Source organism: Paenibacillus puldeungensis, from assembly GCF_042678945.1.
GTDB classification, from domain to species: domain Bacteria; phylum Bacillota; class Bacilli; order Paenibacillales; family Paenibacillaceae; genus Fontibacillus; species Fontibacillus puldeungensis.
The window spans coordinates 1-41,618 of record NZ_JBHTLM010000033.1; the positions used below are offsets into that span (position 1 = coordinate 1).

Here is a 41,618-nt window from a genome sequence, read left to right on the forward strand (position 1 = left end):
AATCAACTTGCCATCTCCGTTTCCTACATACGCATTTCCGCATTCTGGACATGTTCCATATTGGCTGATAAAGGCCATTGCTCTACCTGCGTTCATTTTGCTTCTTCCTCCTTATCTAAGGGGTAAATGATAGACAAAACATTCTTCATGTAATCCAGCATTATTCCAGCAGCTATTTCCTTGGAGTCCCATTGTGGGTATTCCTTGATACAATGTTCTAACGCTTCACGTAGTTTCTTTTCCCGGGCTTCTGCTGCTGCGTATTGTTGGAGCCAGTAGAGAAGGGCTTCAAATGCGTTGAATATCGTTCCTGCATGACTTGCACCAACATTCTCAGCAATTATTTGTGTATCCTTTACAATGTTTCCTTCACCATCAAACGTAAGTTCAAATTCCCAAGTGGCAGCTTCTGCAACCAGTTCCATATCCTTGTGCCAGTCTCTAACCTGTTTAGTCATTCCCTTATCCCTCGCCCTCTGAGTATTCGCCTAATAGATTGGTTTCAAAGTTCATAAAGCTTCGATCTTCGGACTTTTTAATCGTTTTATCTTCGTAATCCACTGCAAAATGCGTACCGATCAAAGTAATTTGTTTGGCATACGCAAAAATATTTATTTCATCTACCAGAACTATGTCACCGTCAGATTCTCGTTGATAAAAGAACCGTTGTTCTGGCTCCAGTTTAATTATGATTTCTTCGAATGATGGTTTAGCCTGTTTAGTCATGGGAGATTACCTCCAATCGCCCTACAATTTCCCAGTCATAAGGCATAAGTCTAGCCACGTATACCTTGTTATAGTCAGGATGCTTATCCAATAACCTTTGCACCACTTCACCTACTTCATCTTCGTCGTCTGTGCCGGTTGTTGTTTGATCAATGATTTTTATTTGCTGCTTTATGGTTGATAAGGGAACGGGATCTAATGAAAACTTTCCTGACTCAATCTCTTTTTTCAGCCATTCGAGCGTAGTTGCTGAACCTTCATGAAATTCCCAGTAAACATGCCCTACGCCAACTCGTTCAGCCGCCTTATTCTGTCTTTTAATCTCTTCGTCAATGACATCGCATAGTTTATTGGCATCTGTTAAGGTTGGTAAGGGGATGGGATCAGGGTTGAACGAGCCGTCATTAATCTTACTTTCCAATTTGTCCAAGATGGACTGTCTCCCGTCTGCGTAACCGTAACAATCGCCCGGGAATTTCTTTTCAAACTCTATATCTATCCAGCTCTGTACTTTATCTGCATCTATTAACTTTGTTTGTTTATCCATACTCTTATCCCTCCACAATCACTTTTTCAGAGCCAGCGTTCTCTAAACACTCTTTTCCGCAATATACATGCTCATTGACTACAAGTGGACTATCTTCTAGTGTGAGAGCTTTACAGCATCGTCCAAATGCCTTCCGACCGTAGCATTCAAACCACCATCCATCATTTAGAAGTACCTGTTTTGGAACATAACCTTGTTCTGCGTATTTGTCGTATTCTGGCTTTCTTGTTGCTTGAACGTTAATATATTCACCGTCCCACTGATAGGCTTCGCTTTGTAAAATTGCTTGGGAGCGTTTCTCAGCGAATACTAATTCTTGATATTCGCCATCTTTATTTTGGGTAAGATAACATTTCATTGTTTATATCCCTCCAATAGATTGGGGTTATCGTAGATGTTGCCTATGACTTCATAACTTTTAACCGACTCATCACTTTCACTTTTAAGCCAGCTTAAGGCATTCATTTCACAATCTATCCATGGGCATAAATCAAACGCCGGATAGTCTTCATTTGCTCCATATTTAACTGTGCCGATGTAATATGGTTTTTCAGAGTAATTTGTATCGTAGGTGATATTGATGATATCTCCTTCATAGATATCATTGCCGTTCTTGTCTTGTAGTCCTGTGTATTGACCTACTGTTTCAGGGTCTATCTCATTTACAAATGGAGCCTCTGTATTTACAAAATTCCCCTCGTTGTCGATGCAAGCCCCAAAGCGATTGTCAACGATGAATTTTCTTCCTTGTCCTTGTTCTCCTAAAAGTTGAATCAAATCTCCGTGCGTCCATTTCCCGTTGTCTAATCGCTTACCGCGAAATTTATAATTTCTCATTGCTATATCCCTCCCATATTTAACTTGCTGGTAACTTGTAAGTTGTATTTAGGCCCCCGGTATGGAGGCCGTATGACGCTACATTTTCGAACTGCGACATTACTAGCCATGCATGTAAGACACCCGACCTAATGCATACCCAGCAACATAAGCGCGATAGGCGTTGTTTGTTTCGCCGTTTTGGTATACTTGCCCGCTGGCCCAAAGCTCTCTCGGTTCGCGGTCTAGTCGCATGTGGTAAAATTCTCTTTCGAACATATTCAAAATATCGTAATGTTCCTTTGTACCGACTTTCACGACATTCCCTCCTTGTTGCGCTCTTTGTGTCTAATGCTCATTACTGTTTAGCTGTATAGGGGTTACTCTCTAATGTGCTTTTCTCAAAATCCTCGCAATCAGCTACATCTTCTGGTGCTGTGTCAAATAAATCTTGCTGCCTTTTCATACAAGCCGCTTCACCATATGGCGCATCAACTGACCGTAGCATCCACCAATAATGTTTACAGTCATGACATTTCATTCCCCATCACCCCTCTTTAAAATGTCTTTAATCCCTTTATACATTTGGTTTGCGTCTTGATTTTCTTCAAAGCTGGTTACGATCTGTTTTAACTCTGCTGATAGGCTCTCTAATACTTTTATGGGGTCTGGTAACTTTTGTGGATTAGTTAGTTTAAACATAATATTCCTTTCCGGCCTCCGCTTCGCTGAGTGGATTCGGACGATACGGATGCCTTCGGCCTTATTACGCTATTTTTTCGAAATGTGCATTAGTCTACGGGTTCATACATGTTCCGAATTTCGATGCATTTTCCATGAGCCTGTTCAAGCAAAACTCTGATTTCAAATTGTGATAAGGTATCAACTCGCATACTCGCCGCACCAACTAACGATTGAATTTCTCCAACCTTTTTCAAAATCTCTTTCGTTTTACCCCTCGCTTTCAAATTATCCCTTCTTTCATCCTTCGCAGTTTGTTTCTTTTGCGGCGTATGCCGCCACCGATTCCGACCGAATCCGCCCGAGCCGTATCAGGGTTTATTCATCCTTTCAGGTGGGATAGGGCAGTACTGGCCTTTTCGCCAGAATCGTCGTCTGCTAGAGTAAAGAAAATTCCACCTTCATAGCACCCAGAATTCCAATTGATTTCATCCGCGTACCATTCCAATGCTTCTTTCATGACCTTGTTTTCTTCTTGTAGCCGTTCTACTTCGGATAGGAGATAGGCTATATCATCAGGAGCGTTGGCAATAAATTGTCCATTTTCTTCAAAGACATCAGCCACCATCTTGTATTTGATACCATCAATTTCGGCAGTAGTGTAAATTTCACGAGTTAATTCGCGGTATACCCACGGCCCCGGCATAGCTTCCGCTAATCTCCGCTTTATCTCTTGTATCCGGTCATTGTTAGTCATGGGGATTTACCTCCTCATCCTCTTCGTCATTTTTAATAATCACCGAGTCTTCTACTAACCATGTGGTAATTGAATAAGACTTATCTTCAATCTTCCAGAGGTCTTCGATATCAGTAATTTCATCGATTCCAAGTTCGTCAAGTTCGTAATTTAACTCATATTCACGTTCTAATTGGACTCTTACTTTCATTGTTTAGCCTCCTTGTAGATGATGAGGGCATGTACTCTTTCTTCATTGCCTGGATCGGACACGGCGCTAAATTTAATATCTATAATCTCTACATCAAGAAAGCTGTTTTTCCACGAATCAATGTGGTCTTGAAACCTAATATAATCAGCACTGATATGGGTTACTTTTATCTCACTGGCTTTACCTAGCATTGGTTAGTCCTCCTTAAACTTGTCTAGTAACGTCCCACTGAAACAAGCTCCCTTTTCTGGGCCGCCCCGTTTAATCGTCCAGCCGCTGCTACAAGATTGATCGCCATTTCCTCCGCAACTGCATTCTGAACAAGCGACAAACATCATCCCTCTTGAATCTGGTTTGCTATACTTTGCCTTCATCCTTTACCTCTCCCTTATACTAAGTTTATCTATCCGTATACTCGGTTAATGTGTTGTGACGGTCTGTGTGGCTGTGTGGTGGGCTTATAAGTTTTACCTCTGCAATTAGTCTAGTTGTCTTTTAAAACATCTGTATGGGCTTCGTATTCGGTCACAGATGCAATTCCTAGCTTCGTTAATGCTAGAGTGCGCGGTTTATCTGCTTCACGCTTTAGATACCCTTTCTTTTCAAGCCGCTTAAGGTGTCCATGTGTTACTCCAGAGGATGCAAGCCCGGCTCCGTCTCCGATCTCTCTTATCGTTGGTGGATAACCGTGCATTTTTGAGTAAGAGTAGATAAAGTTAATAATGGCTTGTTGACGTGGTGTCATGTTATTCCACCTTTTCAAATTCGATTTCAATGCGCGGGTTTTGCTTATCAAATTCAAAGTCTATCACTTGCGGCAGCGCCAGCTTATCGTCCTCATAAATCAGCGCATCTTCTAAGGCATCCAGCAGCACTTTTAAACCGTTGTGAGTGTCGCGCCTCCGTTTGTCCGGGAAGTAAAACCAAAGCCGTACAATGACCTTCCTATCAGCCGTAGACCATTTATTTTTTACTCGCCAGTTGTTTGCTATTGCTATCATTTCATCTCTCCATTGTTGGGCATCCTTGGTCAGCACTCTTACATTTTTGTGCCCTCTTCTGGCGGTAATGTACATATGGTTCACGCTCGGAGCTAATCCCGGTAAGATTAAACGGTCCATAGCACCTTAACCCCTTTGTATGCATTTCGCCGGTTGATCGTAAATTTATCGTTTTTCAACCGTAGCGCCGTGATTTCTCCGTTTTTAACTTCTGCTACGATCACTTTCTTTTCGTCGCCCGGTTCAACCTTTTTCCAAATGGTGTGTTTTCTAATGGACTCGAAAAGTACTCTGTCCTCGTATGCTTCTTCCGCTTCTTGCTGCAAATAATATCGGTGGCACTCACATACCGGAGCTTTCGCAAATGTATGCGTTGCTTTGAGCTTGCATCCTGGCACTTTACATTGCATCTCGTTTACCCTCTCTTTCGTCTACAATCTCATTTATCAACTCGATCAACTTTTTACACACAAACTCACGTCTTACTGCAACAGATACGCCAACAGCAGATGCTTCATAGTCAATTCTTGCTAGTATGTTATCTGCGTCCGCTAGTTTCTCCTTGAGCAAATATTCGAATGAATCCCATGTTTCTCTCATTTCCCGTTTCTGACGCTTTGCTTCGTGCTGTTGTCGCTTCTCTTTCTTGTCCAAAGGCTTCACGTCCTAACTGCACGAATTTTTCAAAGTCCTTGTCGAATAGATCGTAATCATCAATTGGTTCCATTTGCTTCACCCATACCTCTGATTCGCCAGTTCATTTCCTCACGGCTTCCATTTATAACTGCTTTATATGCCCTTGTAACTTCTGCAATCCTGCTGCCCATTGCTTCGTCAATATCAAGCAAGTCTGATATGCTTCGTTCTGTGCTGACCATGATTGGCAAGTTGTTTAGATATCGATAATTCAAAACTGCCCATGCCGTTTCAAATTGGTAATCTGTGGGCTTGCCACGACCCTTGAACAAATCATCCAGAAAAAGAACCTCACATTTTTGCATTCTTTGGATGATTTCTTGCTTCTCTTCAAAGCCCGCACTTGTCAGTTCCTTCATTCCTTCTACCCAAGGAAAGTAGAAAACTTCTATCCCGTTATCCAGCAGGTTATTTGATACTGCTGCAAGTAAGTGCGTCTTACCGCACCCGGGGTTTCCCATCAACGCTATACCATTTTGCTTATCCTTCCGTATTTTTGGAAAAGCAAGTACGTAGGATTGAGCTACTTTCTTGGCCTCTTTGATTTGTTCTGGCCTATCTGACACATCGAACGATTTAAATGTTTTGCTTTTAAATTCGTCCGTGATTTGAGCAGCTTTGATCTTACGTTGTATATCCTTCATTTTTCGAGCGTTGCAGTGATTACACTCTCTAAGCGTCCAAGTATCAATCCATATATCACCTGTATCTTTGCAGTACTCGCACTTATATGAGCCTTGCAAGTTCTTCATCGCTGAACTCTCGGATGTTTGACGTTTTGTCGAGGCTCGTAATCTTTCGATCCGATCCACCATATCCTGGTTTAAAATCCCTTTCGTGCTTTGGAACCCCGAAATTTCTCCCACCTTTATCACCGTCCTTAATCGGGAATATCCCCTGCCAGCCATTGAGTATTGATTGGTTTAAAATGTCTATCTTTGTTTCGTCGTCACTTGCTAGGTCATTCAGTTTGTTGAGCAATAATTTTATCGCCGCATCTGTCATTGGCTTTTTACTTTTTTTGCGATATTCATAAAATGAGTTCAAAGATTCGAGTAAAACAGGATTTGAGGTGTAATCCTCAAATGCGGTATTATCTTTTATTTTTTCTTTCTTAACCTTTTTATCTTTATTATCTTTATTATTATTGTTCTCGCTCCGTTCTCGCTCCGTTCTCGGGCTGTTCTCGAAGTGTTCTCGCTCCGTTCTCGCTCCGTTCTCGGTTGTGTTTTTATAGCGGTCAAATCCTTGATATTCCGCATAGTTTACAACCGTGAACAGTGTTCCCAGTTCGGTACTCTCGATTTTCAATCGTTCTTCATTCACAAGTTGATCGATTTTTTTCGAAATTACTGAGATTGAGTATTTTTTAAGAGAACGGTTGTCGAGATATTCCAAATCATTAATCAAATTCCGGTATGACCGGAGGAATTGACCACGCTTTACATGTATGCCTTGTATGGTCACTCCTTCCTCCGCAAATACCGCATTCCCTACGATAAAAAAGAAGATTCGAAATTTGATAATGTCTTGCCATATTGGATTTTCAAAGATTTCCCGGCTCGTCTGAAACGCGCCTTTCATGTCACCACCTACTCACTTTTCGCATAAAGTTTTCGTCTGTATTCCTCAGCCCACTCTCGGCCCTCTGCCGTATAATCCACCCAGTTATGGCAGGTCCCAGTATTAACACTAGGACCGCATAACATGGCAATATCGTTAGCTGTTGTCTCTCCTTCAATCTTCCAACGCCGGATTAAATGAGCAGCCTGTAGTTCACCAACTTTTCCACACCGTTCACAGCGTCCATGTGACCGTTCTAGCGCCGCATTATAAACCTCTGGTGTAATCCGTCCTCGCATCTTGCTAGTAGGCTTACGGCGTCGATATGACGGTTTAGGAGATGGATTAAATCCAAAGTCCATAGGATCACCGCCTATACGTCTGTCTGATATTTAAGAATCGTCTGTAAGGCAGATACTTGTACCTTGATAGCGTCAGTAGCTTCAATACCAGCTTTGAATTGTGTCTCTGCAAGATCACGTTTAAATAGCAACTCAGACACATTCCCTTTTGCTAAATTTTCAATGATCGTAACAGGCACCTTCTCGGCGCGTAGCTTTAAAATCTCCTGTGCAAGCGCTAAACGATAATCACGCTCAGCCTCGGCCTTTGCCTTACCTAAGCTAAACAATGCGTCAGCGGACTTGCTCAGTCGTTGTGAAGCGGCGTGTATCTCTTGAGTAATGTTTATTAGGTCCATATGTCACCTCAAAATGGTAAGTCGCTGTCAGGAATGTCAATCGACTTTCCGTCATCGTGGAATGGATCGCCGCCGCCGTTTGAATTAGTCCGGTTTGATTCTAAAAAACGCACATTATCAGCAATAACCTCAGTTACGTAAATACGCTTTCCTTCGTTGTTTTCGTAGTTTCGCACATTAATCCGACCTTCTACGGCAGTCAATCGGCCCTTGCTTAAATAGTTAGCACAGGTTTCTGCAAGCTGCCGCCAAGTTACAACTGGAATGAAATCTGCTTCGCGTTCTCCGCCTTGAGAGGTAAACGGTCTATCTACAGCTAATGTAAACTTTGTTACAGCTACCCCACTTGGTGTGTATTGCAATTCAGGATCGCGTGTAAGTCGTCCAATTAGGATTACTCTATTAAGCATGTTGCGGCTCCTTCCCGGCATTCTCCAGCCGTGTACATAGTTCGTCGTATTCTTGCTTAGTTAAGTCCTCAGCAAGCGTTTTGTTATAGTCTTTCATGAGTGCTTTTTTAACATCGGCAACGCTGATGCCGTGGCTGCTGGCGATAGCAAATAGCCGTTTCACCTGCTGTTCTGATAGTTTCTTAGGTTTAGTTTCGTTCTTAAACTCCACTTGGTTGCCAGATACACCGTTTGCATCATCGTCCTTTTCTGTAGAGATTCCAGATATAGCGGACAGCGAGTATCGTTTCATATAGGTGATTTGGCCGCCCAAGTCTTGCATGTTATTACTCGCCGCTACGCTGAGCGGTTCGGATTTAACCCATTCGCCAGACTCATGTAAAAGCATCGTTTCGACCGAAATCATCAAATGGCCGTCTTGAAAGAATGTTTTTGGAGTTTGCAACACGGCTATTTTGTTTTCCTTGTATACTGCCTTGAGAACATCAAATATTCCCTCTAGATCGGTATATGAAAACTCATATGTGCCGCCTGCCTTGGTCTTAACAGTTACATTGGCGTTGTGCTTTGGGGTTTCGATTGCACCCCAAGCAACTACCAAAGCCTTTGAAATGGCTTGATTTGTTTCAGAAAAGATCATAGTCTATCACCGCACTCTCAATGATTTCTCTTGCACTACCAGCACACCAGGGATTTCTTTTCCTGATTTCCAAGCCTCAATAATGTCCTTTTTTTGCAACTGCGGAACCGGCTCAGGAGTAACAAAATACTTTTGAGGTATGTCAAATTCGTCTACTACTACCACTTTTGGCGGATTAGATTGGAGAGAAATAGTGAAAAGTTGCCCCTTCACTTTCTCCAGCTCCATCCGTTTCATGATGATTTCGATGTTCTCTTTGAGATATTTGGCGTTGTTTTCAATGGCTGTACGGCGTGATTTAAGACGATCTTCTTCGTCTTTGATCGCTTTGGCCTCTGATTCCAAAGAGCGCACGACCTTAATTGTGTTCTCGATCTTCTCGTCGATCTTGCCTTCCATGCCTTCCAGCATGGCTTGTAATTGCTCATTTGTCGGGTCCTCACTAGCCATATCAAGCAGCATTTGATATTGTTCAGACAATTCGTATAAGCGCATGGTCTTTACAACCTCCCTAAAAATGTGTTATTGTGTCCGTGATAAATTTAATTTTGTTCTTGATGATCGCTGTTGGCGCAGCGGTCATTTTTCATTTCTAGCAAAATTTTGTGGGTTTCCAAGTCGTCGATCACTGATTGAAAGTCTTGTTTGAAAAACCACCCGACTTGTTCCATAGCTGTTCCTACCGAAACATTAGTTGTCTCGTTTTGCAGCCGTTTTAATTTTCTGAGAGCTGATTCGAGATAGTTGCTCAAGTTCATTCAACCTCCTAACTAATGCACCTTGTTTACAATCAATCGCATCCTGCATGCACATTTCACAATGCGGCTGGTGATCTTCGTATAATTCGTATTTCGCCTCCCTGCCACACCCGCACTTCACCATTTGGCTTCACCTTCTTCCATCTGTTCTTTGCGAGGACATATCCAAGACGTTGCATTTCAGCAATACTCAGGTCAACAAATCCGTATTTTTGCTTTTGCTCGTCTGTCATTTCATGCGCCCACATGGATCCGCACCCATTTCATTTTTGTTTTCCATGCGGCGTATTTCAGCACTGACATTTTCTCCCCGGATGTAAGTACATTCCAATCACTTGCAAAGATGTTCATGTTCATTCTCCTTTCATGGCACTTTTAATTTTTGTTACATGCTCGTTTGCATGTGATCGATCATCAAACACCGGGCCAACTTTGACATACCCTTTGTTGCAAAATTCATCCAAACTTGCTTGGCCTACCACATTTATGTGATTACCATCAGTCATGAGCTGCCATTTCATGGTCATGCTCCTTTCGGAATGTAATAAATGTGTACCGGACCGGATAACTCTTTGATCTGCTTTGGCGTCATGTAGTCGGTACTAAAGTTAACTCCCGGCGCTTCCCGTTGCAGATTGTTGAAACGTTGTACAAACTTACCTTTGTGAGTAGCTTCGAATCCCATGTTTAGTACCTCCTTCACTATTTTTTCGAAATGTGCATTACTCACATAACCCATACTGACTCGAACACATCGGAACATCTTCCATTTCAATGGCTTTAAGTAGATCGTATTGCTTGCCGCCGAATGTTGTTTTTGACCACTCTACCTTTTCGTATATACTTGCTCCGTTTTCATCTGCGAAGAATGAAGCTCCGTTTCGCTTTGATGCTTGTTTGACTGTTTCTTCCCATGCGGCGATCCGCTCGACTTCCTCTGGGAATCTTCTTGCTATTTCAAAAAGCTCCAACTTTCCGCAATTTATGCATGGCATACATCCGACACGGCCCATACCAAGTTTGTACAACGGGTTTGGCTCAATCCCGTATCTACTGTGCATTGCAAACACTTCATTCGCTGTCCATTTAAGTAACGGACGGTAAATCTCGTATCCCTCAGGTGTGTCTTCACGTTCTGATAGTTTTGACCGCGCTATACTTTCCTCCGCTCGCACTCCTTGCCAGCTAATAACCTTGTGACCTTGCTCCAAAAGCAGCAAGTATACTTGGTCAAAAAATGGTCTTACTTTTAACTCTACAGTGCAAAATCTAGCTTTCGTTGAAGGGAATCGTCCCTTCCAGATACATAGATCAAGAAACGGGTTTCCAGTGGGATGAAGCACATTTAACGCCTGCTCGATAATCCATTCTTCAACACCTTCGTTTCTCCACTTGGTTTGTACAACTTCCCTTTTATGCTCAATTTGTTTAGTAAAATCAGCTTTAATCCGATGGATCGGCCCAAGTTGTTTTTCAAGATATTCGAGATATTCATAGGTTTTTTGATGCTCGTTTCCTGTGTCAGCAAATACCGGAACTACCTCTACACCTTTTCCCAGTGCATAAAGCCATAGTGCTGTGCTATCCTTACCGCCAGACAATGAAACTATATTTTTAGTACTCATATTTCTCCTCCCTTGCTGCACTCTTTGTGTCTACACTGCAGCAGCCGATGTGAGCAGCAATCTAAATGTTTCTCGGCCCTTTGGCGTAACCAATGTTTGATTATCAGCTTTGCCGTTGCGTTCCCACTCTTTAAGCTCGAACAGTCCCGGCACATACTGTGCATATGGTTTCAGTTTGCCTTTAGCATCACGGTACAAATATGTGTTTTCCAGCAGCCAGCCGATAAACTCGCGCTCCTTGATTTGAAGTTCCTTCGCCGTATCCCGAAGATTCGTTAGCAGGTTACGCTCTACCAATGCGTCAAAGTAATCTGCTTTAGGTTGCATGACTCGGATCCGTTCATTGGCCCGGCGTACATTTTCGAGCGTGGCCCGGAACATCAGCTTTGTGCCTTCGTCAGCATGAGGTAGATAAGTTTCAACGAACATATCGTCATTTGCTACATAGCCGCCTGTTTTACGGATCGTTGGGAGGACTTCGCCCGTTACCCAACGTTTGTAACCTTTGGCCTTTTCACGGATCGCTGGGTTATTGCCTTGCTTTGCGGCTCCAAAGATTAGGCTATAAAGGCCGGACTCATTGATAAACTTTTTGTTTTGGGTTCTACCGATCGAATCGGTGACTGGATGGACCGTCGAGTCATCGTCATCAACGTGATTTGTAATTGCCTTATGTGGATCCGCAAACGATAAAGCTGTTGCCGCCTCCGTAGCTCCAAACCATTCAACACCATCAACGATGATAACCGGCAATTCTCCGAACAGATCGTTTTTAAATACTTGTAATTGATTCATTTACTTGCTCCTTTCTAATAGGACTTTCTTTCTTAATGTCGAATATTGGTAATGTAAAAAATAACTTTTACAGGAAGGAGAAATCTCTTGGAATATTCAAACGGTTTTATAGAGTCATTCCGCTTGATTGCATCAACAACAGCGGAATTCCAAAAATTTATACAGCAATCTGTTTTTCCTTTGACTAATTTTTCTGCAGAGTATCAAGCGCAAATGCAGGAAATAGCTAAATCAATTAGTGCATATTCCAAAGCAATTAATGTTCAATGGAGCACTGAGATAACACCAATAATTGAGCAATTAATAAAAGAAAACAGATTGAACACTGAGTTTTCTGTACCTCCAGATATAGCCCAGTCAATTTCAAACTTACCTCAAAAGGTTGAGAAAATTGTTCCCGTTAAGGAAGGTGAATCAAACTTATCGAACAGCATTACAGCAATAGAAAATAAGTTTACTTGGCGAGATGCGCTCACGGTAATCAGTGTCTTACTTGCCTTACTCGCCTTTCTTAATGATCTATCGAGCAAAGAAGACAAATCTAACGTCGATGAAGTGCGCCAAGAAGTTCTAAAAACTACTGATCAAACAGTGAATTATTTCATAACAAACTACTACATCAATTTCCCTGACGATCAGCCAAGTTTTTCAAAAGATCAGCCATTTGATGAAGATCATGATTCAGATCGTTAATGTCGTTTAGTTCTGATTCATACCGCTCAATCAAGCGCTCATATCGCTGGTTGAGCTTTTGTTTTTCTATCGAAGCCCAAAAACTCATGACTGTGCTTGCAAAAAGTAGAATTATAACAGTCCAATAAAGGCGATTTTTCCACCTATTCATCTTCTCTTCTCACCTCCTTATGGGTTAGCAAACCTTATATTCCAAACCAGTTTCCAAATATAGAGCGAGTTCCTTGCATTTATTCGCGAGTTTCGGAAACTTAGTTGGATCAGTGCCAACTACATTTCCGTCACGATCAATAACAGTTTCAGACACAATTCGTAACTTTTTTTCCATGTTCACCGCCTCCTTATGATATTTTCCTTTTTCGTTTTGAACCGCGGTCAAATCCGATAAAAACGGATTCTCGACCGAAAAAAATCATGTCTTCTGGTACCTCATACAAATTGACGAGAAGAATAAACAGACTGCGCGGTATGTTTGTTGAATCCTCTTCATACTTTGCAATGGTCTTAGGGCTTTTCTGCGCCCGTTTTGCGACTTCGTCAATTGTCATGCCCTTGTTCACTCTAGCTGCTCTAAGCGTTATTTGGTACATCCAATCGGCTCCTTTCTGCTGTTGTGATTCCATGGTAATCCGTTAATATCGAATTGTCAATACGTTTTTAACGTAAAAAAATACTTGAAATTGGCATCCAATTAGTTTATAACGGATATATAATGATTTTAATTAGGAGGAAACGTCCGGTGGCAAGAAAGAAATATACTGAAGTGGAAAGAGAATTAATGAAAGGTATAGCCATTAATTTAAGAGCGCTATTGAAAAGAAAAGGTCTTAGCCAAAAAGATCTTGCAGAAGGTACAGACCTATCTACTAGCGTTATTTCTGACTATCTAAATGAAAAAACACTTGCTACTCCTGGAAGCGTTCAAAAAATGGCCGATTTCTTAAAAGTTAATAAAGGGGAAATTGACCCTACGTTCCAGAGCAAAGCATGTGAGGCTGATACCAAGTTAATTCCCCTCGTAGGTACTATTTGCGCCGGTGACGGATTATTAGCAGTAGAAAATATTGAAGATTATGTATACTATCCATTTCCAAATAAAAAACAACCTGATTTTGCCTTAAGAGTTAAAGGCGATAGCATGAAAAACGTTGGAATTGATAATGGTGATGTGGTTTTTATAAAGAAAGCAAGTTGGGCAGATTATAATGGCCAAATTGTAGCTGCAATCATTAATGATTCGTGCGAAGGAATGCTTAAGCGAATTAAATGGACAGAAGGATCACCAGCCATGCAGCTAGTTCCTGAAAATGAAAATTACAGTCCAATTAATGTTAGACCAAATGAGTTCACTATTTGTGGTATTTATATGGGGCATTTTAAGCAAGATATTTAATTATTAAGGAGTTGTTAAAACATGCAGGTTTTTGGGTATCCAAGAGTCAGTACTGACGAACAGGCCGATAAAGGAAACTCACTAAATGAACAAATGGAAAGAATGACTGCTTATTGTAAAGCTATGGGGTGGGACGATCCTATTTTTTTTATAGAAGATGGGTTCAGCGCTAAAAACCTAAATAGGCCAGAAATGACAAAAATGCTTGAACGCATAAAAAATGATCCATACGGTGGCATTGTATTAACTACAAAACTTGATAGGCTATCAAGAAAGCTATTTGATATCCTCTCGCTAAATGTTTTTTTTAATAAACATGGATTTAACTATGTTTCTGCAACAGAGGGTTTTGATACATCAACGCCAGCCGGAAGATTAGTCTTGCAAATGCTAGGAATGGTTGCTGAGTTTGAAAGAGAACGCATTTCAGAACGAGTTCGTGACAATATGACTTCCATAGCTAGAAACACAACTAAAGTCATTTCACGGCCTTGCTTTGGATACGACATAGTAGATGGAGAAATGGTCATTAATATTGACGAGTCTATTGAGATAATTAAAGCGGCAAATGAACTGTTAGATGGTAAAGCAGCTCGCAGTATTATAAAAAGATGGAATCTTATCGATAAGATAAAGACAAAAGAAGGTAATGAATGGCATGAAAAAACTTTTAGGGAACTGTTACAGCGGGAAACTCTTATAGGTGATTTTGTATACAACAAAACATACAAAAACGGGACAAAGATCATAACACGTCCTGAGAATGAATGGATATATGTTGAAAATCACCATCCAGCTATTATTGATAAGGAAACTTTTGAAAAGCTGCAGAACCTTTTTAAGGGGAGAAAAAGCGTAGGTAGACACTTTAGCGACGATAGATATTTATTATCTGGTCTTGTAGTATGTGGACATTGTAAAAATAAAATGAACGGGAAGATATATAAAAGCTTTTCAAAAAAAATGAATAAAGAAAACATTCGTTATAAGTATCTTTGTGACGGGTACCTTAAAAAAGCTAACTGTTTTTTTCATAACATAGATCGAGACTTGTTAGAAAAAACTATCCAAGATAGAATTATTGAGATTTCACAATCTGCTCCCGGATCTATGCATCTTTTATTTTCAAAACCTAAAACAGATAGCATAGATAAAGCAGGAGTAAAAGCTAAGCTAGCTAAACTTGATAAAAGGATGCAAAAACAAATCGATGCTTATAATGATGATCTGATTACAGCCCATGATCTTAAGCTAGCGTCAGAAAAGGTTGAAAAAGAACGTGCTGAATTGCGTAAGTTGTTAGACGATTCGAGCAAAGCTCACAGAGACAATAGTGTTGCTAAATTGGTTGATAGAGCCAAATCATCTGTGGATGTTATTTTGTCAGGTGATAGAATTAAAATAAAGCAAATTATCCATGAAATTGTGGATAAAATCGAGGTTATTAATGGAGAGGAGTTAAGCATTGTTTGGCGTGCCGATTAAATCTCTCACAGTACATTCGGCAAACCCACAATGCCAGCTTTCAAAGCCATATTTATGACAACTCCTCATTCATGTAATTGCTCATTCTTCTTCAACCATAGTACCTATACGCCGCGGATATTTCAAGGACGTCCCGAAAATACACCCTGTGGGAAATATTTCGGATCTACAATTTTTTCGTCATCTGAATGTCAGTCACTTCGTATCCCATCTTCTGATACAGCCGAAACGCGCGCTCGTTATGACCAAACACATGCAGGGAAATTTGCTTTAATCCCAGCTTGCGGACTTCATCATCAATCGCGGCCATCGTCTCTTTTCCGTACCCCCGCCCCTGATACTCCTCAAAGATGAGAATATCCATGATGAAGGCGAAGCGGCTGCCGTTTCTCTCCATGAGATTGAACCATACATAACCGACCGTTATATTCTCTGTTTGATCCTGGATCGTGAAAATGAAAGCATCCTTCGTCTCAAGACCGTCCGGGAGTGCCTGGTTAAATTCCTCTTCGGATCGTAGCGCCGCCTCGGCTGTGCTCCAGGTACCTGCCTCCACTTTATCCGCAGCATAATCGCTGATCGAACGGCTTCGGAATTGCATGTATTCCTTCTCATTCATTTTGACAAGCTTTATCGTAGCCATGCTTCTTACCTCCCTATCGCGAAAAAAAGATATGCTGCATCTGCTCAAATAACCTATGCAAGTTGAACTAATGATTGTAAGGATAAAGGCCAACGGGTGAAATGTTCTTACGATTTTATATATAGATATCCTAACTCACACGGGCGCCTTGTCGAATGCGATTGGCATAAGCCCATACGGCGGGCAGTCCCAGAATCAGGAAAACGGCAACGTTGGCCAGCCCAGCCGAGATGCTCTGAACCACGGTTGTGTCATTTGGCTCGCCCATGACGAGGGTGTCGAAAAGACCGGAAAAGGTGTGAGACGCAAAGATTCCGATTACACCAAAAATGCTGAGCCGAACTAAATGGCTTTTTTTCATTATCCCATTGTGCGGGTCAAAATCCCTAGACAAATATATGAGCCCCATAAAAGCCGCAGCGATACCCGAGCCCAAGGCCCAGTCCCACCAAACCGTGCCGCTCGTAATCAAATCATTGATGACATGGCCGATGAAACCGACCAGAAAACCAACCACCGGCCCAAACAGTGCCCCGAAAAGGGTCAGCAGCCCTATCGCCGGCCGCAGCTCGGTATCCGGCACAATCGGAATGCCGATCCAACTCGTCGCTCCGTACAGCACTGATCCGACCCCGATCGCCAATAGCGACCTTATGCTCAACTTCCATGCTGATGGTTTCAACCTCAGCCCCCCTAAGAAAATCCTAGCCTGCGGCTAGTGTTCCTCGTCTATCCTTCAGGAGATACAGACCGCCGGCTAGTGTTAGTTTTTCTAAATGTATTTAGTACATCTATCTCTTGGGAAAATGTGTTTTTTTGGATTTTAGCTGTAAAATATGCATCTAAATTGGGCCAATTTGTATTGGTAAGGTTATTTTGTTTCCTTTAGCTGCACTTTTTGCATTTAAATGCTCAATACTGCCAATAAGGTGATGTTTAAATGTACTAAATGCATTTAATAAAGGCTACAGTGGGTTCAACGGTTACAAGGAGTTCAACAAAACAAAACCCATTTTCCACTCGCCTACTCGCGCCGTACGAGCCGCGGCGTGTTTCGCAGCGCCGGAATGCTCCCGGCGCCGATGCCGAACATGGCGGTGCGCAGTTCAAGCTCAACGCGCTCCAGCAGCGCGTCCAGCCGCTCCTCCGAGTGCACCGCCGGCTCCAGCAGCGCCCGGCCGAACCCGGCCAGGTCCGCGCCAAGCGCCAGCGCTTTGGCCGCGTCCACGCCGGTGTTCAGGCCCCCGCTGCCAACCAGGGCGGCGTCCGGTACCGCCGCCCGTACCTCGCGGATACATTCGGCGGTGGGGATGCCCCAATCCGCGAATGCCTCCGCAGCCGCGCGGCGCACCGGGTCCGCGCTGCGGAACTTCTCGACCTGGCTCCAGGAGGTGCCTCCGGCACCGGCCACGTCGATAAAAGCTACGCCCGCCTCGCGGAGCCGCTTCGCCGTGCTGCCGTCAATGCCCCAGCCGACCTCCTTGACGCCGACCGGCATCGGCAGCGCCTGGCATACCTGCTCGATTCGCTCCAGCAGCCCGGCAAAAGCAGTGTTCCCCTCCGGCTGAAACACCTCCTGCAGGCTGTTCAGGTGAAGCACCAGCATGTCCGCTCCGGCGATTTCTACGGCCCGCAGGCAATCGTCTACTGTAAATCCGTAGTTGAGCTGCACTGCGCCCAGGTTGGCGATCACGGGAATCGTCGGCGCTTTCCGCCGCACCGCAAAAGTCGCCGCCAGCTCCCTCCGCTCCACCGCAGCGCGAACGGAGCCAACGCCCATCGCCCAGCCGCGGCGCTCCGCCGCTTCAGCAAGTCGCTCGTTAATAACGCCGGCCAGTTCGCTGCCGCCGGTCATCGAGCTGATCAAAAGCGGTGTGCGAAGAGGTGCGCCTAGAAACGTTGTCTTCAGGCTAATTTGGTCAAAGTTTAGCTCTGGCAGCGCATTGTGGCGGAACATGTATTTTTCAAACCCCGTCCGAATGCCTTCCGCATTAACCTGTTCCTCTAAACATAGGCGAATATGCTCGGTCTTACGTTCAGATGTATTCTCCATCTCGCCTCTCCTTTACGTTCTTTCAGCATAAAAAACTATAGCAGCGGGGACAGCAGCCGCGCGGCCGATTCCATAAACCGAACCGTCATTTTCTTCTTCATAAATACCTCACGGTCAATCCTTTTAGCAGACAACAGGTCGCGCTCAAAATTGTTGACAATCTTCGATATGCTATCGCTATGTACTAGTAATGCGTTCACTTCAAAATTCAGGTGGAAGCTGCGCATATCCATATTCGCGGTACCAACCGTAGCGACCTCCCCATCCACGATCAGCAGCTTGGAATGTAAGAAGCCTTTCTCATATTCGAATATTTTTACCCCAACTTCAAGCAGGCTTGGAAAATAAGAATGTGAAGCAAGAAATGGCAGCCATTTATCGGGCTTGGCCGGAAACAGAATTCGCACGTCAATCCCCGACAGCCCAGCTACCCGCAGCGCGGTAAGGATATCCTCGTCCGGGATAAAATATGGCGTAGCCAGCCAGACCGACTTTTTAGCGGAGGTGATCATCGCGAAGAAAATATTTTTGAGCGTCCGGCTCTCATTATCCGGCCCGCTCGGCACGATCTGAACCGCACCGCTGCAGCCATCCTCCAGCTCCGGCGACAAATATTCCAGCTCCATAATTTTTTCCCCGGTAACGTACTGCCAATCCTGCAGAAAAATAATTTGCAGCGACCGGACCGCCTCTCCCTTGACCAGCATGTGTGTGTCCCGCCAGAAGCCGTACGCCTTAGTTCGGCTCAAATACTCGTCTCCGATATTTAGCCCGCCGATAAAGCCGGTGTTCCCGTCGATGACAACGATCTTCCGGTGGTTCCGGTAATTCACCCGGCTTGATAGCGAGAGAAAACGCACTTCACCGTAGATTCCCACCTTCACGCCAGCATTACGTAGTTCGTTAATGAACGGTTTTGGTAAACCGATACTGCCTACCGCATCAAACATAAACCGCACTTCGACGCCCGCGCGCGCCTTCTCAATCAACGTCTTCTGAATCTCCCGGCCGATATCATCCGCACGGTAAATATAATACTCCATGTGAATATGATGCTTCGCCTTCTTGAGCTCTTTCAGCAATGTGGAAAAGGTTTCTTCCCCATTGGTGAGTACCTGGGTATGGGTCGCCATCGAAAATGGAGTACGAGCTAGGCGCTGTGACATTTGCAGCAGCCGCTGCTGACTCGGGCTGAACTGAGATAGGTCGCGCGGCAATAGCTTGCCGTTATAATCGATTCGTTCGTAGCTTAGCCGGTCCTGCTCCGCCTTTTTGTCAAACTTGCGCCGTTTGAAATAATTTTGTCCAAGTAAAAAATACAGCACTAGTCCTACGACAGGCAGAAGGGCGAGTACGAGAATCCAGGCTACTGTACTGGAGGGATTCCGATTTTCCATAAAAATGGCCAGCCCAATCGTAATTACGGTCAGCGTTTGAAAAATACTGACTAGCGTACCTCCAAATTTACCGAAGACGCCAAATCCAAAATAGTAAAAAGCAAATAAAACGGCAGCGATTATGGTGATTTGAAGTCCTCGTCTCATCGTTGTACTCCTTATTCACTGTAGTGGTGCATGATTCCATTTTACATGAACGTTGTCTTTGTTCCTACTGCATTAGTTAAAAAAAGTCCGATATTTGGTAATTTGAATCTACTTCTTCATCTGTAATATAATCATATTGACCCATAAGTCAGATCGAGAACTGATAAGTCAGAAAGGAGGCATAGGGACTTTTGTCCACCCCATCTCAAGAAAAAAAGAAAATAATACTTAGAACTGCGATGCAGCTATTCGCCGCCAAGGGTGCTTCGGCTACATCGATGCAGGAGCTTGCCGAAGCATGCGGCATGTCTAAGGGAAGTCTGTACCTCCATTTCAAGTCGAAGGAGGAGCTGGAGCTCAGCCTGTTTGACTATTGCTATCAAATGCTGCTGGACCAGCTCATGCAAGCAGACCTTAAAACCGATCTAACCCCTAAGCAGAAGATGTGTCGACAGTTGGAGATTATGCTGGAACTGGTGCTGGAGCTGCGGGAATTTCTATTAATGCAGTTTAGGGATTGGCTAAAAAACGGGATATTTTTTCCGGAACCGGAAGCCGTCAAGGCATACAACATCAAATTGCTGAGCTATGCCAAAGACTTGCTTGAAGCTGTCTACGGGCCGGGAATCAAACCCTATGTCAACGATCTCATCATCATCGCCTACGGTATGATCGGGATGTATATTCGCCTGCTGTTTGATCCTAGCCTGCACATTAAAACGAGTCAGATCGCCGCTCATTTGGTCCATCTGCTCGACATTTCCGCGGACAGCCTGCTGCGAACAAAGCCGGAGCCGCTGCTCCCGGAAAATTTGCTTGAAACCTTTGTCAAGGCCGGACACTGTGAAACTCAACAGGGGCGCCACCCGCTGCTGGCTATTCGTGACCTGAAAGAATCCCTTGACCCACTGATTTCCGATAAGGTGGCCCGTCAGCATGCCTTGGAATCTCTGCAAATACTTGAGGAGGAAATTCTTGAGCTTCGCCCTCGGCGGGCTATTCTACAGGGCATGCTCGCCAATTTGTCAGCCAACCACGAGCTTAAGCCAAAGCTCACCGAGCTGGATCAGCTGCTGCAAGCCTATTTTCAGCGTTTACCATGATTTTGCCATGATTTTGGATAGACAGAGAGGAGAAGAAACCGGTTTATGAAAAGTATTATTCAGTTTTCCCTTCGCAACAAGTTTGCAATCTGGCTCTTGACCATTATCGTCACCGCAGTCGGACTATATAGCGGACTAACCATGAAGCAGGAAACGATCCCGAACATTAATGTTCCTTATTTGAGCGTCACCGCAGTGTATCCGGGAGCGGCACCGGAAGGTGTTGTACAGGATATCACCAAGCCGCTGGAGCAGCGGCTTCGTAATGTTAACGGTGTGAAGACATTAACCTCCACCTCTATGGAGAACGCCGCTTCCCTTTTCATTGAATTCGACTACGGGACAAATTTGGACAATGCCACAGCGGAGGTCCGGGAAGCGTTGAACGATGTTCAGCTCCCTGAGGCAGCAAAGAAACCTCAAATTACAAGATTCAGCCTGAGCTCGATGCCGGTCGTATCTCTCAGCCTTTCCGATCAGAAATCGAGTAATTTAGAGTCTTTAACCCGTACCACTGAAAATGATATTAAACCGGCTCTCGAAGACCTGGATGGTGTCGCTTCGGTGCAAATTGCCGGTCAGTATGTCCGGGAGGTCAGCCTGAAGTTCGATCAGGTGAAGCTCAAAGAGCTGGGACTAAGCGAGGATACAGTTAAAGGAATCGTTCAGGGTTCCGCGCTCCGTGTACCGCTTGGTCTGTTCGATATGGAACAAGCCCAGAAAGCCGTTGTTGTCGATGGAAACGTCACTACCGTCGATGATCTGAAGAACCTGGCCATTCCGGTCGTTCCAAAAACGCCTGTCGCAGGCACGGCAAATGGCGCTCCTGCCGGAGCAGCCGGAAATGCCAATCCTGCCGGTATGGCAGGTGGAGCAGCATCTGCGCCCGGTGCCAAGTCCCCTGCAGCCAGTGGTGCAGGTGCGGCCGGTGCGGGAAGCGTAGGACCGAGCGGCGCTGGTGCTATGGGAACTGCCCCAATTGGCATTCCTACTGTAAAATTGGGCGACATTGCCGAGATCGAAACGATCGGCAAAGCCGAATCCATTTCACGCACCAACGGCAAGGAGTCTATCGGCATCCAAATCGTCAAAGCCAACGACGCCAATACGGTTGATGTTGTAAACCAGGTTAAGGACAAGGTGGACGAATTAAGCAAGCAATATCCTGACATTCGCTTCAACATCATGATGGACCAAGGAAAACCAATCACGGACTCGGTCAATACGATGCTGTCCAAAGCGTTGTTCGGCGCCCTGTTCGCCGTGTTGATCATTTTGATCTTCCTGCGGAATATCCGCTCAACGATCATCTCCATCATTTCGATTCCTTTGTCGCTGCTGATCGCCATATTGGCATTGCGACAAATGGATATTACGCTCAACATGATGACGCTGGGCGCAATGACCGTCGCGATCGGCCGGGTGGTCGACGACTCGATTGTCGTTATCGAGAATATTTACCGCCGCTTGTCGCTCACCGGAGAGAAGCTGAAGGGCGGCAAGCTTGTCGTTGAGGCCACTCGTGAAATGTTTATACCGATTATGGCCTCGACGATTGTCACGATCGCCGTCTTCCTTCCGCTCGCTTTCGTAAGCGGGATGGTCGGGGAACTGTTCAAGCCTTTTGCGCTGACCATCGTCTTCTCCCTGCTGGCTTCGCTGCTGGTCGCCATCACGCTAGTACCGGCGCTTGCGCATACGTTATTCCGCAAAGGGCTTAAGCATACGCATAATCATGACGTGAACCCGAAAGGCATCGCCCGCGCATATCAACGTGCGTTGAACTGGTCTTTATCCCATAAGCTGATTACGTTTGGTATGGCGGTTGTTCTGCTGGTGGGAAGCCTGTTCCTCTATCCACTCGTCGGCGTCAGCTTCATTCCGGAGCAGGAGGACAAATACGTGATGACTACGTATGCCCCGGCTCCAGGCGCGCGGCTCGAGGATGTCGAGCAGGATATGCAAAAAGCCGAGAAGTACATTATGGATCAACCCGGCGTGGAAAAGATGCAGTATTCCATCGGCGGCAGCAGCCCGCTTAGCATGGGGTCCTCCAACTCCGCGTTATTTTACATCGCTTACAATGAAGATACGAAGCATTTTAGCGACGTAAAAGAAAAGCTGCTGAACGGCTTGCGGAAGGAGCTGCCTACCGGTGGATGGAGCGACATGTCCGAGATGATGATGGGCGGCATGGGCGGCAGCTCGCTTACCATCAACGTCTTTGGGGACGATCTAAAGCAGATCAAACCGGTGTCCGACCAAATTTTGAAATTGGTGCAGGAGGATACTAAGAACTTCAAGAAGGGCGAAACAAGCCTATCGAAAGCTTATGATCAATACACCCTGGTAGCAGATCAACAAAAACTGAGTTCCCTTGGGCTCACCGCCGGCCAGCTGGCCATGAAGCTCAGTCCGGTGCGCGAGCGTCCGGTCCTGACTGAGGTGAAGATCGACGGGAAGGATCATAAGGTGTATATCGAAACCGATTCGACTTCTTCCTATGGCAGCATCGCCGACATCGAGAACGAAACGCTGACCTCCCCGCTTGGCATACAGGTTCCGATTAAGGATGTAGCCAAGGTAGAGAAAGGCAGCTCGCCGGATTCCATCATGCGGATCAATGGCAAAATGGTCGTCGAGGTGACCGCCAAAATTACCGCAACGGATGTACAAAAGGCATCCGGCAACCTGCAAGACAAAATCGACAAGATGGATAAACCGGACGGCGTTACTGTGAAATTCGGCGGCGTTACCGAACAGATCAACGATACGTTCGGCCAGCTCGGCATCGCCATGGCAGCCGCAATTGCGATCGTCTACTTCGTACTTGTCATCACATTCGGCGGCGGTTTGGCGCCGTTCGCCATTTTGTTCTCCCTGCCGTTTATCGTCATCGGCGCCATGGTTGCGCTGCTGCTTGGCGGAGAAACATTAAACGTATCGGCGCTCATGGGTGTCCTGATGCTGATCGGGATCGTCGTGACCAACGCCATCGTATTGATCGACCGTGTCATCCACAAGGAACGCGAAGGTCTATCTACACGGGAAGCTTTGCTTGAAGCGGGAGCCACGCGGCTTCGTCCGATTCTCATGACGGCGCTGGCTACGATCGGCGCTCTGCTGCCGCTCGTCTTCGGCTGGGAGCATAGCGCAGGGATCATCTCCCGCGGGCTCGGCATCACCGTTATCGGCGGTCTGATCAGCTCGACGCTGCTTACCTTGGTCATCGTGCCGATCGTCTATGAATTCCTTATGAAATTCCGCCACCGCAAAGCCGGGGGAGCGGAGCTCGAGTAATCAAACATAGGAAAAACCGTTGGAGCCATGTGTGCTCCAGCGGTTTTTTATTTACTCGCAAGAAAAACTACCGCGAATCGTGGTCTGTCTCCCCTTGTCTCCCCTGAAAGTACGTCGATCGACTGTTTCTCCATCGCTGGTGACTGGGTGGTAGCTAAATGTATTTTGTACATTTATTTTTAGCAATTGTGCCTACCCCGCGTAAGTAAATGCAAAAAGTGCAGCTAAATTGAGGCAAATTTACACACCCCTTCGTTTTTAGTCCATTTGGATGCACTTTTCACAATTAAACAGTCAAAAATGGAATAAAGTTCAATATTAGATGTAGAAAATACATCTATTCAGATGCTCCCAGATTCCTTTATGCAAAAAAGGACATGCCGTCATGCGCATAAGTCGCAGCCGCGGCATAGTCCTTTATTTTTTTTGCTATGGATGCTCTCTCTATACCAACCGTTGGCTGGCCCGCCAGCGCCGAAGCTGCTGCAAATCCGAAGGAAGGAACTCCTGTAACAGCTCAGCCAGCCCCTTATACAAGGGACTTGCCGTTGCCTGCAGCAACTCTGCTGCAAACTCGGGAGCCCACTTCAGCAGGTGGTCCTCGAGAAACTTGATTTGCGCGTCAGCCAGCCCCAAGCAGCTGTAACACAGGTTTTCCTTGCTCAGCATCTCTTCGGCCAATACGGCCATAAATTCGAGCTCCAGCGCAATATGATCATCGCGTTCCCCGTTCAATTTATTAAATACGATTCCGTTGTCCGTATACATTTTTCCAACTTCCGAGATGCAGGAAAAGGCGTCAGCCCCTTCAGTTCTGCAACGAAAAATACTTTCACAGGACGCAAGCATCGCATCATGTCCCATAAACAGTCGTTCATATTCCTCGGCTTCCTTATAGCAAACACGGCGAAAGTCTTCTTCCGAAATGCCTTCCAGGTAGCTCTTAAGTCTTTGGCCACCCCGGCTCTCCGGTACCCGGTTGTTCTGTTCGACCTTTTGACGCCATTGAGCGATAAGGGACATGCGGGGCGGACGACTCAGAAAATCCATCAACAACCGGTACACCCATCCACGAAGCTCCAGCCACCGAACCTGTTCTTGCGTATAGACAAGATGTTTTGACATCATAGTCATCTCTTGGTCATCTCCTTATTTCTTTCGTACCTTATTCGCAGTATTTCTCATAACGTCATTTGCTAACCAGCCACCGATTTGGCCATCCCCATGTATGATTAAATTTTTTCATTTGATGAAAAAAAGATGACTTCCTTATATGTGCCGGAAATCATCTCAAGAGCATATACCGACACATGATTAAGGGGGATCACGTATCGCTCAAGTGCATTATAACGCAAAATGTAAGCGCTTTATGTGATCTATATTACAATTTAGTATGGACTGGTTTACGACTAACTGAAGTCATGCCCCTTTTTTTCGTACCAAATTTTTGCCTGCGCATAATCTTCCGGATGGTTCATATTGAAGGCGAGCTGTTCTTCAGAAATGCCTGTGCCCGCAGCGAGCGTTTGGCCATCCACGTACACCACTTGAAGCCCGTTTAGCCAATTCATCATTTTATGATTGCCTTCCCGTAACTCCTGATCCAGGCTGGGCAGCACGCTCCGCCGGTACACCGCGAGAAGCGGGTGGACTCTTCCGGCCACGCTCGCGACAACAGCTTCCGGCTCTCCGCGACGGCAATCCCCAATTTCAGAGACAGGGACAAAGCTCAGCAAAGCTTGAAACAGCCCACGATTAGCAAAAGGCGTATCACAGGCTACTGCAATGTTCCAATCAGCTGTAGAGGCGCTCAGTCCAGCGTGCAGCCCGGCCAGCGGCCCTGCATCCGCATAGACGTCTGTGACGACTTGCTTATCGAACAACGAGCGATAAACCTCCTTCTTGTTTCCTGCGGCGATCACGATACGTGAAGCGACCGGCTCCAGCTCCTGAATCATTTTTTCCAAAATCGTCACACCTCCGAGTCTTAGGAGAGCTTTATCCTCCCCCATTCGGCGTGACTGCCCGCCTGCGATAATAATCGCTGATACCTCCATCTTAACCACCCTGTTTATAAATTTTGGTAAAAAGAAAAAATGTTGGTTTGTATCCCCTTTCACCTGTGTGTTACATTGAAAGCATAGTCAATTCAACATGATAACGATATGGATCCGGACAGAAAGGAATGGCGCGTTTGCGAGATAATCACTTGCATTGGTCCTCTTCGTTGTTGCCTCTGAGGCTGCTTAACTTCTTTATTTACGGAACGATGGTCATTTTCGCGGCTTTTTTTCAATTATATTTGCAGGACATTGGAATGGACAAGCTGGAAATTGGGACTCTTATGTCGATCGGACCTCTGATTTCTTTAGCGGCCAATCCGTTCTGGAGGTATATTAGCGACCGGCGGCAAAATCCACGGGCTGTCCTGCTGGCGATGCTGATTGGCTTGCTTGTGATGGGACATCTGGTGTTTAAGGTAAACACCTTTCATTTGTTGTATCTGACGATGAGCTTGCTGTTCTTTTTTCAAAGCGCTCTGCTTTCGCAAAGCAACAGCCTGATTTTGGGCTATACGGAAGGAACAAAGTTCAAATTTGGAGCCTTTCGCCTATGGGGTTCCCTCGGCTGGACCTTTATCGCCTTGGCGGCAGGTCCCATTATCGATGCAATTGGGCAATACGGAATATCCCTGTTGTTCAGCGTAACGTTAATGCTGGCAATCAGCTTCACTTTATGGCTGCCGTCAATCCGCCAAACGGCAACTACGCTTTCGCTTAAATCCGCAGACATTCTGCGTACGTTTCGCCAGAAATATTTCATTGCCTTTGTTTTATTCGGCATTCTCGTCTCCATACCAAACTCCATCAATGTTATTTTTATGCCTCTGTTTATAACGGATCTCGGGGGCTCGAGATTGCAGGTGGGGGGAGCCGTCTTTCTGTCAACGGCTTTTGAGGTGCTTGCATTTGTTCTGCTAAATCGTTATTTGAAACGAAAAATCACCTATTTAATGGGCTGCATCACCATCGTCAGCCTACTTTTTGCCTTACGCTGGAATTTAATGTCTGAAGCGACGTATCCGGTACAAATCATGTTCATTCAGCTGCTGCACTCGGTAACGTTTGGCGGGTTCTTTTATGTCGGCACCAGATTGACCACCTTGCTGCTTCCAAAGCCTTTGCGCGCTTCCGGACAGGCTATATACGCCTTCGCGCTTAGCGGGTTGTCCGGTGTCATCGCTGGATCCCTCGGAGGCTGGATTTTCCAAAACTTTGGAGCTGTGTTAATGTACCGGATGGGCGTGATTATGACATTATTCGGCGCATTGGGCTATGCGGCCATGTGGTATCGAATCCACCAAAATGGTTACACTCCGGGTCTGACCCGAATCGAACCTTAACCTGCTCATTATAGTAGTGAAAAGCAATGCTCTCTAGCGTTACGCCCTCGATGTAAGAGGTTGCGCCGCTATGGGAGCATTGTTTTCTTTGTTGCCTTCTCAGTGTACAATATGAAATGCATTCCAGAGCAAGCATTTTTGGATTAATTTTTAACCGGGAAGGGGTCGTTTTTCATTGCCGAACATTAAGCAAATTGCTGAAGCTGCAGGCGTTTCCGTCACGACGGTATCCCGCGTGTTGAACCATCATCCCTACGTTAGTGAAAGCAAGCGGAAAGCCGTCGAAGAAGCTATTGCGCTGCTCAATTATTCACGGAATATGAACGCGGTTCATTTAATTAAAGGCTCGACGCAAACCGTAGGCGTCATCCTTCCCCGGATTAATCTTTTCTACTTTGCCCGAATGATGGAAGGGATGGCACAGGAGGCGCTCAAGTATAACTATAAGCTAATGCTTTGCCAGACTGCCTACCGGCCCGAGGAGGAGCGGCGTGTGCTTGAAATGCTCAGGGACAAGCAAATTGACGGGCTGGTCATTTGCTCCCGGTCTTTGCCGCTGGATCAGCTAGAAGCTTATGCAGAGTATGGCCCTATTGTACTCTGCGAGATGGTGAAGGATCGCCCGCTCTCCTCTGTCTATTTCGACCATTATGCCAGCTTTCAAAAAGCGATCATTTACCTATGGGATAAAGGCCACCGCAAAATCGGCTTTACGATCGGCCGACGTAACAGCCCTAGCAGCCGCAGACGGCTTAAAGCCTATACGGACACACTTCGGACTTTAGGCGGTGAGCCGCGGGAGGATTGGATCCTCGGCGGCTGCTCGGACATTGAGGACGGGGCCGCTCTTGTAGACCGCTTGCTGTCGCTTAAGGAACAGCCGGATGCGCTGCTCATTACAGGCGATCAGGTGGCCGCGGGCTTTATCTTTACTGCCCGGAGCCGCGGGCTTCAGGTTCCCGGCGATTATGCGGTCATCGGCTTCGACAACCAGCCGATCTCGGAAATTATCGGCATTACAACTATTGACAATCGGCTCTCCGAGATCGGGTCCCGGGCATTTGAAATCGTTCATGAGCAAATTTCCGGACAATTGAACGGGCCAGTGACCGAGGAGTTCAGCTTTCGGTTCATCGAGCGAAATTCGGTATAATTTTTTCGCCGCAAACAAGAAAAACCTGGCGGAAGATCACATGCCAGGCCCTTCGATGTGCAACTAGTTTCTGTTGTGGTGTGATTTGTGGTGCGATTTCCTCACCACTAAATGTATTTTGTACAACTAATTTTCGGCAAATTGCGGGTTTATTGATTTTAACTGCAAAAACTGCATCTAAAATGGGCCAATTGGGCTTGAAGGGGCGATTTTTCTCCTTTTAACTGCACTTTTTACAACTAAAACTCTAAGGCTCCCATAATGCCAAGATTTAACTGTATAAAATGCAATTACTACAGCGAGGAGTTCAGAGGAAACTTAGAAAAAGTCCTCAAGGTTCAGGCAGCCCGGCCGACGTTCATTTTTCAATTCACAACTCGGGTATTGTTAAAGAGCGCTTACTCCCGTACAAAAAAAGGGCGGTTCCAATCCATGTTGTCATGGTAATGAAACTACCCTTTTTTCATATTGCTGCTCGTTTCTATAACGTTCTCCCTAACAAAGCCCTACCAAGAAGCTTACTGCTTTGGCAGCTGGAATGAGCTCTTAAGCGAAACGATCCGGTTGAACACCGGATGGCCCGGCTGCGAATACTTCGTATCTACGTTGAAATAGCCGTGACGGAAAAATTGGAATTTATCCTGTGGTTTGGCCTCTTTCATATCAGGTTCGACATAGCCGTGAGCGATCGTCAGTGAATCCGGATTAATGAGGTCGAGGAACGTCTTCTCTGTTCCTACCTTTTCATCGCCTGATTCCTCATCCGATTCTTCTTCCAAGGTTTCGTCCATAATCAGCGGCTCGTACAAACGGAACTCGGCAGGTACCGCCCCGCTTGCTTCCACCCAGTGGATCGTGCCCTTAACTTTGCGGCCAGTGAAGCCGGTGCCGCTCTTCGTTTCCGGGTCATAGGTGCAGTGGATTTCCACCACGTTGCCTTCCTCGTCCTTAATGACCTCATTGCATTTGATGAAATACGCATGCTTCAGGCGAACTTCGTTCCCCGGGAACAGCCGGAAGTATTTGCTCGGCGGGTTTTCCATGAAATCTTCCCGTTCGATATAAATCTCGCGTGAGAACGGAATTTGGCGGTTGCCCATTTCCGGATTTTCGCTGTTATTTTCCGCTTCCAGCATTTCCACTTGTCCTTCGGGATAGTTCGTGATCACAACCTTCAGCGGGTCGAGCACGGCCATCGTCCGCGGTGCTTTCAGCTTCAAATCCTCGCGGATGAAATGCTCCAGCATTTTCGGGTCAATTGAGCCGTAGGCTTTGGATATCCCTGTTTCAAAAACGAACGTTTTGATCGCCTCAGGTGTATATCCACGGCGGCGCAGCCCGGAAATCGTCGGCATCCGCGGATCGTCCCAGCCGTCTACATAACCTTCCTCTACGAGCATTTTCAGCTTACGTTTACTTGTCACGGTTTGCGTCAGGTTTAGACGTCCAAACTCGTATTGATGCGATACGTTTGGCATTTCCGTTTCAGCAATCGCCCAATCGTAAAACGGACGTTGGTCCTCAAACTCCATCGAACAGAGCGAGTGCGTCACGCCTTCGATGGCATCCTCGATCGGGTGGGCAAAAGTATACATCGGATAAATGCACCATTTGTCTCCGGTGTTATGGTGTGTAGCATGCACGATCCGGTAAATGACAGGGTCGCGGAAGTTAATGTTCGGCGAAGCCATATCGATCTTGGCGCGCAGCACCTTCTCGCCATTCTTGAATTCACCGGCCCGCATCCGTTCAAACAGGTCCAGGTTCTCTTCCACGGAGCGGCCGCGATATGGGCTGTTTTTTCCCGGCTCGGTCAACGTTCCACGCAGCTCACGGATTTGTTCTGCGCTCAGATCGTCGACATAGGCCTTGCCCTTCTTGATGAGCAGCACGGCGCGATTGTACATTTCCTCGAAATAGTCGGAAGCGTAACGCAGCTCTTCCCATTCAAAACCGAGCCACTTGATATCCTCCTGGATCGAGTTGACGTATTCGACATCTTCCTTGACCGGGTTCGTATCGTCAAACCGCAAATGGGTCCGGCCGCCGAACTCGTCAGCCAGCGAGAAGTTGATCCAAATCGCCTTGGCATGTCCAATATGTAAATAACCGTTCGGCTCCGGCGGAAACCGCGTTACAACGGTCTTTACTTTGCCGTTCTTCAAATCTTCCGAAATAATGTTCTTAATAAAATTGGGAGGGGTGAAATTGTTCTCCACGGGTTATCAACCTTTCCATTCATTGAAATCTGTACCTTTGTTCCCCGACTTTTTTCTTCTTCTTAATATAACGATATCCCCCAAATAGTTCAATGCCTGAAGCATATTCCCACTTGCGCTAGCGTTTTTTTGATATGATAGGGATACTTTAGTACACTTTAAAAAAAAGCGAAAGGACGAAGATCAATATGGCACAAAAACCGGTTAAGCTGTCAAAAGAACAACGGGAAATGAGCATTGCCCAGATTCAGCAATTTTTCGAGGAAGAGCGCGGTGAAACGCTGGGTGAACTTGCGGCAGACGGAGTGCTCGACTTTTTCCTCACAAATATAGGACCGTATGTATACAATCAAGCGCTTGGCGACTGCCGCCAAATTTTAAACCAGCGCATGGTCTCCATGGAGGAGGACATTTATGCGCTGGAGGTCAGACCTAAGCTGTCCCGCTAAAACGTTCCTTTCGGCGATAGCCCGGTACATCTAGACCTTGCGCCACATGAGCACATCATCTACATACTGCCCGTTGAGATAGAACTCGTCGACCAATCGTCCCTGCTCAGTAAAGCCGCAGCTCCGGTAGAACGCCATCGCCCCGGCGTTGCTTGACAGTACACGCAGGGACAGCTTACGAATGCCGCGCTCGGTCGCAACCGCTTTAATCGCATCCATCAGTCTATGCCCAACCCCACACCCTTGATAATCGGGGTGCACCGCGATATTAAGTTCATAGACATGTCCGTTGCTTGGAAGCGGCGTGGGCGGTTTAAAGCCCAAATATCCACAAATCCGGTCGCCCATGCCAGCCACGATCTGGCTTCCCGGCTGGCAGCCCTGTAAGTATTGCTCTCGTGAGTCCCAGATCACTCGTTCGGCAGGAGTATTGCAAACATCCCATACGAGGGCGTCGATCTCCATTAAAGCACCCGCATCACGCATCTCTGACAGGCGGGTCCATATCTCACTATGCATTACAGTCTCTCCTTTCCAGTCCGTTGCTATATTAAAAAGTCAACGCCGCCTCAGCCTTACATCGTGGAAGTAATCCGTGCTGGCCTTTCGCGGTCATCCCGGTTAATGAAGGCGTGGATGAGGAAAGCCCCAAGCGACAATACGGCAATTCCCACCGACAGCCAAGCGACCGGGACAAGCCCGTTCCAGTCGAACAGCATGCCCATCGCATAAGGACCGATTACTCTGCCGGCCGCACCCATCCCCCCGACCAAGCCGAGATAGAAGGGAGCCCCTTTTCCGGTTCGTTCCGAAATATAGGCGGGGATGGCGGGCGATATCAGCATTTCCCCAAAGGTAGCGAATACCATGGCCAAAACCATGCTTGGATAGGTGTGGAAGCTAAGAATCGTTACATAACCGGCCATGTAAAACAAGGCGCTAGACGACATCTGCGCCAGGGTGGACTCGGCAAAGGTCCGTTTCACCCATAAGACAAAAGGTTGTCCTACAAAAATGAGCACCCCGTTGAGCGTCCACAAAACGCTGTAATTCCATTCCGGCATCCCGTTTGAAATCGTGTAAGGAGATACTCCATTGTTCCAGATGCAGTTCGCAAACCAGAGAAAAAACGAACCTATTCCCATAAACAAATAAACCGGGTAACGGCGCAGCAGGCTCCAGGCACTTAGCCCATCTGCGACATTTTTGCGCTTTTCCAGATGCAGCTCGCCCTGATCTTTTTGAACTCTGTTCAAATAAAACCAGAAAAAGAGCGCAAACGCAGCCGAAGTCAGCCCATTCGCGACGAAGCTGAGGTCATAAGAGATTCGGGCCAGAAAACCGCTGAGCGCCGTGCCGATCGCAACGCCGATATTGTTGGCGACGTAGATGATGTTAAACAGTTCTTCCCGCCGCTCAGTAAACCGGAACCCGATAAACGCCTGGATTGCCGGCGCGGCCAGCGCATTGAAAAATCCAATCAGGCCCATAAACAGCATGAACAGACTCCAATTTCCACTCCCATAGGGTAAGAGCACCAAGAACAACGCGTTCAAGCCGAGTCCGCCAACGATAAGCTTTTTTACCCCAAGTCGGTGATACAAGGCCCCGCCAAGCAACTGCCCGGCGATCCCGCCCAGCGACATGACCAGAATGACCAAGCCGGCATCGGTTACCGTTCGTCCAAGTATTTTGAACACAAACATCGTAACCAGAGGCCACATTAAGGAACCGCCGGCAGAGCTGATCAGACTGGCAACCAGAAAGACCCTGACCTCCCGCGGGTAGGACTGCAACCATTTCATTTTGTTCTCTCTCCCCTCTATGAGCATGCGATTTCCGGAGCCGATTCCATCAAGATATGCCCGTATGCAACTATGAAAAAAGAGGGCCACAAGGGCCCTCCTGTCCATCGCTTTAGTTCCGTGAATTAAAGCTCCACTACGCCCAGATTAGAATAGTATCGCCTAAAATATTGCGCCAAGCAAGCACTTCTATTGACGCTTTACATCGACAGTAGTCGAGAAAAATACAGCACCGCCGCCCATGTCGGCCAGCCGATCAGGAGTCAGGGCGTTCGCACGACCCTTCCGTCCCTTGCCATCTTGCTCCCACCACAGACCCTGGCTGATGACAGTACCGGGGAGCATTTTATCGGTCACCGAGGCTTTGACGACATAACTTCCCCGATCGTTCCATACCGTCACCTCATCGCCGTCTGCGATCCCTCGCTTAGCCGCATCCTGCGGATGGATCTGCAGCAATGGGCTCTTTTCCAGCGCTGTCAGCTTCTCCACATTGCTGAAGGATGAGTTTAAGAAGCTGTGGTTCGGCGGCGATATGAACATGAGCGGATAGCTCGCATCTGCCGCAGGACGGCGCTCGCCGTCATAGCCCTCGTGCAGCTTGGTGTAGGTAGGCAGCGGCGGCAAGCCGGCAGCCTCCAGCGCAGTAGAGTACAACTCGATTTTTCCAGAAGCGGTCGGGAGCGTATCCAGATAACGTTTTTGGGGCTCCATATTCAGCTTTACGGCCCGCTCAGCTTTCAGCTTCTCGAGCGTCACGCCATCCAGGTAAGGATTGTCTGCGAACTCCAGCGCCTGCCGAATCATATCCTCCTCCGTATCGTTAAACGCGTCCTCCTCAAAGCCCATAGCTGTAGCCAACAGCTTGAACAGCTCGACGTTGCTTTTGCTTTCGCCCTGGGCCGGAATGACCGGCTCCTGAAGCTGAACATAATGATGCCAATAAGAGCTGTATAAGTCCGTATTTTCAAAAGAGGACGTCGCCGGCAGCACAATGTCGGCGAACTTTGCCGTGTCCGTCATAAACAGGTCGTGCACGACGGTGAACAGATCGTCCCTCCGGAGTCCCTGCTCCACCTTTCCCGTGTCCGGAGCGACTACCGCAGGGTTGGAGCAGTAGACGAACAACGCACGGATCGGCGGGTTCAGCGTCAGCAGGGCTTCGCCCAACTGGTTCATGCTGACCTCGCGAGCCTCCGGGTTCGGCCGTAAGTCCGGCCGTTCCAGCGCCGCTGCGTTCATTTTACCGTAGCCTCCGTTCGTCTTGTAAGCACCGCCGCCGGGGACGAGCCACTGACCTGTCAACGCAGGCAAGCAGCTGATCGTCCGGACTGTCATACCGCCATTGTCATGATGCTGCAGCCCGTTCCCAATGTGGATGTAGGCGGGCGAAGTCTCGCCGTAAAGAACGGCCAGTTTGACGATGTCCTCTGCCGGAATCCCCGTGATGACGGAAACCCGCTCCGGCGAGTATTCCTTCACATGCTCGCGCAGCTGCTCGTGACCGACCGTATACCGCTTCATGAACGGTTCGTTCGTGAGGCCTCGCTCGAACAATACATGCATGATGCCCAGCGCTAGAGCCGCATCCGTACCCGGATAGAGCGGAATGAACCAGTCGGCCCGCTGCCCCGTACGGTTGCGGTGTACATCGATCACGACGAGCTGCGCCCCCTGTTTGCGGGCTTTCTCGATCAAAGCGATCTGATGCATGTTCGTGCTGACGAGATTGCCTCCCCAGATGATGATCAGCTTGGCGTTGATAATCTCTTCGGGGCTCATACCGCCGCCAAAGCCCATCGTATATTTCCAGCCCTTGTTCCCAGCTGCATTACATATCCCCTGCTGCAGCACGGTCGAACCGAGGCGGTTGAAAAAACGCCGATCCATGCCGTCGACGCTGAGAATCCCCATGTTGCCGTAGAAGCTGTACGGCATGATCGATTCCGGCCCAAAATCGCGAATCAGCGACTTATAACGCTGACTGATTTCTTCTATAGCTTCGTCCCAGGAAATACGTTCAAATTTCCCTTCGCCCTTGGCGCCGATGCGTCTTAGCGGATACAGCACCCGTTCCGGATGGTAGACGCGCTCCGCCATGTTCCGGACTTTATTGCAAATGGCACCCTGCGTGATCGGGTGGTCAGGGTTGCCCGTCACTTTCACGATTTTTCCGTTTTCCTTATGAAGCAGCAAGCTGCAGGTATCCGGACAATCCAGCGGGCAAACCGCCGGAAATATACCGTTCTCTTCGTGGATCATCTTCTATCCATCCCTCCTGTCTACGCTATTGTAGAAAAAAGCTTGGAGTGTGTCTATATGTGCTTCAAGCGTAAGATACGCCAAAGGATGGCTAAAAGTTGATAGGCCGAGCAGTTAACTCGCCATAGTGCGCCGAATAAATGTAAAAAATACATCTAAATCAAGCCGATTCACGCCTCCGCCAGAAATAAATGTAAATTGTGCATCTAATGACGAGCATATGACTTTCTCAGCTTGATTTCTGCTGTTTTAAATGCACTTTTTGCATCTATTTTCTCAAACTGGCCTCATTGAGTCGATTTAACTGTACTAAATACATTTACAGTGGACTAAGGTGTCTTGGGCATGCAGCCGGTGGCAGGTAGAAATTAGGCACGGTTGGAACGGTGCAGCATTGGGCTGGTAACAGCAGGCAGCACACGGACAGCATACAGTAAATTGTCATCCACACGAGCCAGCTTCGCAGATAAGTTGTACAAATCAAAAGGCCGCCTCCCAAAAACCGGGATAAGCGGCCTCTTACGTTAATATATCGATTAAGCGGTTTTGCCTGCCTTAGCGGAAGCTTGACCCGCCGGAGCATCCTTTTGCACCTTATCCTTCAAATAGGCGGTCCAATAAGCACCGGCTACGAACAGAGCGCCGCCGGTCAAGTTGCCGAGCCATACCGGGACAAAGTTTTTGAGGTACTCACCCCAGGAATAGTAGCCCTCAAAGATTGCCGCTGGAATCAAGAACATGTTAGCGACAACGTGCTGGAAGCCGATAGCAACGAATGCCATCGTTGGGAACCAAATCCCGAGGATTTTACCGCTCATGTCGTCCGCACCGTAAGACAGCCAAACAGCCAAAGCGACCAGCCAGTTACAGCCGATCCCGGAAACAAACGCTTGAAGGAAGCTGTCATCCAGCTTATGACCGGCCAAGTCCACCAATTTATCCAAAAACGGGCCACTGGAAGTCAAACCTACGACATGCCCGAAGAAATAAGCGACAAACAAAGCGCCAACAAAGTTGCTAAGTGTGATCAACACTAGATTTTTGATGACTTCACCCGTGGAAATCTTCTTGGCCATCCGCGCCAGCGGAACAGCCATCATGTTGCCCGTTAGCAGTTCTCCGCCAGCCAGCAGCACCAGGATGAGCCCGAGCGGGAACACCGAAGCGCCGATAAAGGTTGCAATGCTTCCCCATTCTTTCGGAGCACTGCCGACGACGCGAATATTCAGCAGAAAACCTAAAGCAATAAATGCCCCGCCCATAAAGCCGAGTATAAGAACAGTCAGCAGCGGGTTATGCGCTTTTTTGATCCCGTTCTCGACGGTCACTTCCGCAATCTGCGCTGGTTTATGGTAAGCCATGATCCTGTCTCCTTTTGAGGCATTCCAAAATAGCGGTCCTTTCTAGCTTTCCACACCTGTTAAACGGAAAAAGCCATACATCATACATATGGTGTGTTGAAGGAACGCTCTTTTTGAACGCGCACTTTATTTTATATTACATTTATCGTTCATTAACCGAGTCTATTGTAGCGTGCCTCTTCCTTCGGAATAAGTAACAAAGATCACGATAACGTTTTCATAGAGTGAAAAAATTCACATTCCCAGTTATGTAAAAATAATCAGATGGTGTGATTCGTGATTCGAGCAGACCATAAAATACCCTTAACTAACATCGCTGCTCAAAAATGAACCCGACCGAGCAAGACAAAGGAGTCTTTTTCGGCCGGGTGGTTTTTCTCAAACTTTATACAAGAGTACCTTCCATCTCAGGAACCTTTGGCAGCGCCTGCAGGCCTGCACTGTTCAGGAAGTTCCAAGGCTTGTTATAATGCGGCTGGAAGAAGAAATCGACGAAGGCCAGTTCCTCCATTTTCATACCATTTTGGATGCATACCGACATCGTGTTGATCGATTGGGTAAGGTCCACCTTGGACATGATTTGCGCTCCGAGAATGCGCCGGGTGTTTTTCTCGTAAACGACCTTCAGCATCACCGGCTCATGGGTTGGCATAAATTCCGGACGATAGCTATCCGTGATGAACACCGCCTCTGCATCAAGCCCTGCATCCTTAGCAGCTGTTTCCGTAAGCCCGGTGGCCGCAATGTTGTCCTCGAAAATTTTGATGCCCGAAGTACCTTGTGTCCCCATGTATTTTACAGTCGGAGCAAGCAAATTGCGAGCGATCAAAGTTCCCATGCGCACGGCGTTCGTCGCCAGCGGAATGTAGGAATGCTTTCCTGTCGGATTGTAAATAATAGCGCAGCTGTCTCCAGCCGCATAAACATCCGGTTTGCTGGTGCGCATGTACTCATCGACGATAATCGCGCCGTTGTCCAGCATATCGACCTGACCCTTCAGCAGCTCGGTATTTGGACGGAAGCCGATACACATAATGACGAGGTCCGCTTCATATTGCCCGTGATCGGTAATGACCCGGGTTACTTTTCCGTCCTGACCCTCGAACTTCGTTACCTTCTCGCCGAGCGCAAGCTTGATGCCGTGCTCTTTCATCGAACGCTCGATTTTGTCGGTATATTCAGCATCAAGGTACTTGCTGAGCACACGGCTTTCCGCATCGATCAGCGTTACACTTTTCCCGTTCAATTGGAAAGCTTCAACGAGCTCCACCCCGATGTATCCGGCACCGACCACGACGATATTTTGTGCATTCTGAGCTTTTTCTATAATGGTATTGGAATGATTGTAGTTCTTGGAGAGCAAAATGTTATCCAGATCGATGCCTTCAAACTTCGGAACAATCGGCCAGGAGCCGGTCGTAACGATCAGCTTGTCAAAGGTGTCGCTAAACTGCTCACCGGTTTGCAAATTGCGAGCCTGCAGCGTTTTTCCGTTCGTGTCCACCGAAATAACCTCATGCAGCATTTTTGTTTTAACGCCTAAATCGGCTAGCTGCTGCGGCGAGGAATAGAACAACCCCTCCGGATTCTTCACCATGCCTCCCACATAAAGCGCAATCCCGCACGATAAAAAAGAAATATTGTCATTCCGCTCGTATACCGTAATTTCCGCGTCCGGGTATAGCTTCGCCGTATTAACAATAGCGGCCGTTCCTGCGTGTGTACATCCAATAACTGCAACTTTCATGATTTCATCCTCCTCAAGTTTCCTATCTTTGTAGAGAAATTTTCATTTTCATCCTTAGATATTGTGAAAAGTATCACTTAAATGAATCCAGTTTTGTGAAATGTTTCACCTGTGACATTTATTATAGTGTGATATTTTTCACATTGCAAGAGGTTGGAGTGATTTTTTTCATAATTTATGAAAAATGGACTCATTATGCTGCATTCACGGCTGCTTCAAGGAACGTCCGCAATCTCAGCTTTCCCGGGGGAACAGTGAACTAGTCAGGAACTGTCTGGGGAAGGTGCTGCCCATAATAAAAAAACGCCTGACGGCGTCCTTTGTGATGGCTTTGACTTCTACATTGGAGGGATGGTCGTATTCTTTTGGAGAACGATCTCATCACTTCATAACTAAGCAGCCGTTCCGCCGGAATTGTGAGTAAGGCGTATTTTGCTCCTGCATAACAATGCCGAGCTGCTGCTCGAGCCTCCCACCTGGTTCCTTATCTTCCTCTACTGGAACGATGCCGCTTTGGGAGGTTGATGCTTCTCTAGCCGTTCGCCGACGCCTCCCCTGAGAACTTTCCCCTCTGAAGCTGCACGGTAGAGCTCATATGGAAGGCACAGCGGAACCCCGCTTCTTGGGTCGGTTACGATATCCGCCTCAATGCCGAAAACTTCCCGCAATACCTCAGTTGTGACCACCTCTTCCGGCGTTCCGGAGGCCACAGCCTGACCTTTTTTGATGGCAATCATGTAATGGGCGTAACGCGCAGCATGGTTCAGGTCATGGACTACCATGATGATCGTCCGGCCTGAAGTGGCGTTAAGCTCCTCCAGCAGCTGCAGCACCTCCAACTGATGCGCCATGTCTAAAAAAGTCGTCGGTTCGTCAAGGAACAAAATATCCGTCTCCTGAGCCAGTGCCATCGCGATCCACGCCCGCTGGCGCTGCCCGCCGGAAAGCTGCTCCAGCGCGCGATCACGAAACTCGCCCATTTGCGTCGCATCAATCGCCCAGTCGACGATCTGCCGATCCTCCGCCTTCAAACCACCAAAGCCCTTCTGATGCGGAAAACGCCCATAAGACACCAGCTCGTAAACCGTAAGGCCTTCCGGAGCGGTCGGGTTTTGGGGAAGAATAGCCAGCTGTTTGGCCACTTCCCGGGTTGATTGCTTATGAATCGATTTACCGTTTAGCAGCACGCTGCCCGCCTTCGGCTGTAATATGCGGGCCATCGTTTTCAGCACTGTAGATTTTCCAGAACCGTTAGCGCCCACTAGCGCCGTTATTTTCCCTTCCGGGATCGATATATTCAAATCCTCGACAATAAGTCGATCCTCATAAGCGATATCCAAATGCGAAGTTTTTAAGGAAACCATTTTATTCCCCTTTCCATGAACGGCCGTAAGGTTACCATCTATCTTGCAAGGACAGCCATACACAGTCAGCTTCATCAGCTTCATCAGCTTCATGGCTTTATCCAAGCTTCATCTGAACTTCATCTTTACGTTTTAAAGATACTGATAATCATTATCATTTGTCAACTATTTATTTCAATTTTGTTTTATTGCCAGTCCTTGTAGATAATCAGCCTCATAAGGGTAGCCTGCTATGGCGCGGTGACTTGTCTGATCCTTAGACAATGAGCGTATTTGGGTAAGTGTGGCATTGATTAGATCATTTAGCGCGTAGCCGTCCGAACTAAATGTATAATATACATCTAATTTGTGCGGATTTACTACTTATTCGGCATTAATTGTAAAAAGTACATTTAAAAGCAGCCTGTTTGGCAACTTTAGGCCAGCCCAGCCCATTTAGCTGTACTTTATACACTTATTGTCTTCAAATCGGCAAAAGGGTCAAAAATAGATGTATGCAATGCAGTTATCTCGGAAGTTTGACCGGTTATTTGTAGCCGCCGATGAACAGGGACGCTCTATCGGCATCCTCATCCTCCCATCCCGTCAATTCCGCCAAGGAACCAAATCGATTGCATACCAAAAAAGGACGCCGGCCGGCGTCCCTAAATGTTCTTGCTCGCATTATTTTTTCTTGCCGCTATCGCCGGTTCCTTTTTGAGCCGATACCGGTATAGCGTTGTAGTACTCTTCCAGCGTGATGTCCCGTTTGGCAATATCCGCTGCAATCTCTTTGCCGACGTAACGAATATGCCATGGCTCGTACTTATAGCCGGTTATAGCCTGCTTGCCTTCCGGGTACCGAATGATGAAGCCATATTCAGTCGCATGCTTCGCCAGCCAAGCCGCCTCCTTCGTATCACCAAAGCAGCTCTCCGCCGCGCATTTTCCGTCGCTGCCGGAAACATCGATAGAAAGTCCGGTCTCATGCTCGCTATGTCCAGGTACAGCGCTGTATGTCTTCGCCTTGGCTTCGCCGTCCTTCTTGACGTAGCGATTAAACAGCTTAGTCTGCGTGCTGTGTGAACGGTAGGCGGAAACCCCGGCCAAATAGATTTTATCCTTCTTCGCTGCGGTAAACATTTCTTCAAGCGCTTTGGCTGCCTCTTTGCGCATCATGCGTTTCTCGATTTTCTCGTTGAACGTAAACCGTACGTCAGGATAAACGAGATCTTTCGGCTTGTAATCATCCGGCAAGGCAAATTCCTTGTTGACCAATACAGTAATGCTTTGTGCATCAGTCGCTGCGGCCTTCACCTTACTTTTCCCGGTAGCAGTTTCAGTAGATCCTTTTGCCGCTGCCGTTTGAGGCGCCAGACTTTGCGGTCCTTTCGCTGCTTTATCCCCACAGCCCACAAACAGAGCCGCCATAATCGTAAGCATGATGGCCAGCTTGAGCGGACTTAATTTGCTGTTCATCCCTCTTCCTCCCCAATACATTCTATATCTACAACGAGTGAACCGAACAGAAAGTTACATAAAAAATATTGGTATAGCTCCACTCGTCAGCATTCATCAGCAAATACTGCGAATACTGCGGCTTCTGCCCGTTAGCGGCCTCGGCGACCCCGGCCGCCTTGGTCGTTCCCGCCACGGCGCCCACCGCCGTGGCCTTGTCCCTGGCTGCGCGGCGCACTACCGCCGCCGCGCTTGCCGTCTCCGCGACGCGCATCGCCGCCGCGGCCACCACGGGCGCC

55 protein-coding genes are annotated in these 41,618 nt (G+C 47.1%); 8 read left to right on the plus strand and 47 right to left on the minus strand.

Annotated features, from left to right (window positions below; translation table 11 throughout):
• From ACFQ3W_RS24810 to ACFQ3W_RS24950, 29 genes are all read right to left on the minus strand, one after another.
• A partial coding sequence (locus tag ACFQ3W_RS24810; protein WP_379321975.1) for a DUF3797 domain-containing protein occupies window positions 1–96 on the minus strand: 96 nt, incomplete at its 3' end.
• Complete coding sequence (locus tag ACFQ3W_RS24815; protein WP_379321922.1) at window positions 93–458, minus strand: hypothetical protein; 366 nt, start codon at window positions 456–458, stop codon at window positions 93–95. The genes ACFQ3W_RS24815 and ACFQ3W_RS24810, both read right to left, overlap by 4 nt.
• A 4-nt stretch (window positions 459–462) precedes the next feature.
• Window positions 463–726 carry a hypothetical protein gene (locus ACFQ3W_RS24820; protein WP_379321923.1) on the minus strand — a complete coding sequence of 88 codons (264 nt, stop codon included), beginning with the start codon at window positions 724–726 and terminating at the stop codon, window positions 463–465.
• Window positions 719–1,273 carry a hypothetical protein gene (locus ACFQ3W_RS24825; protein ID WP_379321924.1) on the minus strand — a complete coding sequence of 185 codons (555 nt, stop codon included), beginning with the start codon at window positions 1,271–1,273 and terminating at the stop codon, window positions 719–721. Before ACFQ3W_RS24825 ends, ACFQ3W_RS24820 begins: the two co-directional genes overlap by 8 nt.
• A 4-nt stretch (window positions 1,274–1,277) precedes the next feature.
• Window positions 1,278–1,631: a hypothetical protein gene (locus ACFQ3W_RS24830; RefSeq protein ID WP_379321925.1), complete on the minus strand. Its 354-nt coding sequence runs from the start codon at window positions 1,629–1,631 to the stop codon at window positions 1,278–1,280.
• Window positions 1,628–2,110: a YopX family protein gene (locus ACFQ3W_RS24835; protein ID WP_379321926.1), complete on the minus strand. Its 483-nt coding sequence runs from the start codon at window positions 2,108–2,110 to the stop codon at window positions 1,628–1,630. Before ACFQ3W_RS24835 ends, ACFQ3W_RS24830 begins: the two co-directional genes overlap by 4 nt.
• Window positions 2,111–2,212: 102 nt before the next feature.
• The gene (locus tag ACFQ3W_RS24840; RefSeq protein ID WP_379321927.1) at window positions 2,213–2,407 is read right to left on the minus strand and encodes a hypothetical protein; all 195 of its coding nucleotides are present in this window, start codon (window positions 2,405–2,407) and stop codon (window positions 2,213–2,215) included.
• A 40-nt stretch (window positions 2,408–2,447) separates the two neighbouring features.
• Window positions 2,448–2,630 carry a hypothetical protein gene (locus tag ACFQ3W_RS24845; protein WP_379321928.1) on the minus strand — a complete coding sequence of 61 codons (183 nt, stop codon included), beginning with the start codon at window positions 2,628–2,630 and terminating at the stop codon, window positions 2,448–2,450.
• Window positions 2,627–2,791 carry a hypothetical protein gene (locus ACFQ3W_RS24850; protein WP_379321929.1) on the minus strand — a complete coding sequence of 55 codons (165 nt, stop codon included), beginning with the start codon at window positions 2,789–2,791 and terminating at the stop codon, window positions 2,627–2,629. The genes ACFQ3W_RS24845 and ACFQ3W_RS24850 overlap by 4 nt, the downstream gene beginning before the upstream one ends.
• A gap of 361 nt (window positions 2,792–3,152) precedes the next feature.
• Window positions 3,153–3,527, minus strand: coding sequence for a hypothetical protein (locus tag ACFQ3W_RS24855; RefSeq protein ID WP_379321930.1), 375 nt, complete (start codon window positions 3,525–3,527; stop codon window positions 3,153–3,155).
• Window positions 3,520–3,717, minus strand: a complete 198-nt coding sequence (locus ACFQ3W_RS24860; RefSeq protein ID WP_379321931.1) for a hypothetical protein — start codon at window positions 3,715–3,717, stop codon at window positions 3,520–3,522. The genes ACFQ3W_RS24855 and ACFQ3W_RS24860 overlap by 8 nt, the downstream gene beginning before the upstream one ends.
• A complete protein-coding gene (locus ACFQ3W_RS24865) occupies window positions 3,714–3,908 on the minus strand; it encodes a hypothetical protein (protein WP_379321932.1) in 195 nt (64 codons plus the stop codon). The genes ACFQ3W_RS24860 and ACFQ3W_RS24865 overlap by 4 nt, the downstream gene beginning before the upstream one ends.
• Before the next feature lie 293 nt (window positions 3,909–4,201).
• The gene (locus tag ACFQ3W_RS24870) at window positions 4,202–4,462 is read right to left on the minus strand and encodes a LexA family protein (protein WP_379321933.1); all 261 of its coding nucleotides are present in this window, start codon (window positions 4,460–4,462) and stop codon (window positions 4,202–4,204) included.
• A gap of 1 nt (window position 4,463) precedes the next feature.
• Complete coding sequence (locus ACFQ3W_RS24875) at window positions 4,464–4,838, minus strand: RusA family crossover junction endodeoxyribonuclease (protein WP_379321934.1); 375 nt, start codon at window positions 4,836–4,838, stop codon at window positions 4,464–4,466.
• Entirely contained in the window at window positions 4,826–5,116 is a 291-nt protein-coding gene (locus ACFQ3W_RS24880; protein WP_379321935.1) for a hypothetical protein, read from the minus strand. The genes ACFQ3W_RS24875 and ACFQ3W_RS24880 overlap by 13 nt, the downstream gene beginning before the upstream one ends.
• 1 nt (window position 5,117) lies before the next feature.
• Window positions 5,118–5,372, minus strand: coding sequence for a hypothetical protein (locus ACFQ3W_RS24885; protein WP_379321936.1), 255 nt, complete (start codon window positions 5,370–5,372; stop codon window positions 5,118–5,120).
• 59 nt (window positions 5,373–5,431) lie between these two features.
• Window positions 5,432–6,229 carry an ATP-binding protein gene (locus ACFQ3W_RS24890; RefSeq protein WP_379321937.1) on the minus strand — a complete coding sequence of 266 codons (798 nt, stop codon included), beginning with the start codon at window positions 6,227–6,229 and terminating at the stop codon, window positions 5,432–5,434.
• Entirely contained in the window at window positions 6,141–6,998 is an 858-nt protein-coding gene (locus tag ACFQ3W_RS24895) for a hypothetical protein (RefSeq protein WP_379321938.1), read from the minus strand. The genes ACFQ3W_RS24890 and ACFQ3W_RS24895 overlap by 89 nt, the downstream gene beginning before the upstream one ends.
• An 8-nt stretch (window positions 6,999–7,006) precedes the next feature.
• Complete coding sequence (locus ACFQ3W_RS24900; RefSeq protein WP_379321939.1) at window positions 7,007–7,339, minus strand: HNH endonuclease; 333 nt, start codon at window positions 7,337–7,339, stop codon at window positions 7,007–7,009.
• A gap of 11 nt (window positions 7,340–7,350) precedes the next feature.
• Window positions 7,351–7,677, minus strand: a complete 327-nt coding sequence (locus ACFQ3W_RS24905; protein ID WP_379321940.1) for a hypothetical protein — start codon at window positions 7,675–7,677, stop codon at window positions 7,351–7,353.
• Between the two features lie 8 nt (window positions 7,678–7,685).
• Complete coding sequence (ssb, locus tag ACFQ3W_RS24910) at window positions 7,686–8,087, minus strand: single-stranded DNA-binding protein (RefSeq protein WP_379321941.1); 402 nt, start codon at window positions 8,085–8,087, stop codon at window positions 7,686–7,688.
• A complete protein-coding gene (locus ACFQ3W_RS24915; protein ID WP_379321942.1) occupies window positions 8,080–8,727 on the minus strand; it encodes an ERF family protein in 648 nt (215 codons plus the stop codon). The genes ssb and ACFQ3W_RS24915 overlap by 8 nt, the downstream gene beginning before the upstream one ends.
• Before the next feature lie 6 nt (window positions 8,728–8,733).
• On the minus strand, window positions 8,734–9,222 hold the full coding sequence (locus ACFQ3W_RS24920; RefSeq protein ID WP_379321943.1) for a siphovirus Gp157 family protein: 489 nt from the start codon (window positions 9,220–9,222) through the stop codon (window positions 8,734–8,736).
• A gap of 47 nt (window positions 9,223–9,269) precedes the next feature.
• The gene (locus ACFQ3W_RS24925) at window positions 9,270–9,479 is read right to left on the minus strand and encodes a hypothetical protein (protein WP_379321944.1); all 210 of its coding nucleotides are present in this window, start codon (window positions 9,477–9,479) and stop codon (window positions 9,270–9,272) included.
• Window positions 9,480–9,541: 62 nt separating this feature from the next.
• Window positions 9,542–9,718 carry a hypothetical protein gene (locus tag ACFQ3W_RS24930; RefSeq protein WP_379321945.1) on the minus strand — a complete coding sequence of 59 codons (177 nt, stop codon included), beginning with the start codon at window positions 9,716–9,718 and terminating at the stop codon, window positions 9,542–9,544.
• 120 nt (window positions 9,719–9,838) lie between these two features.
• Window positions 9,839–10,006 carry a hypothetical protein gene (locus ACFQ3W_RS24935; RefSeq protein ID WP_379321946.1) on the minus strand — a complete coding sequence of 56 codons (168 nt, stop codon included), beginning with the start codon at window positions 10,004–10,006 and terminating at the stop codon, window positions 9,839–9,841.
• A gap of 2 nt (window positions 10,007–10,008) precedes the next feature.
• Window positions 10,009–10,170 (minus strand): hypothetical protein, encoded by a 162-nt coding sequence (locus ACFQ3W_RS24940; RefSeq protein ID WP_379321947.1) that lies wholly within the window; start codon window positions 10,168–10,170, stop codon window positions 10,009–10,011.
• 37 nt (window positions 10,171–10,207) lie between these two features.
• Window positions 10,208–11,110: a phosphoadenosine phosphosulfate reductase domain-containing protein gene (locus tag ACFQ3W_RS24945; RefSeq protein WP_379321948.1), complete on the minus strand. Its 903-nt coding sequence runs from the start codon at window positions 11,108–11,110 to the stop codon at window positions 10,208–10,210.
• Window positions 11,111–11,140: 30 nt separating this feature from the next.
• On the minus strand, window positions 11,141–11,905 hold the full coding sequence (locus ACFQ3W_RS24950; protein WP_379321949.1) for a phage antirepressor KilAC domain-containing protein: 765 nt from the start codon (window positions 11,903–11,905) through the stop codon (window positions 11,141–11,143).
• Window positions 11,906–11,992: 87 nt separating this feature from the next.
• Here ACFQ3W_RS24950 and ACFQ3W_RS24955 point away from each other — a divergent pair, with 87 nt between their 5' ends.
• Complete coding sequence (locus tag ACFQ3W_RS24955; RefSeq protein ID WP_379321950.1) at window positions 11,993–12,598, plus strand: hypothetical protein; 606 nt, start codon at window positions 11,993–11,995, stop codon at window positions 12,596–12,598.
• Between the two features lie 175 nt (window positions 12,599–12,773).
• On the opposite strand, the gene ACFQ3W_RS24960 is transcribed toward ACFQ3W_RS24955, so the two are convergent.
• Entirely contained in the window at window positions 12,774–12,926 is a 153-nt protein-coding gene (locus ACFQ3W_RS24960; RefSeq protein ID WP_379321951.1) for a hypothetical protein, read from the minus strand.
• Window positions 12,927–12,939: 13 nt separating this feature from the next.
• Complete coding sequence (locus tag ACFQ3W_RS24965) at window positions 12,940–13,188, minus strand: helix-turn-helix domain-containing protein (protein ID WP_379321952.1); 249 nt, start codon at window positions 13,186–13,188, stop codon at window positions 12,940–12,942.
• Between the two features lie 149 nt (window positions 13,189–13,337).
• On the opposite strand from ACFQ3W_RS24965, the gene ACFQ3W_RS24970 reads away from it, so the two are divergent.
• Window positions 13,338–13,991 carry a LexA family protein gene (locus ACFQ3W_RS24970; protein WP_379321953.1) on the plus strand — a complete coding sequence of 218 codons (654 nt, stop codon included), beginning with the start codon at window positions 13,338–13,340 and terminating at the stop codon, window positions 13,989–13,991.
• A gap of 21 nt (window positions 13,992–14,012) precedes the next feature.
• Complete coding sequence (locus tag ACFQ3W_RS24975) at window positions 14,013–15,476, plus strand: recombinase family protein (RefSeq protein ID WP_379321954.1); 1,464 nt, start codon at window positions 14,013–14,015, stop codon at window positions 15,474–15,476.
• Window positions 15,477–15,642: 166 nt separating this feature from the next.
• Here the strand turns inward: ACFQ3W_RS24975 and ACFQ3W_RS24980 are convergent, their stop codons facing one another.
• From ACFQ3W_RS24980 to cls, 4 genes are all read right to left on the minus strand, one after another.
• Entirely contained in the window at window positions 15,643–16,119 is a 477-nt protein-coding gene (locus ACFQ3W_RS24980; RefSeq protein WP_379321955.1) for a GNAT family N-acetyltransferase, read from the minus strand.
• A 130-nt stretch (window positions 16,120–16,249) separates the two neighbouring features.
• A complete protein-coding gene (locus tag ACFQ3W_RS24985) occupies window positions 16,250–16,801 on the minus strand; it encodes an ECF-type riboflavin transporter substrate-binding protein (protein ID WP_379321956.1) in 552 nt (183 codons plus the stop codon).
• A gap of 342 nt (window positions 16,802–17,143) precedes the next feature.
• Window positions 17,144–18,172, minus strand: a complete 1,029-nt coding sequence (gene fni, locus ACFQ3W_RS24990) for a type 2 isopentenyl-diphosphate Delta-isomerase (RefSeq protein WP_379321957.1) — start codon at window positions 18,170–18,172, stop codon at window positions 17,144–17,146.
• A 35-nt stretch (window positions 18,173–18,207) separates the two neighbouring features.
• Entirely contained in the window at window positions 18,208–19,716 is a 1,509-nt protein-coding gene (gene cls, locus ACFQ3W_RS24995) for a cardiolipin synthase (protein WP_379321958.1), read from the minus strand.
• A 191-nt stretch (window positions 19,717–19,907) separates the two neighbouring features.
• On the opposite strand from cls, the gene ACFQ3W_RS25000 reads away from it, so the two are divergent.
• Both ACFQ3W_RS25000 and ACFQ3W_RS25005 read left to right on the plus strand, forming a co-directional pair.
• A complete protein-coding gene (locus ACFQ3W_RS25000; protein ID WP_379321959.1) occupies window positions 19,908–20,819 on the plus strand; it encodes a TetR/AcrR family transcriptional regulator in 912 nt (303 codons plus the stop codon).
• A 45-nt stretch (window positions 20,820–20,864) separates the two neighbouring features.
• Window positions 20,865–24,119: an efflux RND transporter permease subunit gene (locus ACFQ3W_RS25005; protein ID WP_379321960.1), complete on the plus strand. Its 3,255-nt coding sequence runs from the start codon at window positions 20,865–20,867 to the stop codon at window positions 24,117–24,119.
• Between the two features lie 444 nt (window positions 24,120–24,563).
• Here ACFQ3W_RS25005 and ACFQ3W_RS25010 read toward each other — a convergent pair whose 3' ends face one another.
• Window positions 24,564–25,253 (minus strand): TorD/DmsD family molecular chaperone, encoded by a 690-nt coding sequence (locus ACFQ3W_RS25010; protein WP_379321961.1) that lies wholly within the window; start codon window positions 25,251–25,253, stop codon window positions 24,564–24,566.
• A gap of 275 nt (window positions 25,254–25,528) precedes the next feature.
• Window positions 25,529–26,176: a molybdenum cofactor guanylyltransferase gene (gene mobA, locus ACFQ3W_RS25015; RefSeq protein WP_379321962.1), complete on the minus strand. Its 648-nt coding sequence runs from the start codon at window positions 26,174–26,176 to the stop codon at window positions 25,529–25,531.
• 128 nt (window positions 26,177–26,304) lie between these two features.
• On the opposite strand from mobA, the gene ACFQ3W_RS25020 reads away from it, so the two are divergent.
• Both ACFQ3W_RS25020 and ACFQ3W_RS25025 read left to right on the plus strand, forming a co-directional pair.
• Window positions 26,305–27,522: an MFS transporter gene (locus tag ACFQ3W_RS25020; RefSeq protein ID WP_379321963.1), complete on the plus strand. Its 1,218-nt coding sequence runs from the start codon at window positions 26,305–26,307 to the stop codon at window positions 27,520–27,522.
• Between the two features lie 175 nt (window positions 27,523–27,697).
• On the plus strand, window positions 27,698–28,675 hold the full coding sequence (locus ACFQ3W_RS25025; RefSeq protein WP_379321964.1) for a LacI family DNA-binding transcriptional regulator: 978 nt from the start codon (window positions 27,698–27,700) through the stop codon (window positions 28,673–28,675).
• A gap of 518 nt (window positions 28,676–29,193) precedes the next feature.
• On the opposite strand, the gene ACFQ3W_RS25030 is transcribed toward ACFQ3W_RS25025, so the two are convergent.
• The gene (locus tag ACFQ3W_RS25030) at window positions 29,194–30,894 is read right to left on the minus strand and encodes a glutamine--tRNA ligase/YqeY domain fusion protein (protein WP_379321965.1); all 1,701 of its coding nucleotides are present in this window, start codon (window positions 30,892–30,894) and stop codon (window positions 29,194–29,196) included.
• Between the two features lie 188 nt (window positions 30,895–31,082).
• Here ACFQ3W_RS25030 and ACFQ3W_RS25035 point away from each other — a divergent pair, with 188 nt between their 5' ends.
• Window positions 31,083–31,343, plus strand: a complete 261-nt coding sequence (locus ACFQ3W_RS25035; protein ID WP_379321966.1) for a DUF2164 domain-containing protein — start codon at window positions 31,083–31,085, stop codon at window positions 31,341–31,343.
• Window positions 31,344–31,373: 30 nt separating this feature from the next.
• On the opposite strand, the gene ACFQ3W_RS25040 is transcribed toward ACFQ3W_RS25035, so the two are convergent.
• The 9 genes from ACFQ3W_RS25040 to ACFQ3W_RS25080 all read right to left on the minus strand — a co-directional run.
• On the minus strand, window positions 31,374–31,862 hold the full coding sequence (locus ACFQ3W_RS25040) for a GNAT family N-acetyltransferase (RefSeq protein WP_379321967.1): 489 nt from the start codon (window positions 31,860–31,862) through the stop codon (window positions 31,374–31,376).
• A 56-nt stretch (window positions 31,863–31,918) separates the two neighbouring features.
• A complete protein-coding gene (locus ACFQ3W_RS25045) occupies window positions 31,919–33,148 on the minus strand; it encodes an MFS transporter (protein ID WP_379321968.1) in 1,230 nt (409 codons plus the stop codon).
• 189 nt (window positions 33,149–33,337) lie between these two features.
• A complete protein-coding gene (locus ACFQ3W_RS25050; RefSeq protein WP_379321969.1) occupies window positions 33,338–35,410 on the minus strand; it encodes a molybdopterin-containing oxidoreductase family protein in 2,073 nt (690 codons plus the stop codon).
• Between the two features lie 536 nt (window positions 35,411–35,946).
• Window positions 35,947–36,771, minus strand: coding sequence for a formate/nitrite transporter family protein (locus ACFQ3W_RS25055; protein WP_379321970.1), 825 nt, complete (start codon window positions 36,769–36,771; stop codon window positions 35,947–35,949).
• Window positions 36,772–37,156: 385 nt separating this feature from the next.
• The gene (locus ACFQ3W_RS25060; RefSeq protein ID WP_379321971.1) at window positions 37,157–38,518 is read right to left on the minus strand and encodes an FAD-dependent oxidoreductase; all 1,362 of its coding nucleotides are present in this window, start codon (window positions 38,516–38,518) and stop codon (window positions 37,157–37,159) included.
• Window positions 38,519–39,012: 494 nt separating this feature from the next.
• The gene (locus ACFQ3W_RS25065; protein ID WP_379321976.1) at window positions 39,013–39,882 is read right to left on the minus strand and encodes an ABC transporter ATP-binding protein; all 870 of its coding nucleotides are present in this window, start codon (window positions 39,880–39,882) and stop codon (window positions 39,013–39,015) included.
• A gap of 526 nt (window positions 39,883–40,408) precedes the next feature.
• Window positions 40,409–40,546: a hypothetical protein gene (locus ACFQ3W_RS25070; RefSeq protein WP_379321972.1), complete on the minus strand. Its 138-nt coding sequence runs from the start codon at window positions 40,544–40,546 to the stop codon at window positions 40,409–40,411.
• Window positions 40,546–41,340 carry a M15 family metallopeptidase gene (locus ACFQ3W_RS25075; protein WP_379321973.1) on the minus strand — a complete coding sequence of 265 codons (795 nt, stop codon included), beginning with the start codon at window positions 41,338–41,340 and terminating at the stop codon, window positions 40,546–40,548. Before ACFQ3W_RS25075 ends, ACFQ3W_RS25070 begins: the two co-directional genes overlap by 1 nt.
• A 28-nt stretch (window positions 41,341–41,368) precedes the next feature.
• The coding region (locus ACFQ3W_RS25080; RefSeq protein ID WP_379321974.1) for a hypothetical protein at window positions 41,369–41,618 on the minus strand (250 nt) is incomplete at its 5' end.

Excerpts from the sequence above, each read along its gene's own strand:
- ACFQ3W_RS24815 (WP_379321922.1), bottom strand. The coding sequence starts at position 458 with ATGACTAAACAGGTTAGAGACTGGCACAAGGATATGGAACTGGTTGCA.
- ACFQ3W_RS24820 (WP_379321923.1), bottom strand. The coding sequence starts at position 726 with ATGACTAAACAGGCTAAACCATCATTCGAAGAAATCATAATTAAACTG.
- ACFQ3W_RS24825 (WP_379321924.1), bottom strand. The coding sequence starts at position 1,273 with ATGGATAAACAAACAAAGTTAATAGATGCAGATAAAGTACAGAGCTGG.
- ACFQ3W_RS24830 (WP_379321925.1), bottom strand. The coding sequence starts at position 1,631 with ATGAAATGTTATCTTACCCAAAATAAAGATGGCGAATATCAAGAATTA.
- ACFQ3W_RS24835 (WP_379321926.1), bottom strand. The coding sequence starts at position 2,110 with ATGAGAAATTATAAATTTCGCGGTAAGCGATTAGACAACGGGAAATGG.
- ACFQ3W_RS24845 (WP_379321928.1), bottom strand. The coding sequence starts at position 2,630 with ATGAAATGTCATGACTGTAAACATTATTGGTGGATGCTACGGTCAGTT.
- ACFQ3W_RS24850 (WP_379321929.1), bottom strand. The coding sequence starts at position 2,791 with ATGTTTAAACTAACTAATCCACAAAAGTTACCAGACCCCATAAAAGTA.
- ACFQ3W_RS24855 (WP_379321930.1), bottom strand. The coding sequence starts at position 3,527 with ATGACTAACAATGACCGGATACAAGAGATAAAGCGGAGATTAGCGGAA.
- ACFQ3W_RS24860 (WP_379321931.1), bottom strand. The coding sequence starts at position 3,717 with ATGAAAGTAAGAGTCCAATTAGAACGTGAATATGAGTTAAATTACGAA.
- ACFQ3W_RS24865 (WP_379321932.1), bottom strand. The coding sequence starts at position 3,908 with ATGCTAGGTAAAGCCAGTGAGATAAAAGTAACCCATATCAGTGCTGAT.
- ACFQ3W_RS24870 (WP_379321933.1), bottom strand. The coding sequence starts at position 4,462 with ATGACACCACGTCAACAAGCCATTATTAACTTTATCTACTCTTACTCA.
- ACFQ3W_RS24875 (WP_379321934.1), bottom strand. The coding sequence starts at position 4,838 with ATGGACCGTTTAATCTTACCGGGATTAGCTCCGAGCGTGAACCATATG.
- ACFQ3W_RS24890 (WP_379321937.1), bottom strand. The coding sequence starts at position 6,229 with ATGGTGGATCGGATCGAAAGATTACGAGCCTCGACAAAACGTCAAACA.
- ACFQ3W_RS24895 (WP_379321938.1), bottom strand. The coding sequence starts at position 6,998 with ATGAAAGGCGCGTTTCAGACGAGCCGGGAAATCTTTGAAAATCCAATA.
- ACFQ3W_RS24900 (WP_379321939.1), bottom strand. The coding sequence starts at position 7,339 with ATGGACTTTGGATTTAATCCATCTCCTAAACCGTCATATCGACGCCGT.
- ACFQ3W_RS24905 (WP_379321940.1), bottom strand. The coding sequence starts at position 7,677 with ATGGACCTAATAAACATTACTCAAGAGATACACGCCGCTTCACAACGA.
- ssb (WP_379321941.1), bottom strand. The coding sequence starts at position 8,087 with ATGCTTAATAGAGTAATCCTAATTGGACGACTTACACGCGATCCTGAA.
- ACFQ3W_RS24915 (WP_379321942.1), bottom strand. The coding sequence starts at position 8,727 with ATGATCTTTTCTGAAACAAATCAAGCCATTTCAAAGGCTTTGGTAGTT.
- ACFQ3W_RS24920 (WP_379321943.1), bottom strand. The coding sequence starts at position 9,222 with ATGCGCTTATACGAATTGTCTGAACAATATCAAATGCTGCTTGATATG.
- ACFQ3W_RS24930 (WP_379321945.1), bottom strand. The coding sequence starts at position 9,718 with ATGACAGACGAGCAAAAGCAAAAATACGGATTTGTTGACCTGAGTATT.
- ACFQ3W_RS24935 (WP_379321946.1), bottom strand. The coding sequence starts at position 10,006 with ATGAAATGGCAGCTCATGACTGATGGTAATCACATAAATGTGGTAGGC.
- ACFQ3W_RS24940 (WP_379321947.1), bottom strand. The coding sequence starts at position 10,170 with ATGGGATTCGAAGCTACTCACAAAGGTAAGTTTGTACAACGTTTCAAC.
- ACFQ3W_RS24945 (WP_379321948.1), bottom strand. The coding sequence starts at position 11,110 with ATGAGTACTAAAAATATAGTTTCATTGTCTGGCGGTAAGGATAGCACA.
- ACFQ3W_RS24950 (WP_379321949.1), bottom strand. The coding sequence starts at position 11,905 with ATGAATCAATTACAAGTATTTAAAAACGATCTGTTCGGAGAATTGCCG.
- ACFQ3W_RS24960 (WP_379321951.1), bottom strand. The coding sequence starts at position 12,926 with ATGGAAAAAAAGTTACGAATTGTGTCTGAAACTGTTATTGATCGTGAC.
- ACFQ3W_RS24965 (WP_379321952.1), bottom strand. The coding sequence starts at position 13,188 with ATGTACCAAATAACGCTTAGAGCAGCTAGAGTGAACAAGGGCATGACA.
- ACFQ3W_RS24975 (WP_379321954.1), top strand. The coding sequence starts at position 14,013 with ATGCAGGTTTTTGGGTATCCAAGAGTCAGTACTGACGAACAGGCCGAT.
- ACFQ3W_RS24980 (WP_379321955.1), bottom strand. The coding sequence starts at position 16,119 with ATGGCTACGATAAAGCTTGTCAAAATGAATGAGAAGGAATACATGCAA.
- fni (WP_379321957.1), bottom strand. The coding sequence starts at position 18,172 with ATGGAGAATACATCTGAACGTAAGACCGAGCATATTCGCCTATGTTTA.
- cls (WP_379321958.1), bottom strand. The coding sequence starts at position 19,716 with ATGAGACGAGGACTTCAAATCACCATAATCGCTGCCGTTTTATTTGCT.
- ACFQ3W_RS25005 (WP_379321960.1), top strand. The coding sequence starts at position 20,865 with ATGAAAAGTATTATTCAGTTTTCCCTTCGCAACAAGTTTGCAATCTGG.
- ACFQ3W_RS25010 (WP_379321961.1), bottom strand. The coding sequence starts at position 25,253 with ATGACTATGATGTCAAAACATCTTGTCTATACGCAAGAACAGGTTCGG.
- mobA (WP_379321962.1), bottom strand. The coding sequence starts at position 26,176 with ATGGAGGTATCAGCGATTATTATCGCAGGCGGGCAGTCACGCCGAATG.
- ACFQ3W_RS25020 (WP_379321963.1), top strand. The coding sequence starts at position 26,305 with ATGGCGCGTTTGCGAGATAATCACTTGCATTGGTCCTCTTCGTTGTTG.
- ACFQ3W_RS25035 (WP_379321966.1), top strand. The coding sequence starts at position 31,083 with ATGGCACAAAAACCGGTTAAGCTGTCAAAAGAACAACGGGAAATGAGC.
- ACFQ3W_RS25040 (WP_379321967.1), bottom strand. The coding sequence starts at position 31,862 with ATGCATAGTGAGATATGGACCCGCCTGTCAGAGATGCGTGATGCGGGT.
- ACFQ3W_RS25045 (WP_379321968.1), bottom strand. The coding sequence starts at position 33,148 with ATGAAATGGTTGCAGTCCTACCCGCGGGAGGTCAGGGTCTTTCTGGTT.
- ACFQ3W_RS25050 (WP_379321969.1), bottom strand. The coding sequence starts at position 35,410 with ATGATCCACGAAGAGAACGGTATATTTCCGGCGGTTTGCCCGCTGGAT.
- ACFQ3W_RS25055 (WP_379321970.1), bottom strand. The coding sequence starts at position 36,771 with ATGGCTTACCATAAACCAGCGCAGATTGCGGAAGTGACCGTCGAGAAC.
- ACFQ3W_RS25060 (WP_379321971.1), bottom strand. The coding sequence starts at position 38,518 with ATGAAAGTTGCAGTTATTGGATGTACACACGCAGGAACGGCCGCTATT.
- ACFQ3W_RS25065 (WP_379321976.1), bottom strand. The coding sequence starts at position 39,882 with ATGGTTTCCTTAAAAACTTCGCATTTGGATATCGCTTATGAGGATCGA.
- ACFQ3W_RS25070 (WP_379321972.1), bottom strand. The coding sequence starts at position 40,546 with ATGCGAGCAAGAACATTTAGGGACGCCGGCCGGCGTCCTTTTTTGGTA.
- ACFQ3W_RS25075 (WP_379321973.1), bottom strand. The coding sequence starts at position 41,340 with ATGAACAGCAAATTAAGTCCGCTCAAGCTGGCCATCATGCTTACGATT.